A 57,671-nucleotide genomic window follows, 5' to 3' on the forward strand; every position below is an offset into this window, starting at 1 on the left:
GCCGATTTGTCGTGATTGTTGTCCTGCGGTGTGATCTACCTACCGGGCGCCCCGGGGGGCCGCATCCGTTCGCGAACGGATGCGGCCCTCCTGCGTCTCACTCGGGGAGCGAGACGACCATCTTTCCGGTGTTCTCGCCGCGGAGCATGCCGATGAACGCGTCGAAGCCGTGCTCGATGCCCTCGACCACGGTCTCGTCGTAGACGATGTCGCCGGAGGCGATCCAGCCGGCGACGTCCCGGACGAACTGGGGCCGCAGGTCCTCGTGGTCCGCGACCATCATGCCTTCGAGGCGCAGCCGCTTGCCGATGGCCGTGATCAGGTTCCGCAGGACGACGCTGGGCTCGGTGTCGTTGTACTGGGCGATGGCGCCGCACAGGGTGACGCGGCCATGCAGCTTGAGGGAGTCGATCGCCGCCTCCAGGTGGTCACCGCCGACGTTGTCGAAGTAGACGTCGATGCCGTCGGGGGCGGCCTTCGCCAACTGCTCGGCGACGGGTCCGTCCTTGTAGTTGAACGCGGCGCTGAAGCCGTAGCGCTCGGTCAGGTGCTGGACCTTGGCGGCGGAGCCGGCGGAGCCGATCACCCGGGAAGCGCCCTTGACCCGCGCCATCTGCCCGACGAGGCTGCCGACGGCGCCGGCGGCACCGGAGACGAAGATGGCGTCGCCCTCCTTGAAGCCCGCGGTGCGGAACAGTCCCGCGTACGCGGTGAGGCCGGGCATGCCGAGGACGCCGAGGTAGGCGGAGGCGGGGGCCAGCGAGGTGTCGATCTTGTGCGCATGGGCGGCGGGCACCTCCGCGTACTCCCGCCAGCCGAGGAAGTGGGCCACGGTGTCGCCGACGGCGAAGCCCTCCGCGGCGGAGGCGACGACCACGCCGACCGCGTGGCCGTCCAGGGGCTGGTCGATCTGAAACGGGGGGAGGTACGACGGAACGTCGTTCATCCGGCCGCGCATGTACGGGTCGACGGAGAAGTGGAGGTTGCGCACGAGGATCCGGCCTTCACCCGGCTCGGAGACCGGGACCTCACGCAGGGCCAGGTCCCCCGCCTCAGGCCAGCCGTGCGGGCGCGCGACGAGCTGCCATTCACGACCGGTCGTGGGGAGTGCGGACATGCTTGGCTACCTCCTGGATAGCTTTCACGACGGAAACATTTCAGGTACTGAAACAACCATGCCCCTCGATATTTCATGTTGTCAAGTATCGGAGTACTCTGGTGGACATGGCCACTTCGCGCACCGAAGGCGCCGACGTCACCGAGTCCGTCGACGCCGTTTCCTCGGAGGTGCTGGACCTCCTCACCGCACTCGTCGCGCGCTACATCACTGCGTACGACCGTGCCGCCGCCGAGCACTCCCTCACCGCTGCCCAGGCCAAGGTGTTGGCCCTGCTGACGAAGGAGCCGCTGCCGATGCGGCAGCTGGCGGACCGACTCGTCTGCGAGCCGTCGAACATCACGGGCATAGTCGACCGACTGGAGCTGCGCGGGCTCGTGGAGCGGCACCCCGACCCGCACGACCGCCGGGTGAAGTTCGCCGTGGCGACGGACGAGGGCGCCGAGACGACGCAGCGCCTGAAGGGCTCCCTGCGGGAGCTGGAGGCGCTGGCGCCGCTCGCCGACATGACGGCGGTGGAGCAGCGACTGCTGCGGGACCTGTTGAAGCGGCTGCTGGGCTGAGGACCGAGACCGCCCCATAGCCCTCGGCGGGTGGCGGCTCCCGTCAGCCGCGCCCGCTCACCAGCACCACCACAGCACCGGCTTGCAGGTCTCCGTGGGCGAGGGCGTGGGCTCGGACGGGGTGGGCCTGGTCGTGGGCGGCACCGACGGGGTGGAGCCGGGATCCCCGGGCCCCGGCGTGGCACTGGGCCCCGGCGCCGAGGGCGGGGCCTGGGACGCATCCGGCGGCTTGGCCGCTGACCCACTGGGCGCAGGCGGGCGGCCCTTCGGTCCGCTCGGGGACGATCCACCCGGCGCGGCGGAGCGGGTGCCGGTGGGCCGTACGGAGCCGCGCGAACCCGGCCCGTCAGTGGGCCGCTCACTCACCCGGGCGGGGGCGTCCGGCGTGGCGCCGTCGCTCGTGGCGTCGGGCGCCGGCTCGACGTACTGGTCCTCGCGCTCCTTGACGGAGGTGGCGGAGCCGTCGTCACCGCCCTCCGTGGCCAGCTCGGCGAGGCTCAGGGCACCGGCCGCGAGCGCCAGGCCGAGGGTGCCGACGAGGACGTTGCGACCGCGCTTCTTACGGGCCCGGCGCCCTGCGCCGCGGGGGCGTACGGCCCCCTTGCGGGCGCCCCTACGGAGTTCCGCCCGCCGCGCCGCCCGACCCTCGCCACCACTGACGTCGCCATCGCTGACGTCGTCGTCAGGCCTGCCGTCGAGTCCGTCACCGGTCGGACCGACGCCCTCCGAGGCCGGCCGGCCGTGCCCAACAGGGTCGCCGCCGTCCCGGGCCCGCGCAGAGGCGGCGAGGGCGACGTCGTCCAACTCGATGACGTGCCCCTCCCCCGATGGCCCGGGGCTCTGCTGACGCAACTCCTGGGCCGGGGTCCCGCAACCCGCGCAGGCCAGGGCTCCGTTGAGGTGTCGTCGGCACTGGTGGCAGTAATCCATGGCGCCCGCAGGTTATGGGGCGGAAGAGGCCAGTGGTGACGGACCCTGTGAGGATCGTGTGTGGACTCTCCACCTTCGAGTGATTTCGGGTTTAGCAGATTGACGGGTGCGACCAGCGCAAACGACGGCACCTTGGGCATCCGGTGGGACACGGCACATCCGGCAGGATGTCGGGCATGAGCACGCCCGCGCCCTTCGGCCCCCGTGAGTTCCAACTCGTCCTGCTGCGCCGGATGGCGGACCACCAGCCGGACCTGGTGGACGACGCCCGCCGCGAGTTGGGCGCCTCCACGGCTCAGATGCGCGAGGCGAACCGCCGCTGGCAGGCGATGGCCCGGGCCCGCGGCGCCCGCGGCCCGCTCTCCCGCTACCGCTCCGTGCTCGGCCCGCCGGAGACGTCCGTGCACCGCCGCATCGGCGACCTGGAGTGCGAGGCCCACCTGTGGCCCGTACCGCTCTGGCCCGATCTGCGCTTCGAGGTCCTGGCGGCGGCCAAGGGCGGGGCGGTCTGGAACGAGTGGCTGGTCCGCGCCCCGGGCGCCGTGCCTCCCGTGCTCCGTACGGTCGACGACCTCGTCCCCTGGTCCTGCACCGTGGACGAAGCCGGCCGCGCCTTCGCCCCCGCGACTCCGATGGAGGGATCCGCGCCGACACGCTGGCAGCTGTCCTTGACGGTCCCGGGCGGACAGCGGTGCGTGGCCGAATTCTGCTGGGGCCTGCTGCAACGCCTGCTGTGAGCACCCCGCGGCCGGGGCCGGGTGACGGTACGTCAGCCGTCGGGCTCACCCGACCGGCGCACCCAGCGAGCGCCCCGACCGCCACGGACGGACGATGCGAAGGCGAACCCAATCCGCCGCGCCCGGGAGGATCCGTCGTGAGTGTCAGTCTGGAGCAGTTGCGCCGTTGCCATGTGGCGGTGGACCTCGGTGCCGCGCGCACCAGGGTGTTCGTCAAGGGGGCCGGGCTCGTCGTCGACGAGCCGAGCGTCGCGGCGGTGAACACCAGAACCGGATCCCTCATCGCGGTCGGCGCGCTGGCCGAGCAGATGACGGGACGCACCCCGCACTACATCCGGGTCGTCCGCCCGGTGTCCGGCGGCACGGTCGTCGACATCGAGATGGCCCAGCGCATGCTGCGGCACCTGCTCGGCGAGAAGCTGCGTCGGCAGTTGCGGCGCAACCTGCGGCTGCGGGCCGCCGCCTGCACGCCCCACGACGCCGACCCGCTGGCGCAGCGCGCCGCGGTCGAGACGCTGGTGGGGCTGGGGGCGCGCCGGGTCGAACTGGTCGACACCCTGATCGCGGCGGCCGTCGGCTGCGGACTGCCCGTGGAGCAGCCGACCGCGACGATGATCATGGTGTGCGGTGCGGCGACGACCCAGGTCGCGGTGCTCTCGCTGGGCTCGATCGTGACGGCGGAACGGCTGCCGGTCGGGGGCAACGCGATCGACGCCGCCGTCATCCAGCACCTGCGCACCCAGCACGAGCTGATGCTGCCCAGCCAGTCCGTGCGCCCGCTGCAACTGGCGCTCAGCGGCAACGGCCTGACCTCGCAGGGCCCCGCGGTCACCGAGATCCACGGCAGGGACGTGGCGACCGGGCTCGCCCGCACGGTGCACATCGAGACGGCGGCCGTGCTGAACGCCCTCCACACCCCCCTCACCTCGGTCCTCGACGGCATCGGGAAGGTGCTGCGGGACTGCCCGCCCGACCTGGTCGCGGACCTCGCCGACCGGGGCATCACCATGGTCGGGGGCAGTGCGCTGCTCCCCGGTCTGGACCAGATGCTGCGCGAGGCCACCGGAATGCCGGTGGAGATCGCCGAGCGGCCCGACGTCTGCGCGATCCTGGGGCTCGGTGCGATGCTGGAGGGCCGGATCCAGCCACTGGTCCTCAATCCATTGGCCGAGGTCGCCGGGTAGGACACGGCCCGTCGGTCCGGTCGGTCCGGTCGGTCCGGTCGGTCCGGTCGGTCCTTAGGTTCGGTCAGTCCGTCGGTCCCTTGCTTAAGGCGGGGGTTTCGATCAAGTTCATTCAGGTTCGATCAGGTAGGGCTGTGGTGTCGATCAGGCGGGGTGGGGAGAGCGACGGGGCGGGTCACGGCCCGTACGACGAGGCACCCGCTCCCCCGGCTGCGTCTCCGGCTCCGTCGGCGTCGGCGCTGTCGGCGCTGCTGGAAGCCGTCCTCAGTCTGGGCACCGACCTGGAGCTCGCCACCACCCTCCAGCACATCGTCGACGCCGCCGCGGGGCTCACCGACGCCCGTTACGGCGCGCTCGGCGTCATCGACCCCGAGCGCGGCACCCTCTCGGACCTGTTCACGCACGGCATGACCGAAGAGGAACGGGCCCGGATCGGCGACCTGCCGAGCGGTGACGCCGGCATCGTCGGCCTCCTCGTCCGCGATCCGCAGCCGCTGCTGATCGACGACCTCGCCGCGGACCCGCGGTCCTCCGGCGTGCCCGCGGACCACCCCGTCATGCGCTCCTTCGTCGGCGTCCCGATCCGGGTGCACACCGAGGTCTTCGGCAATCTGTACCTCACCGAGAAGCGCGGCGGGACCTTCACCGAGGACGACCTCGCGCTGCTGCGGGTGCTCGCCTCCCAGGCGGGCATCGCGATCGGCAACGCCCGGCTGTACGAGTCGGTCCGCCAGCGCGAGCGCTGGATCGAGGGCGCCGCCGCCGTGACGACCGCGCTCCTCACCGGCAGCAGCGCCGAGGACGCCCTGACGACCGTCGCCGAACGGGCCAGGCTCCTCGCCGACGCGTCCGCGGGCGTGGTGCTCCAGCCCACCGCGGAGGGCGGCATGGAGATCGTCGCCGCGTCCACCGTGGACGACCCGGACGACATCGTCGGCACGACGATCGCGCCCGGCTCCGCCGTGCTCGTGCAGCTCCTCGGCGGCGAACCGGTCTTCATCGAGGACTCCGCGACCGACCCGCGGATGACGACGCACGTACGGGCCCGCTTCGGGCCGTCGATGATGCTGCCGCTCCAGTCCGGCGGCCGGCTCATCGGCACCCTCGCGCTGCCCAGGCGCCGCCACGGCCGCCCGTACACCTCCGCCGACCGCCTGTTGGCCTCGCAGTTCGCCTCCCAGGCGGCGCTGGCTCTGGTGCTGGCGGACGCCCAGCACAACCGCGAACAGCTCGCGGTGTACGAGGACCGCGACCGCATCGCCCGCGACCTGCACGACCTGGTCGTCCAACGGCTGTTCGCCACCGAGATGATGCTGGAGTCCACCCGTCGGCGGGCGGCGGGCGGCGAGTCGGATGAGCTCTTGGGGCGGGCCGTGGACGAGTTGGACTCCACGATCCAGGAGGTCCGCACCACGATCTTCACCCTCCAGCAGCCGCCCGCCGAGGCATCGGGCAGCTTCCGCGGTCGGGTGCTGCGGGAGACGGCGGGCGCCGCCGCGCTGCTCGGCTTCCAGCCGTCCGTGCACTTCCGCGGGCCGGTCGACACGCTCGTGCGGGAGCCGACCGACCGGCAGCTGATCGCGGCGCTGCGCGGGGCGCTCGCGGCGGCGCACCGGCGCGCGGGCGCCACCGCGGTCGAAGTCGTCGTCGACGCCGCGGCCCGGCTGGACGACGGCCGCACCGGAGTACGGCTCACCGTCACCGACGACGGGACCCGCGAAGACGGCGGCGCCCCCGGCGAGCGCACGGAGTTCTCCTGGCAGTCCCCGCGCTAGCGCCTCCAGCCGGGTCGGGTACGTGTGCTCTCTCCTTTTGTGGCCCTACTGGCAGTGCCGCTGCCCTGGTTGGCGCGGTAGCGCCGTGGTGCGTGTGCGGTGACGGCGTCTGCGGCCCGGGCCGTAGGTCTTTAGGGGGGCGGGTAACTGCGCGACAAACCCACCACCGGCCGGTGGAGACCAACGCTCCCGCAGAGCTACGGCGGCTCCGTCCGCAGCCGCAGGGAAGCGCGACCTACGACAGCGCGCCGCGGCGGCGCTTCACAGACAAGGCCCCGGGGTCCGCGGCCGACCGCTCCGGCGTGGTCCGTACGGCGCAGTCCAACGCGCCCCGCCCGACGGACCGTCCTTGACTGGCGGTGTGGACACCGCCCCCGCCCGGACCCCCTTCTCGGCCTACCGCAACCTGGTCATGGCCACGATCGGGTTCACGCTCACCTTCTGGGCGTGGAACCTGATCTCCCCGCTGGGCAGCTTCTACAAGGAACGGCTGGACCTCACCTCCTTCCAGCAGTCGCTGCTGGTCGCCGTGCCCGTGATCGTCGGGTCGCTGGGCCGGGTGCCGGTGGGCGCGCTCACCGACCGGTACGGCGCCCGGCTGATGTTCCCGCTGGTGACGGCCGGCACGATCGTGCCCGTACTGCTGCTGATCTGGGTGAAGGACTCGTACCCCCTGATGCTGGTCGTGGGCTTCCTGCTGGGGCTCGGGGGCACCACGTTCGCGATCGGCGTGCCGCTGGTGAACTCCTGGTTCCCGCCCGCCAAGCGCGGCTTCGCCATCGGGGTCTTCGGGATGGGCATGGGCGGGGTGGCGCTGTCGGGCTACTTCACCCCGCGGATCGCCGAGCACGGCGAGAACCTGCCCTTCATCGTGGTCGCGATCGCCCTCGCCGCCTTCGCCGTGCTCGGCGCGGTGCTGATCACCGACCGACCCGACCGGCCCGTCCCGACCGAGCCGTTGGGGACCCGGCTCGCGCGCGCGGGACGGCTGCGGGTGACGTGGGAGCTGTCCGCGCTGTACGCGATCGGCTTCGGCGGGATCGTGGCCTTCGGCGTGTACCTGCCGACATACCTGAGGACCTGGTACGACCTGAGCCTGACCGACGCGGGCACCAAGGCGGCCGGATTCGCGCTGGTCACGGTGGTCTTCCGACCGCTCGGCGGGTGGCTGTCGGACCGGATCCACCCGGCGTACGTCACCGCGGTCGCCCTCGGCCTGGTGGCGCTGATGGCGATCGTGCAGGCATTCGAACCGCAGCTCCAGCCCGGTGGGACGATCGCCCTGCTGCTGATGGCAGCTGGCCTCGGGACCGCGTCCGGCAGCGTCTTCGCGCTGGTCGCCCAGGTGACGCCGCAGGCCCAGGTCGGCAGCGTGACCGGCATCGTCGGTGCGATGGGCGGCCTCGGCGGCTTCGTGCCGCCGCTGGTGATGGGCGCGATCTACAGCGCCAAGGGGTCGTACGCGATCGGGTTCATGCTGCTCTCGGACCTGGCGCTGGCGGGTTGCGTGTACGCGTACGGGCGGATGCGGAACGCGCGCCCGGTGGCTGCGGAGGGCGCCTCCCCCGAAGGAGCTAGCTCGAAGGCGCGATGACCGGAGGCGGTGCGGTGGGGAGAATGGAGATCCCAGGCCGCCGCCTTCCGATGGAGGACGATCGTCGTGAGTGACCTCTTTCCCGCGCTGCGCTCCACCCCTGACCGACCCGCCCTGCACTTCCCCGCGCGCTCTTTGACCTACGGGCAGTTGGCGACGGTGGCGGGCGTCCTGGCGCGGCGCATAGGGGCGGCGTCCCGGGTCGCCCTGTGGGCCACACCCACTCCGCAGACCGCGGTGGGCGCGGTGGCGGCGCTGCTCGCCGGTGTGCCGGTGGTGCCGCTGAATCCGAAGACGGGCGAGCGGGAGTTGGCCCACATCGTCGGGGACAGCGCGCCCACGGCAGTGCTCGCGGGGCCGGACGACCGGCTGCCGGCGGCGCTCGACGCCCTGGAGCGCATCACGGTCGACCTCGGTGAGGACACGGGCGAGCCGGTGAAGGTCGCCGCACCGCTGCCCGAGGACGGCGCGCGCATCGACCCGACCGCCCCGGCCATGGTCGTCTACACCTCGGGGACGACCGGCCCGCCCAAGGGCGCGGTGCTCTCCCGACGGGCGATCACCGCCAGTCTGGACGCGCTGGAGGACGCCTGGGCATGGTCCGCCGATGACGTCCTGGTGCATGGACTGCCGCTGTTCCACGTCCATGGGCTGATCCTCGGGATCCTGGGCCCGCTGCGCCGCGGCGCCCAGGTGCGACACCTGGGCCGGTTCTCCGTCGAAGGCGTCGCACGCGAGTTGAGCGACGGCGGCACGATGCTGTTCGGCGTCCCGACGATGTATCACCGGCTGGCGGAGGCGCTGGCGGACGACCCCGCGCTGGTGAAGGCGCTGGCGGGCGCCCGGCTGCTGGTGTCCGGCTCCGCCGCCCTCCCCCTGCACGACCACACTCGGATCACCGCAGCCACCGGCCGCACCGTCGTCGAGCGGTACGGCATGACCGAGACCCTGATGAACACCAGCGTCCGCGTCGACGCACCGCAGCCGCGCCCAGGTTCGGTCGGGGTGCCGCTGCCGGGCGTGGAGCTGCGACTCGTCGACGAGGCCGGCGCCCCCGTCGCGGCGTACGACGGGGAGACCATCGGCGAGATCCAGGTGCGCGGCGACAATCTCTTCTCCGGATATCTGAATCGGCCGGACGCGACGGCGGAGGCGTTCGACGGCGACTGGTTCCGCACCGGCGACATGGCCGTGCGGGACCCCGACGGCTCGGTCCGCCTCGTCGGCCGCAGGGCCACGGACCTGATCAAGAGCGGTGGCTACAAGATCGGCGCGGGCGAGATCGAGAACGCGCTGTTGGACCACCCCGGTGTCCGTGAGGCCGCGGTGACGGGTGAGCCGGACCCCGACCTCGGGGAGCGCGTGGTCGCGTGGATCGTGCCGACGGAGTCGGCGGACCCGGCGGCGCGACCGTCGGCGGACGCCCTCGCGGCACACGTCGCAGGGCTGCTCTCGCCGCACAAGCGCCCGCGGGAGGTGCGCTTCCTGACTGCGCTCCCCCGCAATGACATGGGCAAGGTCATGAAGCGAGCGCTACGTGAGTAGGCCACTGTTAGGGAGTGCCGCGGCGGCCGGTCGGTCAGTGCGTACGGCTCGCCGGCGCCAGGGCTCGCGCGATCGTTCCGTCAGCGCTGGGAAGGCGGTCTCCGGGCCCACCGCCCTTGGCCGCCGCGCCCGTGGCGTCCTCCGCGCGCCAACGCTGCTCCTGGGTCCCGTTGCGGACCTTGACCACGGTCACGGCTCCCACGTCCGGAGCGCTGGGGACGAGGGCGAGCCCATTGCTCCAGGCGGGCAGGAGGTGGCCCCGGACGGTGAGTGCGTGGCGCAGGTCGCCGCCCGACGTCGCGCCATCGGGGCCACCGGTGCAGGGGCTCAGTTCGGGTACGCCGTCGAGTTGTCGGGAGTCGAGGCAGAACGCGGGCGCCGCCGCGCTGTGCAGCAGGTCGTCGTCCCCGTACGTCCAACTCTGAGTGGCGGCCGACTTCGTGCAGACCGCCATCACGAGTTCGGCGCCCGCGGTCGGGACCCGGTCGCGTACGTCGAGGCAGAGCCCGGATGCAAGGTGACGCAGCCGGAAGTTCAAGGGCTGCGCCGGGTCGGTGACGGGGGTGGAGTCCGGGGCGGACCCGGAGGAGCCACCGGTGCCCGGGCCCGTCGTGGCACGGGTGCCGTCGTCGGCCCAGGGCCGGGACACCGCGGCCACCAGGAGCAGGCCGACGCCCAGACCGATCCCCGTGACGAGGGCCGTCCGCCCGCGCGGCGCCCGGCGTCGGCGGGCCGAGCGGTCAGGGCCGAGGAGACTGACCGGGCCGCCCTGTCCGGCCGGACCGTCGACGCTGCCCGAGCCGGCCGGTTCGTACGCATCGTGGGGCACTGGTGTGCCCGCGCCGTCGGCGCGCTTGTGGCGTCCGGCCCTGCGCAAGGCGCCGCGGACCGTACGCGACGGCGTCGCCGGGCCGGCGTGGGCGGCCCGGCGGGCGGGCCGGGAGTCGACGTAGGGCCGCGCCGCCTTGCCGAGCAGCCCTTCCGCGAGCAGCAGCCCCCTTCGGTCGCCGCGGTGGTCGAGTTGCTCGACGGCGGACCGGCAGTGCCGGCAGGTGCGGAGGTGGGCCCGGACGTCGGGGAGGAAGGTTCGGCGGCGGCGCAGGGCGACGTCGATGAGGCGGTGGTAGGAACGGCACTCACCGCCGGGGGCGAGTTCCAGGTGGCTGCGCAGTACGCCGGCCCGCAGGAGTTCTCGTGCCTGCTCCAGTTGGACCGCCGCGGTGGCCGGGTCCATCGACAGCAGCCCGGCGGGGACGGACATCCCTTCGCCCTCCACCTCGGCGTGCCAGAGCAGGCATTGATCGGTCTCCCTGAGAGAGAGGAAGGCACGGGCGACGAGCGTGCGGTCCGCGGCGGGGCTGAAGAGTTCGGCGGGGACGGCCCGCCCGCTCTCGGGGTTCTGCAAGTCGGGCAGTGCGGTCACCCGGTCGTCGAGGGCCCAGGTCCGGGCGATGCGTCGGGCGGTGACGAGGAGCAGCGGGCGCGGCGCGCTCGGCGTCCCGTTCGGTGTGAGCGCACCGGGCCGGCGCACGTGCTCAAGGCCCTTGCTGAAGGCGGCCGTTGCCAGCAGCGATGCGGCTTTGGCCGAGGGGGTCGCGATCGACGCGTAGTCGTGGACCGACTGCCAGTGGCGCGCCATCAAGACGGCTGTGGGGTGGGCCTCTTGGCGGGCTACCGACGGCGGCTGTCGGGTTGCGTTCCGCAGTTCTTCCACCAATTCGGCGTCGGAGGTGCCGGCGCCGGCGACGGCCGCGCCGAGGGCGGGGTCGGACATGGGCAGGGGCGGGGTGCGGGGTGGCTGCTGCATGGGACGTCTTCCATCCGGGGCAGTGCGGTGGGGGGTTGGCCGGTGCCTTCCTGGCCCTGGTCAGGGGCGGATACCGAGGTCACAGGTCACGTGGTCGGCTGCCGAATGGGACGGGCGTTTCTGGGCGCATGCGGGTCTCGCCACCGTCCCATGCGAACGGTCGATCACCAACGCCCTTGGTCGGGGCGCGCGGACGCTCACCTTTGCACAGCCCTCACATGTGCAACAAGACTTCTCCGGGCGATAGCCCGGTGGCTCTTCGTCGGCGCGTGGGGAACGTTCCGCCGCAGCGGGCGCGCTCACAGCGCGACGACGGTGACTTCCGTGGCTTTGACGCTGGTCCACACCTCGCTGCCCTCGGCGAGGGCCAGTTCGGCGGCGGCCTGCGGGGTGATCTCGGCGACGAGGTCGGGTGCGTCGGGCGAGGTGACGAGCACGCGCAGCCTGCTGCCGGTGGCCGTGATCTCCCGTACGGTCCCGGGCCAGACGTTGCGCGGGCTTCCGCCCGGCCGCTCCCGGTGGACGGAGACCGCCTCCGGGGCGATGATCGCCAGCGCCGCGGTGCCCTCGGGCAGCGGATCGGCGACGACGAGCCGGCCGCCGCCGGCGAGGTCGAGGCCGGCCGGGTCGGGGCCGTTCGCCACCGCCGTGCCGGGCCAGGCGTTGCGGCCCAGCATCCGGGCCACCCACGGGGAGCGCGGATGGCGGGTGACCTCGGCGGGCGGGGCGTCCTGGAGGGCCCGGCCGTCGTCGAGTACGAGGACCCGGTCGGCCAGGGACACCGCCTCCACCGGGTCGTGGGTGACGATCAGACACACCCCGCCGAAGCCGTCGAGGTGGCCGCGGAGGGTGTGCCGCACCCGGGCGCGGGTGGTCTGGTCGAGTGCGGCCAGCGGCTCGTCCAGCAGCAGCAGCCGGGGGCGGGTGGCCAAAGCCCGGGCGAGCGCCACGCGTTGTGCCTGCCCGCCGGAGAGCTGCGCCGGCCTGCGGTGGGCGAGCCCGCCCACGCCGAGCCGGTCGAGCCACTCCTGTGCGGTGCGTCGGGCCTCGGCGCGCGGCACGCCCTGGGCCCGCAGCCCGTACGCGGTGTTGCCGAGCGCGCTCAGATGGGGGAAGAGCGCACCGTTCTGCGGCACCCAGGCGACCTTACGGCGGTGCGGCGGCAACTGTGTCACCTCGTCGTCGCCGAGGCGGAGTTCGGCGTGGGCGCGGTCGGTCAGGCCGAGGAGGGCGCGCAGGAGGGTGGTCTTGCCGGCGCCGTTGGGGCCGACGACGGCGATGGCGGTGCCGGGCCCGGCGTCGAGGGTCAGCCGGGTGAAGCCGGTGACGCCGGCGTGGAGGGACCAGCGTCCGGCCGGTTCGCTGCCCGGTGCGGGCTCCTGTGCTCGTACGGGGGCGGGCGCCGGCTCCGGCGGTGCCTCGGGGCCGGGTTCGGCCGCGCCGCCCGGCGCGTTCGCTTCCGTACGGTCCGCGCTCGCCCCGCCCGTCCAGCGCCCCCGCAGCGCGATCAGCACCGCCATGGCGATGGCGAGCAGCAGCAGGGACACGGACGTCGCCGCTGCCGGGTCGTCCTGGAGCAGCAGGTACACCTGGAGCGGCAGGGTCTGGGTCACCCCGGGCAGGTTGCCGGCGAAGGTGATCGTCGCGCCGAACTCCCCGAGCGCCCGCGCCCAGGTGAGCGCCGCTCCCGCGATCAGCCCGGGGGCGACCATCGGCAGGGTGACCGTGCAGAAGACCCGTACGGGAGAGGCGCCGAGTGAGGCCGCCGTCTCCTCGTACTCGGGGCGCAAGCCGTTCAGCGCCCCTTCCAGGCTGATGACGAGGAAGGGCATCGCCACGAAGGTCGCGGCGACGACCGCGCCGGAGGTGTGGAAGGGGAGGGTGATGCCGAAGGCGTCCTCCAGCCACGGCCCGATCAGCCCGCGCCGCCCGAAGCCGAGGAGCAGGGCGACCCCGCCCACCGTGGGCGGCAGCACCATCGGCAGCATCACCAGGGAGCGTACGAGCGCCTTGCCGGGGAAGTCGGCGCGGGCCAGCAGCCACGCCAGGGGCACGCCCAGCACCAGCGAGAGGCCCAGCGCCCAGAAGGAGACGAGCAGCGAGAGCCCCAGGGCCTCGGTGACGCCGGGACTGGTCAGATGGGTGCCGAGGTCGGCCCACTCGGTGCGGACGAGGATGCCGAGCAGGGGAATCAGCAGGAACGCGACGGCCAGCAGCGCGGGCACGGCGAGCGCAAGGGGCACACCCCCGCGCGGCCGGCCGCGGACGGGCCGCGGCCGGGTGCGGGGGCGGGGGCTCTTCATCGCGTTCCTACGGGTTCGGTGCGGACGGCTTCTAGGGCTTCTGGAAGCCAGCGTCCTGGAGGATCTTCTGGGCCTCGGGGCCGGCCAGCCAGGTGACGAAGGCGGTGGCGGCCTCGCCGTGCTCGGAGGTCTTGAGGGTCGCGGCCGGGTAGTCGGCGATCGCGTTCTGCACGTCCGGGATCTCGATCGCGTCGACCTTGTCCGGCACGGTGGCGGCGTCGGTCTTGTAGACGAGCCCGGCATCCGCCTCGCCCAGTTCGACCTTGCTGAGCACGGCACGGACGTTGGGTTCCTGGGAGACCGGCTTCACCTCGATCTTCTGGGCGTCCAGGATCTTCTGCCCGTAGCGGCCGACGGGCACCTCGGGCGCCGCGAGCACCACCTTCAGGTCCGGGTCCGCGAGGTCCTTCAGGTCGTCGACCTTCTTCGGGTTGCCCTCCTCGGTGGCGATGACGAGCCGGTTCTTGGCGATGACCTTCGGGCTTCCGGTGTCGGACGCCAGCCCGTCCATCGTCTTGGTGTCGGCGGTCACCAGTACGTCGGCTGGCGCGCCCTGTCGGACCTGGGCGGCCAGTTCCTGGGAGCCGGCGAAGGAGAAGGTGACCTTTGTGCCGGGGTGTGCCTTCTCGTACGCGGCGCCGGCCGTCTTGAAGACGTCCGTGAGCGAGGCGGCTGCGAGGACCGTCAGTTCGGCCTTCGGGGGGTGGCTCCCCGCGCCGGTGGCGGCGTCGCCGGTGTCCTTCTTGGAGTCGTCGTTGCCGCAGGCCGCGGCGAACGGCAGCAGCAGTGCGGTGGCCAGCGCGGCGACGACGGCGCGGCGAGGGGTGGGGAACGGCACGGACATACTGAGTCACTCCTTGGGCCCGAGGGGGACGTGAGCGGGGCGGGCGGCGGCAGCCCGCGTCGGTCAGGAGCCGTCAGGGGCGGTCGATGTGGACGCTGGTCGACTTCACCCGGGCCGTGGCCGTCATGCCGACCTCAAGCCCCAACTCTTCGACGGCCTCGCGGGTCAGCAGGGAGACCAGTCGGTGCGGGCCGGCCTGGATCTCCACCTGTGCGGCGACGTCCCCGAGCTTGACCGCGGTGACGATCCCGGGGAAGGCGTTGCGCGCGGAGGTGTAGGGCGGGTCCTCGTCGCCGTCGCCACTGCTGCCGCTGCTCTGGGCGACCTCGACGGAGAAGGCGGCCAGGTCCCGGCCCTCGATGAGCCGACGGCCGCCCTCGTCGCGATGGGTGGCCACCCGGCCGGCGTCCGCCCAGCGGCGCACGGTGTCGGGGCTCACTCCCAGCAGCCGCGCCGCCTGGCCGATCGTATAAGACTGCATATGCCGCACGATAGGCGGACCAGGCTTGCAGCTACAAGGTGATTGCCCCTATGCCTTGGCATCTGCGAGGTGGACACCTCCCCCCTCGGACTGGTCTCGCTCCCCCTGGTCACAGCCGTCGGTTCCGGCGCTTGACCGGCCGCAGATGCCGGCGGAGACTCGAAGTGCGCCCGCCTCGGGCCGGGCGACTCGACGGACCACCCTCCATGAAGGCCCCGACGATTCCCCTCCGGTCGGGGCCTTCGCCCCTAGAAGACTTCGCCCCTCAGACCACCTCCAGGCCGCCTCTAGACTGCCTCGGTCTCGTCCTCCGATTCGGCGGCGTTCCGCACCTGGGCCTTGAGGGCCTTCTCCACCTCGTACCGCCCCTGCCCACTGGCCGCGGCGTGCGCCGTGATCGCCGCCTGGACCGCCTGCGCGGTCTCGATCGTGAGCCTGCCGGCCCGGATCTCTTCCCACGCCCGGGTCTCCAGGGCCACCAACTCATCCGTTAGCGCAATTTCAGCCATGGCTGAAATCTTATTCTCATTCCGCTCCGTCACGAAGGAAGCGCCCGCCCTCCCACGACGCCGCGAAGCGCGCGGGCGTGGTCCGCAGGTGGCGGGTGAAGTGGCGGTTGAGATGCGACTGGTCGTAGAAGCCGACGCTGGCCGCGACCTCGGCGGGTCGCCGGCCCGCGAGCAGCAGCCGGCGCGCTCGGTCGATGCGTCGGCCCGTGAGGTAGGCGTGCGGCGCGATTCCGTACCGGCGGGTGAACGCGCGGATCAGGTGCGTGGGGTGGGCGTGCAGCAGTCCGGCCGCCTCGTCCATGGAGATGCCGGTGGCGATCCGGGAGTCGAGCAGTTCGCGCAGCGCTTCGGCGAGCGGTCCGGGCGGCGGGCCGGGGTCGCGGGCGGGCAGCGCCCGCAGGTGCCGCAGCAGCCGTTCCCGTACGAGGGCCAACCGCGACTCCGCCTCGAACGCGAGCCCGGCCCCGGCCCCAGCCCCGGCCCCTCCCCCGGCCTCGACTTCGGGCCGGACGTCGCCGAGGGCGCCGTGCAACTGCCCGATGCGGTGGTGCAGCAGGGCGTCCCGGTGGACGGGGATGTCGACCGCGGCCCCCGTCAGCCGTTCCGGCAGCACGTCCGCCTCCAGGTAGAGGACGCGTTTGCGAAACCCCCGCGCACCGACGGTCCGCCCGTCGTGCGGCACCCCGGGCGGCAGCAGTACGACCGTGCCCAGGCCGGCCGCTCCGTGCCGGTGCCGGTCGAGCCCGAAGTCGACGCAGCCGTCGTCGAGGATCATCAGCGCCCAGGTGTCGTGCGTGTGCACGGGATACGCGTGCTCGGCGAAGTGGGCGTGGAAGGACTCGGCGATCCCGGCCACCGCCGGCCGCCACGCACTGACCCGCGCCCCGGTCCGTCCGCCGCTCATGCAAGGAACGTACAAGACCCACATCCGCGGCGGACGACACGCTCACCCCATGAGCAACTCGCACACCACGACGGACGCCGTCGCCACCGGCACCGCTCACACCGCCGCCAACGCCGCCGTCGACATCGCGCACAAGCTCTCGCTCTTCAGCGACCTGTGGGCACAGAAGAAGATCGCCGACGTGAACGACTACGAGGTCAAGCTCGCCAAACTCCACGGGGAGTTCGTCTGGCACTCCCACCCTGACACCGACGAACTCTTCCTCGTGATCAGCGGCCGGCTCACCATCCGGCTGCGGGACGGGGACGTCGCCCTGGGACCGGGCCAACTGTTCGTGGTGCCCCGGGGCGCCGAGCACTGCCCGGTGGCCGAAGAGGAGACGGCCATCCTCCTCCTGGAGCCGAAGGGCACGCCCAACACCGGTGACGCGGGCGGCCCGATGACCCGGGCCCCGGAACCGCTGGCGTAACGGGGGCTGCGCTCCCGCGGCCCGCCGCCCCCACCCCGTGTGCGGTTTTCCGCACCTGCATCGTGCGGAGCACACCACCACGTCCGATGGCCATCCGCATACCACCGCTGAGCTGCGGTTTCTAGCGTGGGACGGAGTCGGGGCAGAGCGGCCCCGACCAGGAGAGACCTGCGTTTGGAGGCCCCGTCATGGAGTTCGTGAGACTGGCTCTGCCCGATGAGCCGGCGGGTGGGATCGCGGGCTGGGCCGCGGACCTGGTGGACGCGATGGGCGGGCCGGGAGCCGGGCTGGCCATCGCGTTGGAGAACCTGTTCCCGCCGCTGCCGAGCGAGGTGATCCTGCCGCTGACCGGGTTCGCGGCCGGGCAGGGCGTCATCAGCCTGGCCTCGGCCCTGTTCTGGACGACGCTCGGGTCCGTGGTGGGCGCGATGGTCCTGTACTGGATCGGGATGTGGTTCGGGCGCGAGCGGATGCACGCCCTGTGGGGGAAGCTGCCGCTGGTGAAGGCGTCGGACCTGGTGCGCACCGAGGAGTGGTTCGCGCGGCACGGCACCAAGGCGGTCTTCCTGGGACGGATGGTGCCGATCTTCCGGAGTCTGATCTCCGTGCCCGCCGGGGTGGAGCGGATGCGGCTGCCGGTGTTCGTGGCGCTGACCACCGCGGGAAGCCTGATCTGGAACTCGGTGCTGGTGCTCGCCGGCTACTGGCTGGGCGACCGGTGGGACGCCGTCGAGACGTACGTGGGCGTGCTGTCCAAGGTCGTGCTCGTCGCCGTCGTACTGACCCTCGCCGGCTATCTGGCGGTGCGCTTCCGCAGCCGCAACCAGGCCCGGCAGCAAGACGGTTCGTGATTCGCGTACGACCTCGCGCCGCGTGGCCGTGCGCCAGGGCCCGCGCGCTGGCCACCGTCGCCGTCGGGCCCCGCCATGGCGATCACCCGGGGCACCGTCGGCCGGCGGGAGTTGTTCCGGCGAATGAACGACTACGCCTGATCATCGCCAGGCAAATTCGGGAACCGGAATGCGAAAATATCCGCCCCCGGCACCAGGCGAACGAGGTGAATGGGTCTCTGAGGGTCCTGCGCGCCTGGATGCCGCAGGAGTTGGACGGGATCGACGGCGTCGAGAGCGGCGTCGGCGGCGAGGCGGCCAGGGGAGACCGCGGACCTGGACGCCGTAGACGGGGACGTCGGCGGGGAGTTGCCGCACCAGCCCGGCGTAGCACCGCAGCCGAGGACGTCCGCATGGCCCACTCAAACGGCCCAGGGCAGCGGCGCATGAAAAAATCCACCGCCCGCCGGTCTCGCGCACAAGCGGCGAGACCACCGAGCGGTGGAACGTTTCCGCAGGTCAGAGGGGGTTCTTACCCTCGACCCGCAGTGGGGCGGGTGGGACTCGAACCCACGGCCGACGGATTATGAGTCCGCTGCTCTAACCGGCTGAGCTACCGCCCCTAACGGCGCGTCGCGCACAAATGTGCGCGCCGTCTGCCGCAGCATAGCCGGTCATACGATCTCCTGCCTCGGATGGCCGGCAACGCTCGCAGGTGAAGACCGCATCGAGGTCCGACCGGTTCCCGACCTCGGGAAAAGTCACCTGGATCACACACGAACCGGTGATACGAAAAAGGACCCTCGAAGGGGTCCCGTTCCGTTAGGTGCTCCCCCGGCTGGACTCGAACCAGCAACCCTCCGGTTAACAGCCGAATGCTCTGCCAATTGAGCTACAGGGGATCGCGCTCCCCCGACTGGACTCGAACCAGTAACCTGCCGGTTAACAGCCGGCTGCTCTGCCAATTGAGCTACAGGGGACTGCTGCGTGCACCGAACGTACCTACCCGGGGTGCTCCCGGAGGGCGTGCGCTCGCTGCGACACATACATTAGCGCAAGCAGGGGGGTGCTCCGCCAATCGGTAGGGTCCCGGGTGATCACGGTCCGGCCCGGGTAGGCGGGCGGGCACCGAGGTACATCAGGGAAGGGTGGCAGACCCATGCGGTACAAGCTCACGTTCGTCGTCGGGCTGGCCATCGGCTACGTGATCGGCACGCGTGCGGGCCGCGAACGCTACGAGCAGATGAAGAAGTCGGTCCGCGAGTTCTCCCAGAACCCGGCGGTGCGCAACGCCGCCGAGGCCGCGGCGCACAACGGCCGGCAGGTGGCCGGGCGGGCGTTCCACGTGGTGAGCGACAAGGTCGGGGAGCACGTGCCCGAGTCCGTCGCCGCGCGCGTCCGCACGCTGCGGGAGCGCACGGGCAACGGAGAGGACGACTGGGGCACGAGCAATACGTAGCCCCAGGGGACCGAGGGGCCGACGGGCCACGGGGTCGGGAGACCACGGGGCCGAGGGCGGAACCGGCGGCTTGTGACACCCGCGGTCCGGGCGTGCGGCACAATCCATGCCCATGGGGATAGTCGCCGGCTTGGACAGCTCGTCCGCCTTCACTCGGATCATCGTCTGTGACGCGGACACCGGTGCCGTACTGCGGCAGGGGTACGCCCAGCACCCCGTGGACCCGAAGTCCACCGAGGTCGACCCGCAGTCCTGGCTGCTCTCGCTCGGCGAGGCCGCCGGGTCCGGGCTGCTGGACGGCGTGCAGGCGATCGGGGTCTCCGCGCAGCAGCACGGACTCGTACCGCTCGACGAACACGGCGCGCCGGTGCGGGCCGCGCTGGTCGGCAACGACCGGCGGGCGCAGGTCGCCGCGGCCGACCTGGTCGACGCGCTCGGCGGGCGGCACGCCTGGGCCGAGGCCGTCGGCTCCGTGCCGCAGTCCTCGCTGCCCGTGGCGAAGCTGCGGTGGCTGGCCCGTTCCGAGCCGGAGGCCGCGCAGCAGGTCGCGGCCGTGCTCCAGCCGCACGACTGGCTGGTGTGGCAGCTGCTGGGACGGCCGGCGCGGCGCACCACCGACCGCGGCGGCGCCTCGTCCACCGGGTACTGGTCGGCCGCCTCCGGCGCCTACCGGCCCGACCTCGTCGAGCTGGCGCTCGGTCGGCCGTGCGCGCTGCCGGACGTGCTGGGTCCCGCCGAGTCCGCCGGGACCACGCCCGAGGGGCTGCTGATCTCCGCGGGCACCGGCGAGACCATGGCCGCGGCCCTCGGGCTGGGCGTCGGCCCCGGCGACGCGGTGGTGTCGCTGGGCGCCTCCGGGTCCGTGATGGCCGTGCACCACGAGGCGCTGACCGACCCGAGCGGGATGATCACCTCGTACGCCGACGCCACCGGCATGCACCTGCCGGTCGTCCACACGCTCAACGCGGTGCGGGTGCTGCGCGGCGCGGCGGAGATGCTGGGGGTCGCCGACCTGGAAGCGCTGTCGGAGCTGGCGATGACGTCCACGCCGGGGGCGTCGGGGCTGGTGTTCCTGCCGTACCTGGAGGGCGAGCGCACCCCGCACCTGCCGCACACCGCGGGCACGCTCAGCGGGCTACGCCGGGAGTCGATGCGGCCGGAGCACCTGGCGCGCGCCGCGTTCGAGGGGATGCTGTGCTCCCTCGCGGACGCGCTGGACGTGCTGCGGGGGCGGGGGGTCGCGGTGCGCCGGGTCTTCTTGCTGGGTGCGAGCGCGGACCTGCCCGCCGTGCGGTCGGCCGCGCCGGCGATCTTCGGGGCGCAGGTCGTCGTGCCGCAGCCCGCGGACTACACCGCGATCGGCGCGGCACGGCAGGCGGCCTGGGCGCTCGGGGTCTCGCAGGGGTCCCTGTCCCCCACGGCTCCGCCGCTGTGGCACCCGCCGGTGATGGAGGTGCTGGAGCCGGGCGAGGACGGGCCGGTCGGGCATGCGGTGCGCCAGCAGTACGGTGCGACGCGCGACCAGCTCCACCCGGGGGCGTTCGGGCCGGTGCCGGGGTCGTACGGGCACGGGCTGCCGGGCGGCGACCCGGGCCTGGTCGGGCTGGTTCCCTGATGGGCACCGGGTCGGGTCGGGCCGGTGCCGTGAGCGGCGCCAGGTCCGACCGGGATTGTTCGGTGATAGTCGCCACCGGCTGAGCTCCTCCTCCCGGGGCACCGCCGGGCGCTGCCCGGCGTCTCCCGTGGTCAAACGGAGTCCGGGTGCACTGCGTCCGGAAGTCGGGGTGCGTTTTCGCTCCCGGTGCCCGTTCAGCACGCCGTCTTGACCCTGCCTTGGCAGAATTCACCTGGGGTTCCGCGCGGCGGTGACGCAAACTGGGTCGGGGCGTCGCCCGTACCGGATCCGTCAGGTCATCGTGTCGGGTCGAGGTCGATGTCGCCCACGACCTTCGGGCACCCGCCCTCGCCGACTCCGAGAGACAAGCACGTGCTGATACGCCTGCTACGGACGTATGTGCGCCCGTACAAAGTCCAGATCGTCCTATTGGTGGTGCTTCAGCTCCTCCAGACCAGCGCCACCCTCTATCTGCCCACCCTGAACGCCGACATCATCGACGACGGCGTGGTCAAGGGCGACACGGGCCTCATCCTCCAGCTCGGTGCCGTGATGATCGGCATCAGCCTGGTTCAGGTGCTGGGAAACATCGGTGCCGTCTACTACGGAGCGCGCACCGCAGCCGCGATCGGGCGCGACATCCGCGCCGGGATCTTCGACCGGGTGCAGAGCTTCTCCGCCCGCGAGGTCGGGCACTTCGGGGCACCCTCGCTGATCACCCGGACGACCAACGACGTCCAGCAGGTGCAGATGCTGGTGCTGATGGCGTTCACCCTGCTGGTGTCCGCACCCATCATGTGCGTCGGCGGCATCGCGATGGCCCTCGGGCAGGACGTCACGCTCTCCGCCGTGCTGCTCGCCGTCGTACCGGTGCTCGGCATCTCGGTCACCTTGATCGTCATCAGGATGCGCCCGCTGTTCCGGACCATGCAGGAGCGCGTGGACACGGTGAACCGGGTGCTGCGCGAGCAGATCACCGGCAACCGCGTCATCCGGGCCTTCGTCCGCGACGGGTACGAGCGGGAGCGCTTCCGCAAGGAGAACACCGAGCTGACGGACGTCTCGATGGCCACCGGCCGACTGATGGCACTGATGTTCCCCACCGTGATGACGGTCGTGAACGTGTCGTCCGTCGCCGTGGTCTGGTTCGGCGCCCAGCGGATCGACAGCGGCGCCATCCAGATCGGCGCGCTGACCGCCTTCCTCGCATATCTGATGCAGATCGTGATGGCCGTGATGATGGCCACCTTCATGTTCATGATGGTGCCGCGCGCCGAGGTGTGCGCCGAGCGGATCGAGGAGGTGCTGGCCACCGAGTCCAGCGTGGCGCCCCCGGTCCGGCCCGTCACCGAACTGGTGCGCCACGGCCACCTGGAAGTACGGAACGTGGAGTTCCGCTACCCCGGCGCGGAGGAGTCCGTACTGCGCGACGTCTCCCTGACCGCGCGGCCGGGCGAGACGACCGCGATCATCGGCTCCACGGGCAGCGGCAAGTCCACCCTGCTCGGACTGGTGCCGAGGCTCTTCGACGCCACCGACGGCCAGGTGCTCGTCGGCGGCGTGGACGTGCGCGCCCTCGACACCGCGCTGACCGCCCGCACCGTGGGACTCGTGCCCCAGAAGCCGTACCTCTTCTCCGGCACCGTCGCCACCAACCTTCGGTACGGCCGGCCGGACGCGAGCGACGAGGAGCTGTGGCACGCGCTGGAAGTGGCGCAGGCGGCCGATTTCGTACGCGACCTGGAGAACGGTCTGAACGCGGCGATCGCCCAGGGCGGCACCAACGTCTCCGGCGGCCAGCGGCAGCGGCTCGCCATCGCGCGCACGCTGGTGCAGCGCCCGGAGATCTACCTCTTCGACGACTCGTTCTCGGCGCTCGACTACGCCACGGACGCGGCGCTGCGCGCGGCGCTGACGAGCGAGACCGCCGAGGCGACGGTGGTGATCGTGGCCCAGCGGGTGGCCACGATCAGGGACGCGGACCGGATCGTGGTCCTGGACGAGGGGCGGGTCGTGGGCGTCGGAAGCCACCATGAGCTGATGCAGGACAACGACACGTACCGGGAGATCGTCCTCTCGCAGCTGACGGAGGCTGAGGCCGCATGAGCGGGCCGCGCATGATGATGGCCAACAACGGCGAGCGGTCGATGGACTTCAAGGGGTCCGGCAAGCGGCTGCTGCGGCAGTTGGCGCCGGACCGGGCGCTGCTGTGGGTGATGACGGCGGCGGCGGTGCTGAGCGTGGGCCTGTCGGTCGTGGGGCCGCTGGTCCTCGGTCACGCCACCGACGTGATCTTCGCCGGGGTCGTCGGACAGGGCATGTCCGAGGACCTCACCAAGGCCGAGGCCGTCGAGGGGCTGCGGCGCGAGGGGGACGGCGGGCTCGCCGACATGCTCTCCGGGGTGGCCTTCACCCCCGGCCAGGGCATCGACTTCACCGCCGTGGGCCAGGCGCTGCTGCTGGCGCTGGTGCTGTTCCTGGCCTCCGGGCTGTTGGCGCTGGTCGCGAGCCGGTGTTCGATCAAGGCGATCAACCGCGCCGTGTACCGGATGCGCGAGGACGTCCAGGCGAAGCTGGAGCGGCTGCCGCTGTCGTACTTCGACCGGGCCAAGCGCGGTGAGGTGCTCAGCCGGGTGACGAACGACATCGACAACATCGCGCAGACCCTGCAACAGACGATGGGGCAGCTGATCAACTCGCTGCTCACCATCGTCGGGGTGCTGGCGATGATGTTCTGGGTCTCGCCGCTGCTGGCGCTGGTCGCGCTGGTGACGGTGCCGCTGTCGATCGTCGTGGCGGCGAAGGTCGGCAAGCGTTCGCAGCCGCACTTCGTCCAGCAGTGGCAGTCGACGGGCCGGCTCAACGGCCACATCGAGGAGATGTACACCGGGCACACGCTGGTGAAGGTCTTCGGGCGGCAGGAGGAGTCGGCCCGGGACTTCGCCGAGCAGAACGACGCGCTGTACGAGGCCGGATTCAAGGCGCAGTTCAACAGCGGTGTGATGCAGCCGCTGATGTTCTTCGTCTCCAATCTGAACTACGTGCTCGTCGCCGTGGTGGGCGGGCTGCGGGTGGCGTCCGGGTCGCTGTCGATCGGTGACGTCCAGGCGTTCATCCAGTACTCGCGGCAGTTCTCGATGCCGCTGACGCAGGTGGCCTCGATGGCGAACCTGGTGCAGTCGGGCGTGGCGTCGGCCGAGCGGGTCTTCGAGCTGCTGGACGCGGAGGAGCAGGAGCCGGACGCCGTGGCCGTGGGTATGGAGAAGGGCGCGGGTCCGAAGGCGGGCGCGGGCGCGGGCTCGAAGACCGGACCGGGCTCGAAGGCGGGCTTGAAGGCGGGTGCGGGCTTGAAGGCGGGTGCGCTTCCCGTGGGCGAGGGCTTCAAGCGTCCGCTCGGGCACGTCTCGTTGGAGGAGGTCGCCTTCCGCTACGAGCCGGACAAGCCGCTGATCGAGAACCTCTCGTTGGACGTGGATCCCGGGCACACCGTGGCCATCGTCGGCCCCACGGGCGCCGGCAAGACCACCCTGGTCAATCTGCTGATGCGGTTCTACGAGGTCACGGGCGGCCGGATCACCCTCGACGGCGTCGACATCGCGAAGATGCCGCGGGACGAGCTGCGTTCGGGGATCGGCATGGTCCTCCAGGACACCTGGCTCTTCGGCGGCACCATCGCGGACAACATCGCGTACGGCGCGTCCCGGGAGGTCACGCGCGAGGAGGTCGAGGAGGCCGCGCGGGCGGCGCACGCCGACCGCTTCATCCGTACGCTGCCGAGCGGCTACGACACCGTGATCGACGACGAGGGCGCGGGGGTGAGCGCGGGTGAGAAGCAGCTGATCACCATCGCGCGCGCCTTCCTGTCCGACCCGGTGATCCTGGTGCTCGACGAGGCGACCAGCTCGGTCGACACCCGTACGGAGGTGCTGATCCAGAAGGCCATGGCGCGGCTCGCCCACGGGCGCACGAGCTTCGTCATCGCGCACCGGCTCTCCACCATCAGGGACGCGGACGTGATCCTGGTGATGGAGAACGGCTCGATCGTGGAGCAGGGCACGCACGACGAACTGCTGACGGCGAACGGGGCGTACGCCCGGCTGTACTCGGCGCAGTTCGCGCACGCGGTCGCGGAGGTGGAGTAGCCGGGACGCCGGGGCCCGGCCCTCGGGGCCGGTCAGTCCAGGTAGCCGCGGAGCTGGTCGGCGAAGGCGTGGTCGCGGAGCTTGTTGAGGGTCTTGGACTCGATCTGGCGTATCCGCTCCCGGGTGACGCCGAAGATCCGGCCTATCTCCTCAAGGGTCCGCGGCCGGCCGTCGACCAGCCCGTACCGCAGCTGGACCACCTTCCGTTCGCGCTCGCCGAGGGTGGAGAGGACCGCCTCCAGGTGCTCGCGCAGCAGCAGGAAGGCGGCCGACTCCACCGGCGAGGCCGCGTCGCCGTCCTCGATCAGGTCGCCGAGGGCGACGTCGTCCTCCTCTCCCACCGGCGCGTGCAGCGACACCGGCTCCTGGGCGAGCCGCAGCACCTCGCTGACGCGCTCGGGCGAGAGGTCGAGCTGGACGGCGACCTCGTCGGGCGTCGGTTCTTGGCCGCGCTCCTGGAGCATGCGGCGCTGGACGCGCACCACGCGGTTGATCAGTTCCACCACGTGGACCGGGACGCGGATGGTGCGCGCCTGGTCGGCGAGGGCCCGGGACATGGCCTGCCGGATCCACCAGGTCGCGTACGTGGAGAACTTGTAGCCGCGGGCGTAGTCGAACTTCTCCACCGCTCTGATCAGGCCGAGGTTGCCCTCTTGGACGAGGTCGAGCATGGTCAGGCCGCGGCCGACGTAGCGTTTGGCGACCGAGACGACCAGCCGGAGGTTGGCTTCGATCAGTCGGCGCTTGGCCATCCGCCCCATGACGACCAGCCGGTCGAGGTCGACGGCGAGTTGGGAGTTGTTGATGTCGGGGGTGTTGCTCAGCTTCTCCTCGGCGAAGAGGCCCGCCTCCACGCGGCGGGCCAACTCGACCTCCTCGGCCGCCGTGAGCAGCGGGATCCGACCGATCTCACGCAGGTACTGACGGAACAGGTCCGAGGACGGGCCGCTGGTCTCGGCGCGGCGGGCGGCGGGCGCGGGCTCCGGTTCCGGCGCCTCCGGCTCCGGTTCTGCCTCCGGTTCCGCCTGGGGACCGGCTTCGGCGCCGGGTGCGTGGGCGGGCGCGTCGGTGCGCGCATCTGCGGGGAGCACGTCGACGAGTGCCTGCGGCATCGTCTCGGGGTGTTGCGGGGGCGGGCTCTGGGCGGGGACGGCCGCGATGGCGTCGGCCACCGGCGCGGACGCCGGCACCGGCGCCGAAGCGGCCTCCGTCTCGGTCAGGGTCTGGGTCTGCACGGGGGCGACCTCCAGGGTGATCGCTGCCGGTTCGAGGGCATGCGGCAGCGGGACGGTTGCGGCCTGGCCGCTGTCCGTCCCGTACACGATGAGCGGATCCGCGGGGATGGTTGGCCCACCGGGGGTGGGCCGGCCGCGCTCCGAGGACTCAGGCACCGCCCCCAGTGTGGGGTACGGCACATCCCCACCACGAGGGGCGTGCGGTGGTTTTTTGAGTCCGATCCGTGACCGAGTGGTTACGCTCCATGGCGCACCGGGACGGCCGCGGGCGGGTGCCTCGGCCGGGCGGCCGGGCGGTCAGAGGGCCGCCGCGCCGTGGTTCCGCAGGGACCGGCCGTACTGCTGGAGCACCCACAGCTCGTTCTGCACGGCGGCGTACTGCTCGGCGTCCGCGTGCTGGCCGAGGCGGGCGAGGGTGCCCTGGACCTCGGCGATGCGGCGGTCGACCGCACGGAGCCGGACCTGGACGAGCTGGACACCGGCGTACGTCTCGTCGACGGTGCGGCAGTGCACCGCCTCCACGGCCAGCTCCGTCACCAGGGCGCGCACGGTGTCGTCGGACGCGGCGTCGCGGACGCGGGCCAGATAGCCGGCGGAGTCCGTCACGCCCTGCTCGGCGCCGCCGGCTTCGGCGATCGTCTGGCGCACCACCGCGTACGGCGGGGCGGTGAACTCGTCCACCCCGTAGGCGTCGAAGGTCGGGGAGACCAGCTCGGGGTGTTGCAGGGCGAGCTTCAGCAGTTCGCGCTCGGTGCGGTGGGCGGGGCTGCGCAGATTCAGGGCGGGGCCGCCCGGCGCGGGCGGCGCCACGACGGCCTGCGCCTGCGCCTGTCCGGCGCGCGCGGCGGCCCGGGATCCGTCGGGGCGGGCGGGGGATGCCGGGCCGCGGCCACCGCGGTCCCGGGCCCAACGGGCGAGCTGGGCGACCCGCTTGACCACGAACTGGGTGTCGAGGATGCCGACCATGCCCGCGAGTTGTACGGCCGACTCGTGCTGGATCGCGATGTTCTTGATGCCGGCGACGATGGGGGCGGCCTCGTCGAGGGCGGCGGCCCGGCCCGCGGGAGTCTCCAGATTGTGGCGGCGGACGACGTGCTGGAGGGCGAACTCGAACAGGGGCGTACGGCTGTCGACCAGGCCCCGCACGGCGTCGTCCCCGTCGGCGAGCCGCAGCTCGCAGGGGTCCATGCCGCCGGGGGTGATCGCGATGGAGGTCTCCGCGGCGAACTTCTGGTCGTCCTCGAAGGCGCGCAGGGCGGCCTTCTGGCCGGCCGCGTCACCGTCGAAGGTGAAGATCACCTCGGCGGTGGCGTTGTCCATCAGGAGGCGGCGGAGGATCTTGATGTGGTCGCCGCCGAAGGCGGTGCCGCAGGTGGCGATGGCGGTCGTCACGCCGGCGAGGTGGCACGCCATCACGTCGGTGTACCCCTCGACGACCACGGCGCGGCTGGACTTGGCGATCTCCTTCTTGGCCAGGTCGATGCCGTAGAGGACCTGGGACTTCTTGTAGATGGCCGTCTCGGGGGTGTTCAGGTACTTGGGGCCGTTGTCGCTGTCGTAGAGCTTGCGGGCGCCGAAGCCGACGACGTCGCCGGAGATGTCCCGGATGGGCCACATCAGTCGGCCGCGGAAGCGGTCGATCGGGCCGCGGCGGCCGTCCTGGGAGAGCCCGGAGAGCACCAGTTCCTTGTCGCTGAAGCCCTTGCCGCGCAGGAAGCGGGTGAGGTGGTCCCAGCCCTGGGGGCTGTAGCCGACGCCGAAGTGCTGGGCCGCGGAGTGGTCGAAGCCGCGCTCGGCGAGGAAGGCGCGGCCCGTCTCGGCTTCGGCGCCGTTCTCCAACTGGTCGACGTAGAACTGCGCCGCGATCTTGTGGGCCTCCACCAGGCGGATGCGTTCGCCGCGCTGATGGCTCGGGTTGTATCCACCCTCCTCGTAGCGCAGGGTGATGCCCGCGCGGGCCGCCAGTCGCTCGACCGTCTCGGAGAAGGTGAGGTGGTCGATCTTCATGACGAAGGCGATCGTGTCGCCGCCTTCCTGGCAGCCGAAGCAGTGGAAGAGTCCCTTGCTGGGGCTGACCTGGAAGGACGGCGACTTCTCGTCGTGGAAGGGGCAGAGCCCCTTCAGATTGCCGCCGCCAGCGTTACGCAGCTGGAGGTACTCGGACACGACGGCATCGATCGGGACCGCGTCCCTTACCGCCTTGACGTCGTCATCGTTGATCCTGCCTGCCACGCGTGAAGTCTACGGTTTCCCGGCGGCCCTCCCGCGGGCCTGTGGATAACCTCGCTCCCGACCCCGTTCGCTGCCGGATCGGCCCGTTCGCGGGTGGCGTCAGGGGGTGGGCTGTTCGACGAGCGCGGTCAGGGGTACGGACGGGTCGCTCAGGGCCTCGGGGTCCACCGGTGCCCCGGACCGGATCAGCGCCTGGACCTGCTCCGTCACGTCCCACACGTTCACGTTCATGCCGGCCAGTACGCGCCGGTCCTTCAGCCAGAACGCGATGAACTCGCGCCGGCCGGCGTCCCCGCGCAGCACGACCTGGTCGTACGAGCCGGCCGGCGCCCAGCCCGAGTACTCCATGCCGAGGTCGTACTGGTCGGAGAAGAAGTACGGGACGCGGTCGTACGACACTTCCTGGCCGAGCATGGCGCGGGCGGCGGCCGGACCGCCGTTGAGGGCGTTCGCCCAGTGCTCGACGCGCAGCGCGGTGTCGAGGAGGGGGTGGTGGGCCGAGGCGACGTCGCCCGCTGCGTAGACGTCGGGGTCGGAGGTGCGCAGGGAGGCGTCGACGGCGATGCCGCCGCCCTTCGCCCGGTCGGCGAGCGCGAGGCCGGCGGCTTCGGCGAGCCCGGTGCGCGGGGCGGCGCCGATGGCGGCGAGGACGGCGTGCGCGGGGTGCTCCTCGCCGTCGTCGGTGCGGACGGCGAGCACCATGCCGTCCTGGCCGGTGATCTCGGTGAGGCGGGCGCCGAAGTGGAAGCGGACCCCGTGGTCGCGGTGGAGTTCGGTGAAGATCGCGCCCAGTTCCGGGCCGATGACCTGGTGCAGGGCGGTGGGCTCGGGCTCGACGACGGTGACCTCGGCGCCGTATCCGCGGGCCGCGGCGGCGACCTCCAGGCCGATCCAGCCCGCGCCGGCGATGACGAGTTGGCCGTTCTCCCGGCCGAGTGCGGTGAGCACCTGCCGCAGCCGCTCGGCGTGGGCGAGCCGGCGCAGGTGGTGGACGCCGGCGAGGCCGGTGCCGGGGATGTCCAGGCGCCGGGGCTCCGCGCCGGTGGCCAGCAGCAGCTTGTCGTAGTGCAGGACGGTGCCGTCGCCGAGGCGTACGGACTTGCCCGCGCGATCGACGGCGACGACGCTCTGCCCCAGGTGGAGCTCCACGTCGGCCTGGGCGTACCAGCCGGGCTCGTGGACGAAGACGCTGTCGCGGCTCTCCTTGCCCTGGAGGTATCCCTTGGACAGCGGAGGCCGTTCGTAGGGGTGCTCGCCTTCGTCGCCGATGAGGATCACGCGTCCGGTGAATCCCTCGGCACGCAGGGTCTCGGCGGCCTTGGCCCCGGCGAGACCACCGCCGACGATGACGAATGTGCGATGCCCGTCGACCACTTGATGCCTCCTTCGTGCTTCTGCGGCGCCTGTCCCGTTCCATGCTGCGCAGCCTCCAGCGAGCGTCCCGCACGCAGCGTGATGGCGGAAGAGGGAGTGCGTCTGGCGTGTCTCGTCCCAGCCGCCGCTCACGAGCCCCGTAGGGGCTCAGCGGCGCGCCGTGAGCTGGGCGTGGAGGGTGCGGGCGGAGGCGTCGGTGAGCGACGCGATCTGATCCACAATCACCCGACCGCGCGCCCGGTCGTCCGCGGCGGCGAGGAACAGTGCGCGGAACTGGGGGTCGAGGCTGTCCGGTGCGCGGCTGGTGATCGCCTCGGCGAGTTCGGCGAGCAGGATCCGCTGATCGGCCCGGAGCGTCTTTTGTTCGGCGCGCTGCATCACGTAGCGATGGGCGACGGCCTTGAGCACCGCGCACTCGTACCGGGTGGCGCGGGGGACGACCAGCTCGGCGGCGTAGCGGGTGAGTCGTCCGGTGCCGTAGGCGCTGCGGGTGGCGCTCTCGGCGGCCAGGCAGAAGCGGCCGATGAGCTGGCTGGTGGCGTCCTTGAGGCGGGCCTGTGCCACGGCGGAGCCGTCGTACTGGTGGGGCCACCACTCCTGTGCGATGAGGCGGTCCAGGGCGGCGGCCAGCTCCTCGGGGTCGGCGTCGTCGGGTACGTAGCGGCCGACGGCGACCCGCCAGATCTCGGCGCGCTCGGGTTCGGCGAGCAGCAGCGCGGGGTCGATGTGGCCGGCGTGCAGGCCGTCCTCGAAGTCGTGAACGGAGTAAGCGACGTCGTCGGACCAGTCCATGACCTGGGCCTCGAAGCACCTGCGGTGCTCGGGCGCGCCCTCGCGCACCCAGGCGAAGACGGGCAGGTCGTCCTCGTACACCCCGAACTTCACGGACGTCGGGTCGGTGGGGTGGCCGCCGCGGGGCCAGGGGTACTTGGTGGCGGCGTCGAGGGCGGCGCGGGTGAGGTTGAGGCCGACGCTGACCGGGTCGCCGGCGGCCGTGTGGGTGAAGCGCTTGGGCTCGATCCGGGTCAGCAGGCGCAGCGACTGGGCGTTGCCCTCGAAGCCTCCGCAGCCTTCGGCGACCTCGTTGAGCGCGACTTCGCCGTTGTGTCCGAAGGGCGGGTGGCCGAGGTCGTGGGCGAGGCAGGCGGCCTCGACGAGATCGGGGTCGCAGCCGAGCGCGGCGCCGAGTTCCCGGCCGACCTGGGCGCATTCGAGGGAGTGGGTGAGCCGGGTGCGGGGGCTGGCGTCCCAGGCTTCGTTGCGGGTGCCGGGGGTGACCACCTGGGTCTTGCCGGCGAGCCGGCGCAGCGCGGCGGAGTGCAGCACGCGGGCGCGGTCGCGCTGGAAGGCGGTGCGGCCGGGGCGCTTGTCGGGTTCGGGCGCGAAGCGGGCGGTGGCCGCGTCGTCGTAGGCGTCGTGGTGGTAGGCCCCTTCACCATAGGTGTTCTTGTCATACGAATGCGGGCCTCGGGCGGCGGGGCCGGTGGGTGTGCTGGTCGTACCTTCCATGCACCGAAGGTAACCGGCTCGAAAGGCTGTCCGCCCGTCCGGTCGGCGCTGCCGGGGGCGAGGTTATCCACAGGCTCGGGCGAGTGTCACTGGGTGCTCCTAGTGTGATCGTCATCGAAACCGAAAGCGTCGGGGAGGCGGTCTCGCCATGGGCTGGATCGAGACACAGAGCGGTGGGTACACCGTGTCGCTGGACGGCAGCGAAGTGCTGTGCAGGAATGGGGCGGGTCGGCAGCTGAAGCAGGTGCCGCCGAAGCTGAAGGACGACGCCGTCGTCGTGCAGCTGCGTCAGTTGTCGGAGTGGTTGCAGCGCCATGAGCGCGAGTGTCGCGAGCAGGTGGACGCCTGGCTGGTGCGCTCGTTGCCGGTGCCGGTGGAGCTGCTCGCCAGGGTCTGGCCGGACGCCGTGTGGCAGTCCGCGCTGCGGGACCTGGTGGTCGCCCCGGTGGCGGAGGACGGGGCGGCGGACATGGCGCGGGCGGGGTTCCTGCGCGATGCGGACGCGTCCCGGGGCCTGGGGATCGTGGACCTCGACGGTGATTCGGTGCGGCTGGATTGCGCCACCGTGCTCGTGCCGCATCCGGTCCTCCTCGACGACCTGGAGGACCTGCGGGAGTTCGCGGTCGAGCTGGGCGTGGAGCAGCGGGTGGAGCAGTTGTTCCGGGAGGTGTGGCGGCGGCCGGAGCCGGTCTCGGGCGACGTCTGCGAGACGTATCAGAACGGCCGGTTCCACCAGCTGCGGCACGCCACCGCCCGCGCGACCACCTTGGGCTACCGGGTGCGGGACGGCCGGGCCGTGTGCCCGCTGGTGGAAGACGGCCGCCCGCTGGAGGCGTCGTATTGGCTCGGCGCGGACTATCCGGACGCGGAGGCGATGACGGGCGGGCTGGCCTGGCTCGGTGAGGGCGGGAGCCGGCTGCCGCTCGCCGAGGTGGGGCCGGTCGCCTGGTCCGAGGGCGTCCGGATGGCGGCGCTGATCTACGCGAGCCGCGTGGTCGAGGACGAGGAAGAGGCGCTGCGGTGAGCGGGGCGACGGGCACGGAAGGCGGGAAGCAGGTGTCGACGGTGGGGAAGGCCATGGACGGGACGGGGAACGGGACGGTGGATCGGGCCGAGCAGGTGGCGAGCGCGCTGCTGGCGGCGGGTGCGGTGCTGCCGCTGGACGCCTCGGGCGCCGTGGGCTCACCCGACGTCAAGGGGCCGCGGGGCGCGGCGAGATCCGGTGGCCGACCCTCCGGAGGGGCAGCGGATCCTGGGGCCGCCGAGGGCGACCAGAGCGATGTGCTGACGGCGCGGTCGTTCGTCCATCCGGCGCTGGACGGGCGCACGGTGGTGCGGCTGGTGCCGGAGTCGATCGGCCCTGCCGAGGACCTCGCGCTGGAGTACCTGGGCTTCGAGGGCACCGGCGCGCAGCCGGTGGGCCTGGTGCGCCGGCAGTCGCTCGGGTTCCCCGCCTGGGCCCTGGTCCACGACCCGAAGAACGGCCACCACGCCCTGGCCGTGGTCAAGGAGATGGAGCGGCTGGCCCGTCTCGTGGCCACCAAGCCGGGGCAGGCGAAGGACGGCTTCGACGAGATCGGAAGCCGCCTGGACCGTTCCGTGCCGCAGTTCCTGCCGACGTACTACGAGCAGGTGGCGCGGCTGTTCCTGGCGACGGAGGCGCAGCAGACGGCGTCCACCTTCTTCGGCAAGGCGCGCGCCGCCGAGCAGCGGCACGCCCTGCCGGTGGACGAGGAGCGGCTGCGGGAGGTCTTCCTGGAGTTCGCCGGGGCGGGCGCGCTGAGCGCCAAGGTGCTGCGGGAGTACGCGAAGGGGCTGGCGGAGCGCCTTCCCGCGGAGCGGGCGTTCGCGGAGTTCCGCACGGTCTGTTCGCAGCGCTGCGCATCGGGGCTCACCCCGTACGCCGGAATGCTGGAGGACCTGCGGCGGCTGGCGAAGGGCGCGGGGCTCGACGCGCTGGAGGTGGAGCGCTCCCTGCTGACGGAGATCATCGAAACGGACGCGGTGAACCGCGCGGCGGGCGGGTTCTGGAAGTCGGCGCTGCCGGCGCTGAAGGTGCTGGCGGCAAAGGACGAGGCCGTGCGCCGGCGGCTGTTGGCCCTGCTGCCGAAGACGGGCGGCGACAGCCCGGAGACGTTCGACGCCTCGTGGCTGGCGCTGCTGGAGGCGTGCGGCGCGGTGGACCTGCTGTTGGACGGCACGGTCCCGGCGGCCCCGTGGCTGTCCGCGTGGGCGGAGCACCGGCAGCGGGGCTGGCGTGCGACGGCCCGCATCGAGGACGAGCTCGTGCTGGTGGAGCGGCTGGCTGACCGGCTGGTGGCGGACGGCGTCCCGGTGCGGCTGGTGCGCTCCGGCTGGCGCGCCAGCGTCGACCTCGACGTCCTCGACCTGTGCCTGGCCCGGGGCGTGCCGGTCGCGCCGCCGGGGGACGACGTGGACTCCCTGGACCTGGACAGCTGGCTCACCGGGCCCGAGGCCGGGCGCCGGGACCTGGCGGCGCTGGCCGCGGATCCGCGGTTCGCCCCCAAGCTCCGTGCCGGGCTGGAGAACCTGACGCGGGGCCGTGGCTCCGCCGCCCTGCTCCAGCAGGTCGCGGACCATCCCGTACTGCGCACGGTGCTGGTGGGATGGTTCGACGACCGGGCGGCCCAACTCGCCGAGCCGATCGGCCTGCCGGGCGTCGAGGAGCTGCTGAAGCGGCTCGCCCCCTTCGCCAGTGCGCCCGTGTTGGCGACCGCCCCGCAGGCCCTGGCCCGGATCGGTTCGTTCTCCCCCGCCGCGGCACTCGGGCACACCCTGCGCACCGGCGTCTGGGACGAGTTGGGCTGGCCTGCGCTGGAGGAGGGCCTCGCGGAGCTCGGCGTGCCCGCGTCCGAGGGCGAGCGCTCCGGCCACGGACACCACGACGACTGGTACCGGATGTCGGACGCCTGGCCCGGGCTGATCGTCCGGCTGGGGATGCAGGCCGTCGTCGTCGGCCCCGAGAAGGTGCTTGACCGGCTGACGATTTCACTGCCGTCGGCCAAGAAGTACGGCTGGGACACCCCCGTCGTGCGGTACGTCGGCGGGCAGTGGCTGACCGTGAGCGGCGCCGGCGAGGACCGCAGGGCCCGCTGGTCGGGACGGCCGGCAGAGGTGTTCCCTCCCGTCGGCACGGTGCCGGACCGCTATGTCGCCTACCAGTACCCGTCGTTGGAGCTGGCCGACGGCAGCCGTACGTTCGGCGCCCGCCCCGTCCGGCCCGGCGACACCTCCTTCGCGGAGGAGTGGCGTGCCGTCGCATCGGACGGGGTGTCGCTGTGGGTGCTCCACGAGGGCAAGTGGTGGGACTACGACCCGGTGACGGCCCGCCGCGGCAGGGTGTCGATGCCGTCGTTCTTCGACTCGGCGCTCGGCGCCGGCGGATCCTTGGTGGAGCAGCACTGCCGGTTGCTGCCGGTGCAGCCGGGCCTCGAAGGATCCCCGTTCGGCACTCGGGACGGGCTCCTCGGCTGGTGGGTGCGGTCGGAGCCGGGCTCCACCACCGTGACCGCCTGCTCGGTGGACGGCAGCCGGGCTTCCGCGGCCGTCAAGAAGGAGGCGTCCCGGTTCTCGTACCGCACGGAAGCGGTGTCGACGCCGCCGATGCGGCTGCCCGCGGGTGCCGTCCTGCACCCGCGCGAGGTCCGGGGCCACGGCGCGCGGATCGAGTTCCACGACGACCGCGGGCTGCTGCTGTCCACCGTCGCCGAGGGCGCCCAGGGCGACACCTACGCCGCAGGCACCGCGGTCGTGCCGCCCATCGCGTACTGGCACGCGCTGCGTGCCCGGGACGAGGCCGGGTCGGCGGCGCTGCGGGAGGTGACCGACGCGGCGGCCGGGAAGCTGATCGCGGCTGTGGTGGGCGGCGCGCCCGCACAGGACGCCGTGCGCGAGCTGCTTCCGCAGGTCACGCACCCGAGCTTGGTGACCGGTGTGGCTTCCTTCGTGGAGCAGGCGGCGAAGTTCGCCCGCCGGGTCGCCGAACTCGCCGAGCGGGCCGAGCAGGGACGCCGGGCGCAGGACGCCGCCCCCTCCGCGGCCTCGAAGACCGAGTACGCCTTCGACGGGCGGTTGCGGACGGCGCTGGCCGGGCTCGTCGACACCGGCAGCGTGTACACCTACCACTCGGGTGACGAGCGGACGGTGACCGCGATGGGCCAGGTCGACCTGGTGCGGCGGGCGTTGGGCGCCGAGGAAGCCGACGGGGCCGAGGGCGAGGACGGCTCCGCCACCAACGTGGCCTGGCTGACGCTCGTGGGCCCGGGTGTCGCCGCTGCTGCCGTGCGCGCGGGCTCCTCGCAACTGCCCGACGTCGAACGGGCCGCTCTGTTGGAGCTGCTGGACGCCGTGCTGCAGGTGCGGGCGGACGGGGACGCCGTCCTCGCGGATCCGCGCGGGCGGCTGCGGACGGTGCACCTCAAGTCGCTCAAGCCCGGCACGTTCACCAAGATGCTCGGGCAGGTGCAGCAGCAGGGCGCGCGCCGGCTGGTCTTCCTGGACCGTCGCTACGCCGGGGACGACCTGTCGCGCTACAAGTGCCTCGAATACGACCCGGCCGGAGAGTTCGGGGCGTGGGACGGCTTCGCCGTCGCCGAGTCGCAGGTCCTGGGAGCCCCGGACGACCCGCTGCGGGCGGACGCGGTGCGGCACATGGTGGCCGCGGTCCGCGCGCAGGGGCCGCTGCCCTATCTGACCGGGCCGATCGTGCAGTTCGCCGCGGAGACGGGGACGAACCCGGCGGTGGGCGCACTGCTGACGCTGGGGCTGCCCGGGGTCGCCGACTCGGGCCGGGAAGGGCTGCTGCCGGCCGAGTGCCTGGCGCCGCTGGGGCTGAAGTCGGCCGACGCCAAGGCGGCACGGGGCGTCGTGAGCCAGCTCGACCCGGGCGAGCGGCAGCACTACACGAGCCTGCTCCTGCCGCTGGAGCCGGAGCGGATCGACGGACTGTGGGACGCCGGCCCGGATGTGGCGGCGCTGGCCTCGGCGTGGGTCGCGGCGCGCGGCAAGCAGCGGGCGGTGCCCCCGTGGCTGACGGGCCGCGCGGTGGCGGAGCTCGGCCCCGCCTCCCTGCTGGACCGCGCGTTGAACCCGGAGGTGCAGCCGGAGTTGACCGGCCGTACCGAGCAGAAGCTCGACAAGGACGAGTCCCTGGTCCCGGTGGAGCGCGAGAAGCTGCTCACGGGCGCTGACCTGGGCGCGTACGTCACCACCCTGCGCTGGCTGGCGTACCGGCTGCCGTTCGGCGATCCGCTGCGGGAGGTGCTGCCCGTCACCCTGCGGATGCTGCGGGAGCGGCTGCGCGATCCCGGGCTGCTCCTCCACCTCTCCGTGGACTGGGACTCCGAGGGCAACGCCACATCGAAGCGGCTGCGCAAGGCGTACGGCTTCGGGGAGCGGCCCGAGGGCACGAAGGGGTTCGCCGAGCTGGCCGAGGGGCTGGTCCTGCTGCCCAAGCAGTACTACTCGGGGTGGGAGGACGTGTGGGTGCGCCCCGCCGCCCTGATGGCGGCGGCGGACGCGGCCCCCGGCGCCGGAGCCGACCACCCCGCGGTGAAGCTGCTCCTGGGAACCGCGGGTGAGCGGCCGTATCTGATGGCGCTGCGGGCGCTGCTCAGCCCGGAGTTCGAGGCCCTGGTGACGGCCGACGGCACGCCGGGGGCGGCCCAGTGCCCGACGAACGGGGCGCCGGAGCTGGTGGGGGCGGCGGCGCGGGAGCTGGGCGTCGGGGAGGACGCGGCGGCCCTGTATCTGATGCTGCTGGCGCTGCCCGACCCCACGGACCGCAACCAGGCGGAGTGGACCGGTTGGAAGCCGGCACGGTTGAAGAAGGCCCGCGCCGAGTTGGCGGCCACGGACCTGGTGGTGGAGGCGAAGCGTGCGCGCGCCGGCCGGTCGCTCTTCCTGCCCGGGGGCTGGCTGGAGGCGAAGGCGCCGAAGCTCCCCGTCGAGACGTGGAAGACGGAGCTGGTGCCCTGGTGGCGGCACGAGGGCTTCGTGGTGCCGGACATGCCGGTGGCCGAGTTGTACGCGGCGGCGTGGCAGCGGGTGGTGGCCGGGGATCCGCCCGGGTTCGAGGAGTTCAAGGGACGCAGGTCCAGGGGAGGTTCGCGATGAGCGGGAACGGAACGGGGCTGCCGCGGCAGTCGCAGGAGCCGCAGCCGGGGGCACGGCAGATGGAGCTGCCGGAGGACCGGTACGCGCGGGAGTTGGCGTTCCTCGCTGCGTACGACGAGGGGCCGAGGCCGCCCGGCTGGCGGATGACGCCCCGCGCGGTGGTGCTCTTCGTCTGCGGCTCGGGGGACGAGCCGCTGCGGGCCCCGGACGGGCAGCAGTTGGTGGTGGAGCGGAAGTTCGTGGGCGACCGCGCGCTGGTGGAGCGGTGCGTGGTGACGCTCGCCGGCGAGCGGGGCCTGTTGCTCGTCGGCGAGCCGGGCACGGCCAAGTCGATGCTGTCGGAGCTGCTGTCCGCAGCCGTGTGCGGCACGAGCACGCTCACGGTGCAGGGCACCGCGGGCACCACCGAGGACCAGCTCCGCTACGGCTGGAACTATGCGATGTTGCTGGCGCAGGGGCCCAGCCGGGCCGCCCTGGTGCCCTCCCCGGTGCTCACCGCGATGACCACCGGTGCGGTCGCCCGCGTCGAGGAGGTCACCCGCTGTCTGCCGGAGGTCCAGGACGCCCTGGTGTCGCTGCTGTCGGAGCGGCGGATGGCCGTGCCGGAGCTGTCGGGTGAAGGCGCGGCGGAGGGGACGGTGCACGCGGCACCCGGGTTCACCCTCATCGCCACGGCGAACCTGCGCGACAAGGGCGTCTCCGAGATGTCCGCGGCCCTGAAGCGGCGGTTCAACTTCGAAGAGGTCGGCCCGATCGACGACGTGGACGCCGAGACCGCGCTCGTGAAGGCGCAGGCCACGGCCGCGCTGGCGCGGTCGGGGGCGACGTTCGGGGTGGACGAAGCGGTGCTGGAAGCCCTGGTCACGGCGTTTCGGGACCTGCGCTCCGGGCGCAGCACGGAGGGCTGGGAGGTGGAACGGCCGTCGACGGTGATGTCGACCGCGGAGGCGGTGCACGTGGCCACGGCGATGGGGCTGGGCGCGGCGTACCTCGGTGACGGCCGGGACGTGGTGCGCTCCCTGCCCGGCCATCTGCTGGGCACGGTCCGCAAGGACGACCCCGCCGACCACGCCCGGCTCCTGGGCTACTGGGACGGGCCGGTGCGGCGTCGGGCGGAGGGCGGTGCACCGCTGTGGCGGACGCTGTGGGAGCTGCGCGATGACCTCGGGTGACCCCGCGGCGGAGCCCTCCGGCGCCGGGCCCGGCGGCTGGTCGCCCACCGAAGCGGCGGGCGTGCTCGCGGGGTGTCGGGAGCCGTACCTCATCGGGGTGCGGCACCACTCCCCCGCGCTGGCGGCGGCCGTGCCGGCGCTGTTGGAGCAGGCGGCGCCCGAGGTGGTGTTCGTCGAGCTGCCGGAGGAGTTCGCGCCCTGGCTGGAGCATCTGGCCGACCCGCGGACGGTGCCGCCGGTCGCGCTCGCGGGCAGCGGTGCTGACCTGGTGTTCCTGCCGTTTGCGGCGTTCTCGCCGGAGTTGGCGGCGATCCGGTGGGCGTGGGAGGCCGGGGTGGAGGTCGTCCCCTTCGACCTGCCGCTCGCGGCCCGGCACGGCGCGGAGGGCCGCCGGGGTACGGCCGTGCCCGGCGAAGGCTCCAACGGTTCCGGTGCGGACGGGCCCGGCCCCGGGTTCGCGGCGGCGCTGCGCGCCCGCGCCGGTGGCCGCCCCGGGGACGACCTGTGGGACCGGCTGGTCGAGGCCGCCGCCCCCGGTTGTGCGCCCGAGGCGCTGCGGCGGGCCGCGCTGCTCGTCGGCTGGGCGCTGCGCGAGGACGAGCGGACGCCGCCCGGTGCGGTCGACCCGTACGACCTGCGGCGCGAGGCGCACATGCGGCGGCGGTTGGCCGAGCGCGGGGACCGGCGTGCCGCGGCGGTGATCGGCGCGTTCCACGCACCCGCCCTGGTCGGCGCCTCCGCCGCGCCTTCGGCCCCGGCCCTGGAATCGGAGGCGCGGCCGAGGGCGGAGCGCGGTGCACCGGTGGAGGAGGTGGTCACGTCCCTGGTGCCGTACGCGTATCCGCTGCTCGACGAGCGGTCGGGCTATCCGGCGGGCATCCGGGATCCGGAGTGGCAGGACGGGGTGTTCCGCACCGGGGGCGACCCGGCGCTGCTGGACGAGTTGCTGACCGCGACGGCGGTGCGGATCTGCGCTGCCGTACGGGCCGCGGGGCACCCCAGCGGTCCGGCCGACGCCCGTGAAGTGGTGCGGGTGGCCCGGGACCTGGCGACGCTGCGCGGGCTTCCGGCGGCCGGCCGCGGCGAGTTGGCCGAGGCCGTGCAGACCGTGCTCACCCAGGGCAAGTTGCTGGGGCGCGGCCGTGTCGTGGCAGCGGCGATGGAGGACGTCCTGGTCGGGAGCCGTACGGGGCGGCTCGCGCCGGACACCCCGCGCTCGGGCCTCGGGCCGTCGGTCGAGGCGCTGCTGAGCGAGTTGAAGCTCCCGGGGCCGGACGCGTCGGACCGCCGCGAGCTGCGGCTCGACGTGTTGCGCAGCGACCTCGACCGGCGCCGGGAGGTCTGTCTGCGGCGGCTCGCGGTCTGCGGGGTGCCGTACGGGGAGGAGTCCGCCGTCGCCACGGTGGGCGACGCGACCGCGCTGACCACGCGGTGGGCCGTGTCCTGGTCGCCGTCGACCGCGGCGATGCTCGATGTGGCCGGGGTGCACGGAGTGACCCTGGAGCAGGCGGCGGAGGGCGTCCTGCGCCGCCGCGGCGCCGCGGAGCACCGCGGCGGCGGGCCTACGGCGGGGGACGCCGTCGGCGGTCTGGCGGAGGCGACGCGGTGCGTGCTGCCGGCCCTGGCGGCGCAGCGCCTCGCCGAGCTGGCCGAGCTGCTGCCCGCCACGGGCACCCTGCCGGAGCTCTTGGACGGCATGTCCCTGTTGGAGCGGATCAGGTCCGGCCATGTGCCGGGGATCGAGGCGGACTGGGAGCGCCCGGCGGTGGACGGGGCGCACGAGGAGCTGACGACGGCGGGGGTGCGCGCGCTCGACGGGCTCGCCGGATCGACCGATCCGTCGGACGCCCGTGCTCTGCTCGCGCTGGTGGACCGGGGGGCCGGGGTCGGCGGCGGACTGCGGCTGGTGGACGCGCTGGCCCGGCTGGAGTCGGACGGCACGGCGCTGATGAAGGGGGCCGCGGGGGCGGCGCGGGTGCTGCTGGGGCAGCAGGACGCCGCTTCGTTCGGCGCCCGCCTGGCGTCGCGGGCGGACGGCGCGACCTCCCGCGAGTTGCGGGCGCAGCTCACGGACGTCCTGCGGGGCGCGCTCGTGGGGGCGGGGCCGCTCCTGGAGACCGGTAGCGCGCTCGATCCGCTGTTGGAGCGGGTGGAGTCCTTCTCGGACCGGGCCTTCTTGGATCGTCTCCCGGCGCTGCGGGCCGGGTTCGACGTGCTGTCGCCCGCTGCCCGTTCGCGGCTGCTCGCGGTGGTGGAGGACCGTACGGGCACGGCAGCAGGCGCCTTGTCCGGCCCGGTGACGGACCCGGCGGCGCTGGCCTTGCTGGCGTTGGCGGACCAAGCGGGTCGGGAGGCCCTGGCGGCGCGGGGGTTGGCCGTACGCGCCCCTGAGGCAGAGGCGCCGACCGTCGGTGCGCCGACCGTCGCACCCGCCCCGCGGGTTGAGAGCCCGACCGATACGGATGACCGTGCCTTGTCGCCCGGCGAGCGGTGGCGGCTGCTCCTCGGCCGCAGCCGGGGACTGAGCGGCCAGGCGCGGCGCGCCGCCACGGCACTGGACGAGTTGTACGGGCGCGGCAGCGGCGAGGGCTCCCTCGGCGACGAGGAGTTCGAGGGGGCAGGCGCGGGCGACGGGCCGTCGTTCCCGGGGGTGCGGGAGTGGTCCGACGAGTTGGTCGCGCTCTTCGGCCCCGGCGTCCGCGAGGAGGTGTTGGCCGCCGCCGCGGACACGGGCCGCCTCGACGCCGCCATGGAGCTGGACCCGGCCTCCGTGCAGCCCTCCGTGGACCTGCTGCGTACGGTGCTGTCGTACGCGGGCGGCATGCCGGAGCACCAGTTGGCCCGGCTGCGCCCGCTGGTCGCGGCGCTGGTGCGGGAGTTGACGGCGGCCCTGGCCAATCGGCTGCGGCCGGCTCTCACCGGGCTGACGCACCCGAGGCCGACGAGCCGGCCGGGCGGACCGCTCGACCTGGCGCGTACGGTCCGGGCGAATCTGGCGACGGCGCGCAGGGACGGGCGGACGGGCGCGGTGACGGTCCTCCCGGAGCGGCCGGTGTTCCGCACCCGGGCGCGCCGGTCGACGGACTGGCGGCTGGTGCTCGTCGTGGACGTGTCGGGGTCGATGGAGGCGTCCACGATCTGGTCCGCGCTCACCGCCTCGGTCCTCGCCGGGGTGCCCGCCCTCAGTACGCACTTCCTGGCGTTCTCCACGGAGGTGCTGGACCTCACCGACCGCGTGGACGACCCGTTGAGCCTGTTGTTGGAGGTCCGGGTCGGCGGCGGCACCAACATCGCGCGGGGCCTGCGGCACGCCCGCACGATGGTGACGGTCCCGTCCCGGACCCTGGTGGTCGTGGTCAGCGACTTCGAGGAGGGCGGCCCGGTCGGTCCGCTGCTCGGCGAGGTGCGGGCGCTGGTCGACGCCGGGTGTCACGTCCTCGGCTGTGCCTCGCTGGACGACGAGGGCCGGCCCCGTTACTCGACGGGTGTGGCGGGCCGGCTGGTGGCGGCGGGCATGCCGATCGCCGCACTCAGCCCTCTGGAGCTGGCCCGTTGGGTCGGCGAACGCGTGGGAGGTAGCTCTCGATGACGACCCCTCAGCCCTCGGTGCCCATCGCTGGCGCGCTGCCTCCGGTGGCCGCGGACGTGGCGGCCGGCGCGCTCGACCTGTTGCCGGCCCGGCTGCGCAAGCGGGTGGACGGGGCGACGGCGAAGGTGACCGGCTGGCCGGTGGAGGCCGTGCCCGACGGCGTACGGATCCGGGTGGACGAAGAGACGACGGTGACGCTCACGCTCACCGACGGGGTCGTGGCCCGCGCCGAGGACGCGGTGTGCGGCTGTCTGCTGGCGCCGGCCTGTCTGCATCGGGCGGCGGTGCTGTCGAGCGCACCGCTCGCCGAAGCGGTCGCCGACCCCGCGGCACTCGACGACCCACCTGGGAACGACCTGCCGGGGAACGCCGTCCCCGGGGGCGGCGGACTCGCCCCCGGCGGGGCCGCGGCGGCGGACGCGGGCCCGTCCGGACCCACCGGTGCGACGCCCCACGCCGCTGTTGCCGACACCGCCACCGCCGTGACCGCTGAGTTCACGTCCGCCCAGTCGACCGCGGTGGCCGCGCTGCGCGGCGCCGCCACCGACGTGCTGGTCGCCGGGGTCACGGGCTCCGGGGCCGTGCACCGGGCCGGGCTGCTGCACGCCGCGCACTCGGCGAAGGTCGCCGGGCTGCACCTGCCCGCAGCCGCGGCCGTACGGATCGCCCGCCGGCTCGACGAGGCCCGTTCGCAGGACCCCGCGTTCCGGCTGCCGGAGCTCTCGGCCGAGTTGGCCGGGCTGTTGGAGCTGCTGCGCTCCCCGGCCGCTGCGGTGACGCCCGCGCGCCGGGCGTACCAGCCGGCCAAGCCCCTGCGCTTGTACGGGCTGTTCACCGAGCCCGTCGTCACCGCGTCGGGCTATGCGGGCGCGGTGGCCTACGGCGTGACCGTCGACGGCACGGTGCACACCGTGGCGGACGTCGCGCCCGGCGCCCCCGAGCGTGCGCTTCAGGCCGCGGGCACCCCCGTGCCGGGCGGCTGCGCGCTGCCCCTGCGCGACTGGGGCGACGGGGGCGCGGTGATCCTGACCGGGCCCACGGTCTCCCCGGACGGCCGGGTCGGCGGAGGTTCCCGGATCCGGTCCGTGACGGCCGCGGGCGCCCGCTGGCACGAGCCGCCGCTCGACGGGCTGTGGCAGCGCCCGCCCGCGGAGCAGTTGGCCCGGGCGCTGGACTGGCTGGCCAGCCCGCCCGAGACCCGCCCCGCGGGCGGGGACCTGCTCCATCTGACGGGGACGGTGGCCCCCGACGGCTTCCGGGTCGCCGGCGGCCCGCTGCTGCGTCTGCTGGCGCCGGACGAGCGCGCCGAACTCCCGTACGCGGCCAACGTCCGACTGCTCTCCTCCCGCCCCGGGCTGGAGCTGCGGTTGATCGCCCGGGTGAGCGCCGACCGGCCGGGCAGCGTCGCGGCGCTGGCCGCGGCCTGGCAGGGGCACGACGGGGAGCCGGTGCGGGTGGACCTCGGGCTGCGCCGGTTGAACCGCTCCCATCTGCCCGTGGACGTCGGGCGACGGCCGGTGGACTCGCACCTGGAGCAGCCGGGGCACCCGACGCAGCCCGCGCTCCCCGTGGAACTGGACCTCCTGCGGCGTGCGGTGGACCGGACGGTCGCCGGCGGCCGGGCGGTCATGGCCGCGTCCGCGGACGACGAGTTGCCGGGCCGGCTGCGCGCGGTGGGCCTGTCCTCGGGTGCGGAGTGCATACGGGCCCTGTCGGGCGCGGCGGCCGAGCGCCGTCGCGACGGCCTCGGCAGGTTGCTGCCCGCCGACCCGGACCGCTTCGCCGCTGCGTGGCTCGTAGCTGCGGTGTACGCGACGGCGGCGGCCCGCTCCCTGCTGCCGGCGCTCTGGTCCCCGGTGGAACGGTCGGAGCAGGGGGAAGGCGCGTAGGGCCGGGCGGCAGAATGCGGGCGAAAGAGAACCAAAATGCCGCATCAGGCGTCTGACCAGGTATGAAGAGACCGATAGCACCGCGTGGACGCCTCGGTCCCGAGCTTCGCCCCCTCCGTCGGCTGGTGGCGGCGCGGGCTGCCGCGGCAGTCGTCCGGGTGCGGACGCGCAGGGCCGACCGGTCGCGTCCGCGCCTCGGTCTGCCGCGCACCCGACGGGGTCAGCGCAGGCTGGTGCAGTCGGCGATGCTCGGGGCCGTGCTCGCGCTCGCCCCGGCGACGTGGATGCACCTGTCCTCCCACGACCGGATCCGTACGGTCGCGGAGGTCCCGGCGCAGGACGTGGCCGTGGTCTTCGGCGCCGGCCTGTGGGAGGGCCGCCCCACCCCGTATCTGGCGCACCGGCTGGACGCGGCGGTCGAGCTGTACGAGCGGGGCAAGGTCAAGGTGGTCCTGGTCACCGGGGACAACAGCCGCGAGGAGTACGACGAGCCCAGCGCGATGCGGACGTACCTCACCGAGCGCGGCGTGCCGGACGGCCGCATCGTCAGCGACTACGCCGGATTCGACACCTGGGACTCCTGCGTGCGCGCCAAGGAGATCTTCGGCGTCGACCGCGCCGTCCTGGTCACCCAGGGCTTCCACATCCGACGGGCCCTCGCGCTCTGCGACTCGGCGGGCATCGAGGCGTACGGGGTCGGGGTCGCCGAGCGCCGCGACGCGACCTGGTACTACGGCGGCGCGCGGGAGTTGGCGGCGGCGGGCAAGGCGGCGTTGGACGCGGCGCTCAAGCCGGACCCGCGGTTCCTGGGCGCGCAGGAGACGGGCGTGCACCGGGCGCTGGCGTCGGCCGGGGACTGACGCGGGCCGGACGGGGCCGACCTGACGCCGCCCCTGCCTCGGGAGCGGACACGCTGACGAACGGACGCAGGCTCGCGTCGCCACCCCGGGCGCGCGACAGTGGCCCCATGGCACACCTGGAACAGGACGTGACGACCCTGCTCAACCGTCACGCCGAGGCGCTTGCGCTCTTCACCGACCGCGTCCACGCCGTGCGGCCCGACCAGTGGGGCGAGCCGACGCCCTGCACCGAGTGGTCCGTGCGCGACCTCGTGAACCACCTCACCGCCGAGCAGCTCTGGGTGCCCGACCTGGTGACCGACGGCGCCACCCCCGCGGACGTCGGCGACGCGTACGAGGGCGACGTGCTCGGCAAGGACCCGCGGGCCGTCTGGGACGCGGCGGCCCGCGCCGCGCGGAAGGCGTTCGCCGCGCCGGGCGCGCTGGAGCGGACCGTGTGGCTGTCGTACGGGGAGACCCCGGCCGTCGCGTACTGCGCCCAGATGACGACGGACGCGGTGGTGCACGCGTGGGATCTGTCGCGGGGGATCGGCGCGTCCGAACGGCTGCCGGACGATCTGGTGAACTTCGCGCTCGACGAAGTGACGCCGTACGCGTCGGGCCTGTCCAAGACGGGTCTGTTCGCCCCGCCGGTCGAGCCGCCGCCGGGCGACAGCCACCAGGCGAGGCTCCTCGCGCTCCTGGGCCGCGCCTGAATTTCCGCGCCCGAGCTTTCCCCTGCGGGAGCGCCGACCACTGCGCCCCGGCGACGGGTTACCCGCGCAGTCCCTCGCGCCGCTGAACCCGCCGTTCTGCCGCGGGATCGTTGGTCGCTGCGGCCCCGTGGTGGCTTGTCGCGCAGTTCCCCGCGCCCCTGACTCACCCGCCGTTCCCCTACAGGATCGTTGGTCACTGCAGCCCGGTGGGGCATGTTCGCGCAGTTCCCCGCGCCCCCAAAATCCCACGCCCTTCGGGCGTAGGGGGCGGAATGAGCCGCTGTGGACGACTCGCAGGTGACCGCCCGGGGCAGCGAATCAGGCGCGCGGGGAACTGCGCGACAAGCCCCCCACCGGGGCGCGGAGAGACCAACGATTCCGTAGGGGAACGGCGGGTGAGTCAGGGGCGCGGGCGCCGCGAAAAGGCATCACCGGGGCGCGAGGGTCAGGCGCGGGGGGACGTTTCGGAGGTGAGCCAGGTCAGGTACGTCGAGGTCGCGGCGATCACCGGGAGCGCGATGACCTCCGGCGGGTCGTAGTCGTGCGCAGCGACGAGATGCGCCTCCAGCTCCGCGTACCGCCGCGGCACCGTCTTGAACAGCACCTGCCACTCCTGCGTCGTCTCGACGGCGTCACGCCAGTGGAAGACGGAAGTGACGGGCGCGGAGATCTGCGCGCAGGCCGCGAGTCCCGCCTCCACCGCGCCGCGCGCCAGCTCCGCCGCCTTCTCGGCGCTGTCGGTGGTGGTCAGCACGGCCAGGGCGACGGCGTCGGCGGGGTCGGGGTCGGGGTCGGTCATGCGCACACCGTACGCACGCGCGGTGCGTCACACGGCGTACGGCCGCTCGCTCCGCGCGTTCCGCAGTGCGTGCGCCCACCAGGCGAGCCGGTCGAGCAGCGCCTTGGCGGCGGCGTCGCAGGCCGTCGGGTCCTTGTGGCGCCCTTCGCCGTCGAAGTCCCCGTGGGCGTTGTGGAAGGAGACCGTGTCCCGCACGGTCGTGGCGTGCAGTTCGGCGAAGACCTGCCGCAGGTGCTCGACGGCCCGCAGGCCGCCGGACACCCCGCCGTAGGAGACGAAGGCGACGGGCTTGGCGTGCCACTGCGCGTAGTGCCAGTCGATCAGGCTCTTGAGGGCCGCGGGGTACGAGTGGTTGTACTCGGGCGTCACGACGACGAACGCGTCGGCCTGCGCCAAGGTCGCCGAGACCCCCGCCAGGCCCTCGGGCGCCGCCACGCCGAGCGCCGACGGAAGGTCCAGCTCGGCCAGGTCGACGACGGAGACGTCCAGGTCATCGCGGTTCTGCGCATGGCGTAGGAACCACCGGACGATCACGGGTGCGAAGCGGCCGGGGCGATTGCTGGCGACGATGACGGCCAGACTCAACGGGTGCGGGTGCGGGTGCGGGTTCGAGCCCGACTGCGAGCGGGCAGGGGCGAGTTGCGGGTTCTCCCGCTTGGTCGTGTCCATGGGAGAGAGGCTCTGACCTCAAGTCCGCTTGAGGTCAAGCCGGCCCCGCGGCCCCGCCCGGCGGGCCGCGTCACCCGATCGGCGCGCGCCGCGGGTAAATCCAGGACACCCCACCTGACCTGCGGTGACGCTCCACGTCCAGGACGCCACGCCGGGCAATGGGGCGTGATCTGATGACTTATCAGCATGCGGTGGGGGCGGCCGGCGCCTTATCTCGGAGGAGACGGACCACATCGCCGCGCTCCGGAGGAGACCATGCGCACCACCGCCCGCCTGCTGTCCAGCGCCGCGCTCGCCACCGCGACCATAGGGCTCGGTCTCGGCGCCTCGGCAGCGCACGCCGAGGACGGCGGTGGCGGCCGGCTGGAGGTCTTCCCGTCCACCGCCGAGCCCGGCACGACGATCACCGTCAACACGACCGCCTGCGGCAAGGACGGCCACGGCACCGGGGACGCCCGTTCGCTCGGGGTGGACGAGTTCCACCTCTCCCCCGGCTCCCACCGGGAGTCCGTGGTCGGCGAGTTCCAGGCGCCCCACAGCATCGAGTCGGGCAGCTACCGCGTCGAAGTGCGTTGCAAGAACGGCAAGCGCAGCTCGGGCGACGTGGTGATAAGGCACAAGTCGGGTGACCGGGACAACCAGGGGTCGGGCGAGCAGCGCCACGACGAGCCCAGTGGCCACGTGCGGACCGGTCTCGGCGGCAGCGTGGGCCCGGACACCACCCAGATCGCGGTGGGTGTGGCCGTACTGGCCGCTGCCGCCGCCGGCGGGACCCTGCTTCTGCGGCGTCGGGCGAGAGGCGCGCAGGGCAGCTGACGGGCCGCCTCGCGCGCCCCACGTTCCCGCCCCGTCCCCGCTCCCGTCGGCCCCGGCCCAGCTCGGCCCGACGGGAGCGGGGCACAACCGCACCTCCACACAACTAGCACCTCAGACACCTCACATACCGCAAGCACCACATGCACCTCATGCACCTCATGCACCTCACGCACGCCCTCACCACGGAGGACCGTTGGGCTCCCAGGCCAAGGGGTGGTGCATCGCCGCCGCCGTCTGCACCGGGCTGTGGCTCGTCCACGACGGCGCGCAGAACGTCACGCCGCCTTCCCCCTCCGCCGCGCAGGCGTTCGCCGCCGGCCCCCGCACGCACACGGACGCCGCGGCCGACCCGCTGCCGCCGTCCGCACCCCTGCGGCTGCGCGTCCCCGACATCGACGTGGACGCCCCGATGACGGGCCTCGGCCTGGATTCGAAGGGCGGCCTGGAGGTGCCGCCGGCCGAGCAGGGCAATCTGGTCGGCTGGTTCCGCAACGGCACGCCGCCGGGCTCCCGCGGCACGTCCGTCGTCGCCGGGCACGTCGACAACGCCAAGGGCCCCGCCGTCTTCTACGCACTCGGCGCCCTGGAGAAGGGCCACCGCATCGAGGTGGTGCGGGCGGACGGACGGGTGGCGGTGTTCACCATCGACGCCATCGAGGTGTACGAGGCCGACGAGTTCCCCGACGCGAAGGTGTACGGCGCCAAGGACCGTGCGGAGCTGAGGGTGATCACCTGCGGCGGCGGGTTCAACAAGAAGAGCGGCTACCAGGGAAATGTGGTCGCCTTCGCCCACCTCATCGGCGTCAAGCCGGTCCAGGACCCGACGGACGCGGTGGGCGGGACGGACCCGGCCGGTACGGCTGGTGTTCCCGCCCGCTCCCCGGCCGGCCCCCGATGACCACCGTCGCCGCCCATTCGTCCGACGTCTCGACCCGCGCGGTCAAGCCGCCCCGCACCACCGCCTCCACCGCCGCGGCCGTCTGCCGCTGACCGGTCTCGAACAGCAGCGAGCCGCCCGGCGCCAGCCAGCTCCGCGCCCCGGCCGCAACGCGGCGCAGCACGTCGAGGCCGTCCCTGCCGCCGTCGAGGGCGACCCTCGCCTCGTACACCCGCGCCTCGGCCGGCAGGAAGTCGATCTCGTCCGTCGGCACGTACGGCACGTTCGCCAGCAGTACGTCCACGGTGCCGCGCAGGCGGTCGGGCAGCGCCGCGTACAGGTCGCCTCCGTAAGCCCGGCCGTCGAAGCCCGCCACGTTGCGGCGCGCACAGCGCACCGACGCCGGGTCGATGTCCGCGGCGTGCAGTTCGACCCCGCCCCCGGCCCCCGCTCCGGCTCCAACCCCCGCTCCAACCCCGCCCCCGGCCCCGGCCCTTCGGGCGACGCCGGCGGCCACGGCCGCGCCCAGGGCTCCGGAGCCGCAGCACAGGTCGACGACGACCGCCCCCGGCCGGGCCGCGACGAGGGCGTGCCGCACCAGGAACTCCGTACGGCGCCGCGGTACGAAGACCCCCGGGTCGACCTCGACGCGCAGTCCGCAGAACTCGGCCCAGCCGAGCACGTGTTCCAGCGGCAGCCCGGCGACGCGCCGCTCGACCAGGGCGGCCAGGGCGGCGGGTCGGTCCGACCGACGGTCCGCGGCGGCGAGCAGCAGTCGCGCCTCCTCCTCCGCGAAGACGCACCCGGCCGCGCGCAGCCGCGCGACGACCACCTCAAATGAAGAAGCAGAAGGAGCAGAAGAAGCGGAAGGAACAGAAGCGTCCGACGGATCAAGGGGCAGCGGAACGTACGACATGGGAGCGGCCTTTCGGAACCACGAAGGGCGCTCCTCGGGTCACCGGCTCCGGTGTCCCGAAAGGGCCGCAGGCCCGTGCGAGGGGAACGCCCGATCTGTCACGGCAGTGATGGGTCCCACCTCCTCGATCGGTCCCGCCCGGCTCGGGCGAGGGGACGGCCACACTATCCGACGCTCCCCCGCAGCGCACCCGCGCCGACCGCTCACCTCAGGTCGGACGCCTCGAAGACCGCCCGAGCCGCATCGGCCTCCAACTGCTCCATCCGCCGGGCGAGCGAGTCGAAGGTGTGGCCGCCGGTGCGCAACAACCCGGCCGCGCGCGAACGTCGGACGCCGGCGTCCACCGCGTGCCAGATGAGCGGGTTGTCGGCGAAGGTGCTCGGGTCGATCTCGACCCGGCCGCCGCGCGCGTCCCGCAGCACCACCCGCTGCGCGACGCCGCCGCGCCGCTCGACCTGGACCAGCCGGTGCGTGTCGATCCGGCGCTCCCGCAGCAGACCGCGCACCGACAGCCAGTCGGGCCCCGCGGTCACCCGGGGCGGGTACAGCACGACGAACAAGGCGGCGCCCAGGGTGCACCACAGGGCGCCCCGCGGTGCGGTGAGGGTGCCGGCACCGAGGTCCACGAGGTGGAGCAGGAGGAGGAGTGCGAGTGCGCAGAAGCCGGCCGCCCACAGGTCGGGGACCCATCTCCGGTCCTCGGCGAGCACGTCCCCGTCACCCGAGGAACCACCGCCCGAGGAACCGCCGCCGGACGAACCGGCACCAGAGGAACCGGCACCGGAGGAACCGCCGTCAGAGGCCGCGCCTTCAGAAGCGCCGTCGCCTCCCCGGCGCCCGCCGAAACCGTCTCGGTCTCCGCCGTCCTCCAGACCGCCGCCGCGGGCTCGACTCTCCATGGCCCGGACGGTAGGCCGTCGCCCGCACGCCGGCCGCGACCCGACGATTTCCTGACGTGTTCCCTACGCCCCGCGTCAACATCCCGTGAAGACCGGCCCTTTGGGCGCAAGAGTCATGACAAAACGATGCGCACGGCGAAAAACGCTCCCTCACGCTGGGGTGCCGCCCTCATGGCGAGGGCCACCAGGGAGGGATTGACCACGATGACCAGCATGTCCACGTCGTCGGGAGCCTCCGGAGACGCGGCCACGCCGACTCCGCACGCCCCCGCCAGACCCGACGAACCCGACGGCTCCGACGGCTCCGACGGCTCCACTGAGCCAGACCGGCCAGACCAGCCGGACCGGCCAGAGCAGGTCGACCGGCGCGAGAAGCACCGGCTGACCTCGCTCCAGGGCCTGGCCGCCCTGTCGCTGGACGCGATGGCATCGGTGGCGTACGGCCCGGAGGCCATCGTGCTCGTCCTCGCCGCCGCCGGCGCGGCCGGGCTGGGCTTCACCCTCCCCGTGACCCTGGCGATCGCCGCGCTGCTCGCGGTGCTCGTGGCCTCGTACCGCCAGGTCATCGCCGCATTCCCGGACGGCGGCGGCTCGTACGCGGTCGCCCGCCGGCACCTGGGCCGGCGCACCTCGCTGACGGCCGCCGCCTCCCTCGTACTCGACTACGTCCTGAACGTCGCCGTGTCGGTGACCGCCGGCGTCGCCGCGCTGACCTCCGCCTTCCCCTCCCTCTACGACGACCGGCTGTGGCTGTGCGCCGGCGTCCTGATCCTGGTGACGGGGATCAACCTGCGGGGCATCGTCGATTCCGCGAAGGCGTTCGTCGTCCCGACGGCGGTGTTCGTGGGATCGATCCTGGCCCTCATCGTGATCGGGCTGTTCCGCAGCGCGCCGGTGTCCACCCAGACCGCGGCCGGCCACGCCTCCGCCCTGGGCGACGACGCCACCACCGTCGGCGCGCTGCTCCTGCTGAAGGCCTTCGCGTCCGGCTGTTCGGCCCTGACGGGCGTGGAGGCGGTCGCCAACGCCGTGCCGTCCTTCCGCGCGCCCGCCGCCCGCCGCGCCCAGCGCACCGAAGTCGCGCTCGGCGCGCTCCTGGGCGTCATGCTGATCGGGCTGTCCATCCTCATCGGCCGCTTCCACCTCCAGCCGGTGGAGGGCGTGACCGTGCTGGCGCAGCTCGCGGACGCCTCGCTCGGCCACAACTGGGGCTTCTACGTGGTGCAGTTCGCCACGGTCGTCCTGCTGGCGCTGGCCGCGAACACCTCCTTCGGCGGGCTGCCGGTGCTGATGTCCCTGCTGGCGCGGGACAACTACCTGCCGCACGTCTTCCGTCTGAAGGCCGACCGCGAGGTGCACCGGCACGGCGTGCTGACGCTGGCCGCGGTCGCGGCGCTGCTGCTGTTCTTCTCCGGCGGCGACACCAACACCCTGGTGCCGCTGTTCGCGATCGGCGTCTTCGTCGGCTTCACCATCTGCCAGGCCGGCATGGTCGTCCACTGGCGCGCCGAACGCTCCGCGCGCTGGCGGCTCAAGGCCGCCCTGAACGGTCTGGGCGCCGTGCTGACCGGAGTGAGCACGGTCGTGGTCACCGCGACCAAGTTCACCGAGGGCGCCTGGCTGGTCGTCATCGCGCTGCCGCTGCTGGTGCTGCTCTTCGAGCGGGTCCACCGGGCGTACGGGAGCATCGACGACCGGATCGGCCTGGGGCGGGTGCCCGAGGCCCCGCACCGGGACCGCTCCCTGGTCATCGTGCCGGTGTCGCACCTGTCCCGGCTCACCTGCGAGGCGGTGAACGCGGCAGTGTCCCTGGGCGACGAGGTGCGGGCGGTGACGGTCACCCACGACGACGCGGAGGACCGGGAGGCGGCGCGGGAGCTGCGCCGCGACTGGGAGCGGTGGAACCCGGGCGTGGAGCTGGTGGAGCTGCGCTCGGAGCACCGGACCATAGGGCGTCCGGTGTCCCAGTACGTGAGGAGGGTGTACCAGTACCACCCCGGCACCCGGGTGACGGTGTTGATACCGGAGGTGGAGCCGGACCGCTGGTGGCAACGGCTGCTCCAGAACCAGCGGGGCGCGGTGCTGGCGCACGCGGTGCGCCGGGACACGCAGGCGGTGATCTGCCGACTGCGGTTCCGACTGCCGGGCCCGGGCCCCACCCCGTACGACCGCAAGACCCTGAACGTGCCCACCGACCGAGCTGCCCAAGACCCGCCCATCGACCGGACCACCCACAACGCGCCCACCGACCCGACCGACTGAGTCGGCATCGGGACCGACCGCTTCCGCGACTGACGGTCCGTTCACAACGGTCCGTTCATAAGTACGACACGAAAGACCCGACCTCTTGTCGTGCACTTGCCAACCACTGATGCTACGTTCCCTCCGCACGGCCCCGTCCGCCGGCTGGCGCGACGGGTGACCCCCCACCCTCCTGGAGCGATACGTGGAACGTCGCAACTTCCTACGCGGAGCGGTCATCGGAGCATCGGCCACCGCCTTCGGCGGCTCGCTGTGGCGGGGCGCTGCCCTCGCCGACCCCGCCCAGCCCGGCCCCGGCCCCTACGGCGCGCTGCGGCCGGCCGACACCAACGGCATCCAGCTGCCGAACGGGTTCACCAGCCGGGTGGTCGCCCGCTCGGGGCAGCGGGTCGGCCCCAGCTCGTACACCTGGCACGGCGCGCCCGACGGCGGCGCGTGCTTCGCCGACGGCACCGGCTGGATCTACGTGTCGAACGCGGAGCTGTCCACCGGAGGCGGCGCGGGCGCGGTGCGCTTCTCCTCCTCCGGCGCGATCACCGACGCCTACGGCATCCTGTCGAACACCCGGCGCAACTGCGCCGGCGGCGCGACCCCGTGGAACACCTGGCTGTCCTGCGAGGAGGTGGGTCGCGGCTACGTCTTCGAGACGGACCCCTGGGGCGTCAAGGCGGCGGTGCGCCGGGACGCGATGGGCCGGTTCGTGCACGAGGCGGCGGCGGCCGACCCGGTCCGCAAGACGATCTATCTCACCGAGGACGAGTCGAACGGCTGCCTCTACCGCTTCACCCCCACCACCTGGGGCGACCTCTCCGCCGGCAAGCTCCAGGTGCTGGTGGCGGGCTCCGCGACGTCCGGGAGCTACCGGTGGGCGGACGTCCCGGACCCGGACGGCTCCCCGACCGCGACCCGCAGCCAGGTGTCGGGGGCGAAGAAGTTCAGCAGCGGCGAGGGCTGTCACTACGCCGACGACAAGGTGTGGTTCACCACCAAGGGCGACAACCGGGTCTGGCAGCTCAACCTGACCAGCAGCACGTACGAGTTGGCGTACGACGACTCCCTCGTCACCGGCGGCAGCGCGCCGCTCACGGGGGTGGACAACGTGACCGCCGCCGCGTCCGGGGACCTCTTCGTCGCCGAGGACGGCGGGAACATGGAGATCTGCGTCATCACCCCGACCGGGGTCATCGCACCGTTCCTGAGGATCAACGGCCAGTCGTCGTCGGAGATCTGCGGACCGGCCTTCACGCCGAACGGGTCGCGGCTGTACTTCTCCAGCCAGCGCGGCACCACCGGCTCGTCGTCCGACGGGATCACCTATGAGGTGACGGGCCCCTTCCGCACCTGAAGCCCGCCCGCACCCGCTTCGGCGGGGTTCAACCCGCCGGCGCCTCCGCCGGAGCGCCGCCCCGCAACAGGGCGGCGCCCAGCGGGGTGAGGGTGTGCAGCACGGCATTGCCGTGGCGCAGGGTCAACACCAGCCCGGCCTCGCGCAGCACGGCGGCGTGTTGACTGGCCGACGCGAGCGAGACGCCCGCCCTGCGGGCCAGTTCGCTGGTGGTGCAGCCGTACCGGATGGCCTGGAGCACGACGGAACGGGTGTGACCGACGAGCCGGCCGAGCGAGGGCCCGAGCGCCGAAGACCCCTCGCCGAAGGCGGGGTCGGGCGCGTGGGCCACCGGATAGACCAGGACGGGCGGCAGCGTCGCGTCCCGCAGCACCACGGGGGTGCCGCGGCAGAAGAACGACGGCTGGAGCAGCAGCCCGCGCCCGTCGAGGTGCAGTTCCCGGTCGACCGGGTAGTCCGCCTCCAGGACGGGCGCGCACCAGCGCAGCACCGGCGGCAGCGAGCCCAGCAGCTCGCCCGCCCCGCCGTCGAGCAGCGCCCGGCCCCGCACCGCCCGGTCCGCCTCGACCCTGGCCTGAATGTGCGGCCAGTACGGCTCGATCGCCGCCCGGTGGTATCCGCGCAGGGCCGAAAGCAGTCGGCACAGCGCTTGCGGCGCACCCTCGGCGAGACCGCTGAGAACGGCCGTTCCCGAAGGGGCCGCGGAGCCGAAAGGAGGGCCCGACGCAGGGCCGGACGCACGGGCCGATGCACGTGCTACTGACACCAGGGTCAGTTCGGAATGTAACCGCGCGGGCGCGGTGGCCCGTATCGCCTCCAGGCCGGATTCCAGCCCGCCGCCGGCCTCGGGCGGGGTCAGAAAGTCCGGAAAATATCCCTTGGGCGGTACCAGTGCGGCTAGCAGGTTTGTTTCACCGTTCAACCGGGCACGGGTTTCCGTACGCCATTCCCCGAACATCAGGGCACGGCGACGCTCCCGCAATCGATGAAAACTGAGAATCGTTTCCCACAGGACATCCGGTTTTGCCGCCATTCTCACTCTGGCCAGATCGTCGCCGGTGAAATGGATACGGAGCACTGAACCCCCACTGTTGCACTAGCAATCGCCCCCTACCCCTGAGTATGCACGTCATCACAACCGGTTACCAGGGAGTTTCAGCCAGAGTTGAAATGTCTCGCCCAGCCCGGGTGCGAACCGAAATCCTGTACCGCGTCGGGCAGGTTCCTTCTGTCTCCGATGGACGAGGCGAAGACCGTGGGGGGCTTTGCACGTCCGGCGGCGGGTGACAGAAGGTGCGGCTCCCTGTCCGGCCGGGGTAATGGGGCGCGGCCTGAGGATGGGGATCCACGGGCCGCGCCCCGCCCATGTTGGACGGAATGTCAGCCTCCGCCGTTTGCGGCGTCTGAAGAGCTGAATTCAGAAGACACTTTGTGGAAGTCCACTAAACATCACACGAGTCACGCTGCGCCTTCGTGCGCCTTCGCACGAAGAAGGAGCGGGCGCCCCGCACATGGCGCCCGCTCCTCGTCTTTCGTGCCGCGGCCCGGCCGCGGCCTCCCCGTCAGCGGGAGTCGCTGCCCCGTGAAACCACGGTCGCGCGCCCCGCCTCCAGCCGTGCCACCGGCACCCGGAACGGCGAGCAGGACACGTAATCCAGCCCCACCTCGTGGAAGAAGTGCACCGACTCGGGGTCGCCGCCGTGCTCGCCGCAGACGCCGAGCTTCAGCCCCGGACGGGTGGCCCGCCCCGCCTCCACCGCGCTGCGCACCAGCGATCCAACGCCGTCCTTGTCGATGGTCTCGAAGGGCGAGACCCCGAAGATGCCCTTCTCCAGGTACGCGGTGAAGAAGCTGGCCTCCACGTCGTCGCGGGAGAAGCCCCACACGGTCTGGGTGAGGTCGTTGGTGCCGAAGCTGAAGAACTCCGCGGCCTCCGCGATCTGAGCGGCGGTCAGCGCCGCGCGCGGCAGCTCGATCATCGTTCCGAGCGCCAGCTTCAGCGAGGTGCCGGTGGCCGCCTCGACCTCGGCGATGACCCGCTCCGCCTCGTCCCGGACGATCTCCAGCTCCTGGACCGTGCCCACCAGCGGGATCATGATCTCGGCGCGCGGGTCGGCCTTGGCGTCCTTGCGGGCGGCGGCGGCCTCGGCGATCGCGCGCACCTGCATGGCGAACAGCCCGGGGATGACCAGCCCGAGCCGGACGCCGCGCAGCCCCAGCATCGGGTTCTGCTCGTGCAGCCGGTGCACGGCCTGGAGCAGGCGCAGGTCGTTCTCGTTGTGGTCCTTGCGGGACTCGGCGAGCGCGACGCGCACGGACAGTTCGGTGATGTCCGGCAGGAACTCGTGCAGCGGCGGGTCGAGCAGCCGTACCGTCACCGGCAGCCCGTCCATCGCCTCGAACAGCTCGATGAAGTCCTTGCGCTGGAGGGGCAGCAGCTTCTCCAGCGCCTCGGCGCGCTCCTCGTCGTGGTCGGCGAGGATGAGGCGCTCCACCATCTCCCGGCGCTCACCGAGGAACATGTGCTCGGTGCGGCACAGCCCGATGCCCTGGGCGCCGAACCGCCGGGCGCGCAGCGCGTCCTCGGCGTTGTCCGCGTTCGCCCGCACCCGCAGCCGGCGCACCCGGTCCGCGTACGCCATGATCCGGTGCACCGCGCCGACCAGTTCGTCGGCGTCGTCCGCGCCCGCGTGCATCCGGCCCTCGAAGTACTCGACGACCGGGGACGGCACGACGGGCACCTCCCCGAGGTACACCTTGCCGGTGGAACCGTCGATGGAGACCACGTCGCCCTCCTCGACCACGGTGCCGTTCACCGTCATCCGACGCCGCTTGGTGTCGACCTCCAGCTCCTCGGCGCCGCACACGCACGTCTTGCCCATGCCGCGGGCGACGACGGCGGCGTGCGAGGTCTTGCCGCCGCGCGAGGTCAGGATCCCCTCGGCGGCGATCATCCCGTCCAGGTCGTCCGGGTTGGTCTCGCGCCGGATGAGGATGACCTTCTCCCCCGAGCGCGACCACTTGATCGCGGTGTACGAGTCGAAGACCGCCTTGCCGACCGCGGCGCCCGGGGAAGCGGCGATGCCCCGCCCCAGCAGGGTCACCGGAGCGTCCTCGTCGAAGCGGGGGAACATCAGCTGGGCGAGCTGGGCCCCGTTGACCCGCTGCAGCGCCTCGGCCTCGTCGATCAGGCCCTGGTCGACGAGTTGGGTGGCGATCCGGAAGGCGGCGCCCGCGGTCCGCTTGCCCACCCGGGTCTGGAGCATCCACAGCCGGCCGCGCTCGATCGTGAACTCGATGTCGCACAGGTCCAGGTAGTGGTTCTCCAGCGTCTCCATGATCCGCATGAGCTGGTCGTACGACGCCTTGTCGATGGACTCCAGGTCGGCGAGCGGCACGGTGTTGCGGATGCCGGCCACGACGTCCTCGCCCTGGGCGTTCTGCAGGTAGTCGCCGTAGACGCCCTGCTGTCCGCTGGCCGGGTCGCGGGTGAAGGCGACGCCGGTGCCGGAGTCCGGGCCGAGGTTGCCGAAGACCATCGAGCAGACGTTGACGGCGGTGCCCAGGTCGTTGGGGATGCGCTCCTGGCG

The 57,671-nt window shown here is 73.0% G+C and carries 41 protein-coding genes and 3 tRNA genes (1 of these 44 running past the window's edge); 23 read left to right on the top strand and 21 right to left on the bottom strand.

All coding sequences use genetic code 11. The features are described 5' to 3' along the window. Positions 1-97: 97 nt before the first annotated feature. Positions 98-1,117 carry an NADP-dependent oxidoreductase gene (locus ABZ842_RS05135; RefSeq protein ID WP_361531863.1) on the bottom strand — a complete coding sequence of 340 codons (1,020 nt, stop codon included), beginning with the start codon at positions 1,115-1,117 and terminating at the stop codon, positions 98-100. 107 nt (positions 1,118-1,224) lie between these two features. Between ABZ842_RS05135 and ABZ842_RS05140 the strand changes: the two genes are divergently transcribed. Continuing rightward, positions 1,225-1,680 carry a MarR family transcriptional regulator gene (locus ABZ842_RS05140; RefSeq protein WP_361531866.1) on the top strand — a complete coding sequence of 152 codons (456 nt, stop codon included), beginning with the start codon at positions 1,225-1,227 and terminating at the stop codon, positions 1,678-1,680. A gap of 57 nt (positions 1,681-1,737) precedes the next feature. Here ABZ842_RS05140 and ABZ842_RS05145 read toward each other — a convergent pair whose 3' ends face one another. Continuing rightward, positions 1,738-2,610 (bottom strand): hypothetical protein, encoded by an 873-nt coding sequence (locus ABZ842_RS05145; RefSeq protein WP_361531869.1) that lies wholly within the window; start codon positions 2,608-2,610, stop codon positions 1,738-1,740. 167 nt (positions 2,611-2,777) lie between these two features. On the opposite strand from ABZ842_RS05145, the gene ABZ842_RS05150 reads away from it, so the two are divergent. The 5 genes from ABZ842_RS05150 to ABZ842_RS05170 all read left to right on the top strand — a co-directional run bounded on the left by ABZ842_RS05150 (position 2,778) and on the right by ABZ842_RS05170 (position 9,445). Continuing rightward, the gene (locus ABZ842_RS05150) at positions 2,778-3,347 is read left to right on the top strand and encodes a hypothetical protein (protein WP_361531872.1); all 570 of its coding nucleotides are present in this window, start codon (positions 2,778-2,780) and stop codon (positions 3,345-3,347) included. Positions 3,348-3,484: 137 nt separating this feature from the next. Beyond that, entirely contained in the window at positions 3,485-4,531 is a 1,047-nt protein-coding gene (locus ABZ842_RS05155; protein WP_361531875.1) for a rod shape-determining protein, read from the top strand. 239 nt (positions 4,532-4,770) lie between these two features. Further along, a complete protein-coding gene (locus ABZ842_RS05160) occupies positions 4,771-6,306 on the top strand; it encodes a GAF domain-containing protein (protein ID WP_361532667.1) in 1,536 nt (511 codons plus the stop codon). Between the two features lie 412 nt (positions 6,307-6,718). Next, the gene (locus ABZ842_RS05165; RefSeq protein WP_361532670.1) at positions 6,719-7,900 is read left to right on the top strand and encodes an MFS transporter; all 1,182 of its coding nucleotides are present in this window, start codon (positions 6,719-6,721) and stop codon (positions 7,898-7,900) included. A 66-nt stretch (positions 7,901-7,966) separates the two neighbouring features. Then, a complete protein-coding gene (locus ABZ842_RS05170; protein WP_361531878.1) occupies positions 7,967-9,445 on the top strand; it encodes an acyl-CoA synthetase in 1,479 nt (492 codons plus the stop codon). A 34-nt stretch (positions 9,446-9,479) separates the two neighbouring features. On the opposite strand, the gene ABZ842_RS05175 is transcribed toward ABZ842_RS05170, so the two are convergent. From ABZ842_RS05175 to ABZ842_RS05200, 6 genes are all read right to left on the bottom strand, one after another. Continuing rightward, positions 9,480-11,252, bottom strand: coding sequence for an RICIN domain-containing protein (locus tag ABZ842_RS05175; RefSeq protein ID WP_361531881.1), 1,773 nt, complete (start codon positions 11,250-11,252; stop codon positions 9,480-9,482). A gap of 299 nt (positions 11,253-11,551) precedes the next feature. Beyond that, positions 11,552-13,555: an ABC transporter permease gene (locus ABZ842_RS05180; protein ID WP_361531884.1), complete on the bottom strand. Its 2,004-nt coding sequence runs from the start codon at positions 13,553-13,555 to the stop codon at positions 11,552-11,554. 31 nt (positions 13,556-13,586) lie between these two features. Next, positions 13,587-14,399, bottom strand: a complete 813-nt coding sequence (modA, locus tag ABZ842_RS05185) for a molybdate ABC transporter substrate-binding protein (RefSeq protein ID WP_361531887.1) — start codon at positions 14,397-14,399, stop codon at positions 13,587-13,589. 73 nt (positions 14,400-14,472) lie between these two features. Next, entirely contained in the window at positions 14,473-14,880 is a 408-nt protein-coding gene (locus ABZ842_RS05190; RefSeq protein ID WP_361531890.1) for a helix-turn-helix transcriptional regulator, read from the bottom strand. A gap of 287 nt (positions 14,881-15,167) precedes the next feature. Further along, positions 15,168-15,389 (bottom strand): hypothetical protein, encoded by a 222-nt coding sequence (locus ABZ842_RS05195; RefSeq protein ID WP_361531893.1) that lies wholly within the window; start codon positions 15,387-15,389, stop codon positions 15,168-15,170. Positions 15,390-15,405: 16 nt separating this feature from the next. After that, the gene (locus tag ABZ842_RS05200; protein ID WP_361531896.1) at positions 15,406-16,293 is read right to left on the bottom strand and encodes an AraC family transcriptional regulator; all 888 of its coding nucleotides are present in this window, start codon (positions 16,291-16,293) and stop codon (positions 15,406-15,408) included. A gap of 49 nt (positions 16,294-16,342) precedes the next feature. On the opposite strand from ABZ842_RS05200, the gene ABZ842_RS05205 reads away from it, so the two are divergent. Further along, positions 16,343-16,762 (top strand): cupin domain-containing protein, encoded by a 420-nt coding sequence (locus ABZ842_RS05205; protein ID WP_361531899.1) that lies wholly within the window; start codon positions 16,343-16,345, stop codon positions 16,760-16,762. 188 nt (positions 16,763-16,950) lie between these two features. Continuing rightward, on the top strand, positions 16,951-17,613 hold the full coding sequence (locus ABZ842_RS05210; protein WP_361531902.1) for a DedA family protein: 663 nt from the start codon (positions 16,951-16,953) through the stop codon (positions 17,611-17,613). A gap of 528 nt (positions 17,614-18,141) precedes the next feature. On the opposite strand, the gene ABZ842_RS05215 is transcribed toward ABZ842_RS05210, so the two are convergent. The 3 genes from ABZ842_RS05215 to ABZ842_RS05225 form a co-directional block, all read right to left on the bottom strand. Next, positions 18,142-18,215 (bottom strand) — tRNA-Ile (locus ABZ842_RS05215). A gap of 206 nt (positions 18,216-18,421) precedes the next feature. After that, positions 18,422-18,494, bottom strand: a tRNA-Asn gene (locus ABZ842_RS05220). Between the two features lie 5 nt (positions 18,495-18,499). Next, positions 18,500-18,572: transfer RNA gene (locus ABZ842_RS05225), tRNA-Asn, on the bottom strand. A 179-nt stretch (positions 18,573-18,751) separates the two neighbouring features. Here ABZ842_RS05225 and ABZ842_RS05230 point away from each other — a divergent pair. The 4 genes from ABZ842_RS05230 (at position 18,752) to ABZ842_RS05245 (ending at position 24,808) form a co-directional block, all read left to right on the top strand. Continuing rightward, the gene (locus ABZ842_RS05230; protein WP_361531905.1) at positions 18,752-19,051 is read left to right on the top strand and encodes a YtxH domain-containing protein; all 300 of its coding nucleotides are present in this window, start codon (positions 18,752-18,754) and stop codon (positions 19,049-19,051) included. A 112-nt stretch (positions 19,052-19,163) separates the two neighbouring features. After that, positions 19,164-20,666: an FGGY family carbohydrate kinase gene (locus ABZ842_RS05235; RefSeq protein WP_361531908.1), complete on the top strand. Its 1,503-nt coding sequence runs from the start codon at positions 19,164-19,166 to the stop codon at positions 20,664-20,666. 372 nt (positions 20,667-21,038) lie between these two features. Next, on the top strand, positions 21,039-22,772 hold the full coding sequence (locus tag ABZ842_RS05240) for an ABC transporter ATP-binding protein (RefSeq protein ID WP_361531911.1): 1,734 nt from the start codon (positions 21,039-21,041) through the stop codon (positions 22,770-22,772). Next, a complete protein-coding gene (locus ABZ842_RS05245) occupies positions 22,769-24,808 on the top strand; it encodes an ABC transporter ATP-binding protein (protein ID WP_361531914.1) in 2,040 nt (679 codons plus the stop codon). The genes ABZ842_RS05240 and ABZ842_RS05245 overlap by 4 nt, the downstream gene beginning before the upstream one ends. A 32-nt stretch (positions 24,809-24,840) precedes the next feature. Here ABZ842_RS05245 and ABZ842_RS05250 read toward each other — a convergent pair whose 3' ends face one another. From ABZ842_RS05250 to ABZ842_RS05265, 4 genes are all read right to left on the bottom strand, one after another. Next, positions 24,841-26,199, bottom strand: coding sequence for an RNA polymerase sigma factor (locus ABZ842_RS05250; RefSeq protein ID WP_361531917.1), 1,359 nt, complete (start codon positions 26,197-26,199; stop codon positions 24,841-24,843). Positions 26,200-26,340: 141 nt separating this feature from the next. After that, the gene (gene dnaG, locus ABZ842_RS05255) at positions 26,341-28,275 is read right to left on the bottom strand and encodes a DNA primase (RefSeq protein WP_361531920.1); all 1,935 of its coding nucleotides are present in this window, start codon (positions 28,273-28,275) and stop codon (positions 26,341-26,343) included. 99 nt (positions 28,276-28,374) lie between these two features. Further along, on the bottom strand, positions 28,375-29,649 hold the full coding sequence (locus tag ABZ842_RS05260; protein ID WP_361531923.1) for an FAD-dependent oxidoreductase: 1,275 nt from the start codon (positions 29,647-29,649) through the stop codon (positions 28,375-28,377). A 147-nt stretch (positions 29,650-29,796) separates the two neighbouring features. Next, on the bottom strand, positions 29,797-31,158 hold the full coding sequence (locus ABZ842_RS05265; protein WP_361531926.1) for a deoxyguanosinetriphosphate triphosphohydrolase: 1,362 nt from the start codon (positions 31,156-31,158) through the stop codon (positions 29,797-29,799). 148 nt (positions 31,159-31,306) lie between these two features. Here ABZ842_RS05265 and ABZ842_RS05270 point away from each other — a divergent pair, with 148 nt between their 5' ends. The 7 genes from ABZ842_RS05270 to ABZ842_RS05300 all read left to right on the top strand — a co-directional run bounded on the left by ABZ842_RS05270 (position 31,307) and on the right by ABZ842_RS05300 (position 45,498). Then, on the top strand, positions 31,307-32,182 hold the full coding sequence (locus tag ABZ842_RS05270; protein WP_361531929.1) for a DUF4132 domain-containing protein: 876 nt from the start codon (positions 31,307-31,309) through the stop codon (positions 32,180-32,182). Then, entirely contained in the window at positions 32,179-37,293 is a 5,115-nt protein-coding gene (locus tag ABZ842_RS05275) for a hypothetical protein (protein WP_361531932.1), read from the top strand. The genes ABZ842_RS05270 and ABZ842_RS05275 overlap by 4 nt, the downstream gene beginning before the upstream one ends. Continuing rightward, on the top strand, positions 37,290-38,465 hold the full coding sequence (locus ABZ842_RS05280; protein ID WP_361531935.1) for an AAA family ATPase: 1,176 nt from the start codon (positions 37,290-37,292) through the stop codon (positions 38,463-38,465). Before ABZ842_RS05275 ends, ABZ842_RS05280 begins: the two co-directional genes overlap by 4 nt. Beyond that, positions 38,452-42,054: a DUF5682 family protein gene (locus tag ABZ842_RS05285; RefSeq protein WP_361531938.1), complete on the top strand. Its 3,603-nt coding sequence runs from the start codon at positions 38,452-38,454 to the stop codon at positions 42,052-42,054. The genes ABZ842_RS05280 and ABZ842_RS05285 overlap by 14 nt, the downstream gene beginning before the upstream one ends. Further along, the gene (locus ABZ842_RS05290; RefSeq protein WP_361531941.1) at positions 42,051-43,943 is read left to right on the top strand and encodes a hypothetical protein; all 1,893 of its coding nucleotides are present in this window, start codon (positions 42,051-42,053) and stop codon (positions 43,941-43,943) included. The genes ABZ842_RS05285 and ABZ842_RS05290 overlap by 4 nt, the downstream gene beginning before the upstream one ends. A 125-nt stretch (positions 43,944-44,068) precedes the next feature. Next, the gene (locus tag ABZ842_RS05295) at positions 44,069-44,803 is read left to right on the top strand and encodes an ElyC/SanA/YdcF family protein (protein ID WP_361531944.1); all 735 of its coding nucleotides are present in this window, start codon (positions 44,069-44,071) and stop codon (positions 44,801-44,803) included. A gap of 107 nt (positions 44,804-44,910) precedes the next feature. Then, a complete protein-coding gene (locus ABZ842_RS05300; protein ID WP_361531946.1) occupies positions 44,911-45,498 on the top strand; it encodes a TIGR03086 family metal-binding protein in 588 nt (195 codons plus the stop codon). Between the two features lie 445 nt (positions 45,499-45,943). On the opposite strand, the gene cutA is transcribed toward ABZ842_RS05300, so the two are convergent. After that, positions 45,944-46,297, bottom strand: coding sequence for a divalent-cation tolerance protein CutA (gene cutA, locus ABZ842_RS05305; RefSeq protein WP_361531949.1), 354 nt, complete (start codon positions 46,295-46,297; stop codon positions 45,944-45,946). Between the two features lie 27 nt (positions 46,298-46,324). Then, on the bottom strand, positions 46,325-46,966 hold the full coding sequence (locus tag ABZ842_RS05310) for an NAD(P)H-dependent oxidoreductase (protein WP_361531952.1): 642 nt from the start codon (positions 46,964-46,966) through the stop codon (positions 46,325-46,327). Between the two features lie 255 nt (positions 46,967-47,221). Between ABZ842_RS05310 and ABZ842_RS05315 the strand changes: the two genes are divergently transcribed. After that, positions 47,222-47,782: a hypothetical protein gene (locus ABZ842_RS05315; RefSeq protein WP_361531955.1), complete on the top strand. Its 561-nt coding sequence runs from the start codon at positions 47,222-47,224 to the stop codon at positions 47,780-47,782. A gap of 193 nt (positions 47,783-47,975) precedes the next feature. Beyond that, complete coding sequence (locus ABZ842_RS05320; protein WP_361531958.1) at positions 47,976-48,680, top strand: class F sortase; 705 nt, start codon at positions 47,976-47,978, stop codon at positions 48,678-48,680. On the opposite strand, the gene ABZ842_RS05325 is transcribed toward ABZ842_RS05320, so the two are convergent. Beyond that, on the bottom strand, positions 48,586-49,575 hold the full coding sequence (locus tag ABZ842_RS05325) for a putative protein N(5)-glutamine methyltransferase (RefSeq protein ID WP_361531961.1): 990 nt from the start codon (positions 49,573-49,575) through the stop codon (positions 48,586-48,588). The genes ABZ842_RS05320 and ABZ842_RS05325 overlap by 95 nt on opposite strands. A 203-nt stretch (positions 49,576-49,778) precedes the next feature. After that, positions 49,779-50,474, bottom strand: coding sequence for a hypothetical protein (locus tag ABZ842_RS05330; RefSeq protein WP_361531964.1), 696 nt, complete (start codon positions 50,472-50,474; stop codon positions 49,779-49,781). A gap of 204 nt (positions 50,475-50,678) precedes the next feature. Between ABZ842_RS05330 and ABZ842_RS05335 the strand changes: the two genes are divergently transcribed. Further along, a complete protein-coding gene (locus ABZ842_RS05335; protein ID WP_361531970.1) occupies positions 50,679-52,736 on the top strand; it encodes an APC family permease in 2,058 nt (685 codons plus the stop codon). 184 nt (positions 52,737-52,920) lie between these two features. Next, entirely contained in the window at positions 52,921-54,081 is a 1,161-nt protein-coding gene (locus ABZ842_RS05340) for an alkaline phosphatase PhoX (protein ID WP_361531973.1), read from the top strand. Positions 54,082-54,109: 28 nt separating this feature from the next. Here the strand turns inward: ABZ842_RS05340 and ABZ842_RS05345 are convergent, their stop codons facing one another. Then, positions 54,110-55,159: a winged helix-turn-helix domain-containing protein gene (locus tag ABZ842_RS05345; protein WP_361531976.1), complete on the bottom strand. Its 1,050-nt coding sequence runs from the start codon at positions 55,157-55,159 to the stop codon at positions 54,110-54,112. Positions 55,160-55,643: 484 nt separating this feature from the next. After that, positions 55,644-57,671, bottom strand: partial view of a pyruvate, phosphate dikinase gene (gene ppdK, locus ABZ842_RS05350; RefSeq protein ID WP_361531979.1) — the 3' portion only. Its footprint extends 690 nt past the window's final position; 2,028 of the gene's 2,718 nt are visible here — the last part of the coding sequence; its start codon lies off the right edge, out of view — the gene reads right to left on this strand; it ends in the stop codon at positions 55,644-55,646.

This window comes from Streptomyces sp. NPDC047315 (genome assembly GCF_040643215.1).
Taxonomy (GTDB): domain Bacteria; phylum Actinomycetota; class Actinomycetes; order Streptomycetales; family Streptomycetaceae; genus Streptomyces.

Bases quoted from the DNA above. Each gene is read 5' to 3' on its own strand.
- ABZ842_RS05140 (WP_361531866.1), top strand. From the start codon at position 1,225: ATGGCCACTTCGCGCACCGAAGGCGCCGACGTCACCGAGTCCGTCGAC.
- ABZ842_RS05310 (WP_361531952.1), bottom strand. From the start codon at position 46,966: ATGGACACGACCAAGCGGGAGAACCCGCAACTCGCCCCTGCCCGCTCG.
- ABZ842_RS05270 (WP_361531929.1), top strand. From the start codon at position 31,307: ATGGGCTGGATCGAGACACAGAGCGGTGGGTACACCGTGTCGCTGGAC.
- ABZ842_RS05190 (WP_361531890.1), bottom strand. From the start codon at position 14,880: ATGCAGTCTTATACGATCGGCCAGGCGGCGCGGCTGCTGGGAGTGAGC.
- ABZ842_RS05205 (WP_361531899.1), top strand. From the start codon at position 16,343: ATGAGCAACTCGCACACCACGACGGACGCCGTCGCCACCGGCACCGCT.
- ABZ842_RS05165 (WP_361532670.1), top strand. From the start codon at position 6,719: ATGGCCACGATCGGGTTCACGCTCACCTTCTGGGCGTGGAACCTGATC.
- ABZ842_RS05265 (WP_361531926.1), bottom strand. From the start codon at position 31,158: ATGGAAGGTACGACCAGCACACCCACCGGCCCCGCCGCCCGAGGCCCG.
- modA (WP_361531887.1), bottom strand. From the start codon at position 14,399: ATGTCCGTGCCGTTCCCCACCCCTCGCCGCGCCGTCGTCGCCGCGCTG.
- ABZ842_RS05300 (WP_361531946.1), top strand. From the start codon at position 44,911: ATGGCACACCTGGAACAGGACGTGACGACCCTGCTCAACCGTCACGCC.
- ABZ842_RS05195 (WP_361531893.1), bottom strand. From the start codon at position 15,389: ATGGCTGAAATTGCGCTAACGGATGAGTTGGTGGCCCTGGAGACCCGG.
- ABZ842_RS05150 (WP_361531872.1), top strand. From the start codon at position 2,778: ATGTCGGGCATGAGCACGCCCGCGCCCTTCGGCCCCCGTGAGTTCCAA.
- ABZ842_RS05180 (WP_361531884.1), bottom strand. From the start codon at position 13,555: ATGAAGAGCCCCCGCCCCCGCACCCGGCCGCGGCCCGTCCGCGGCCGG.
- ABZ842_RS05335 (WP_361531970.1), top strand. From the start codon at position 50,679: ATGACCAGCATGTCCACGTCGTCGGGAGCCTCCGGAGACGCGGCCACG.
- ABZ842_RS05200 (WP_361531896.1), bottom strand. From the start codon at position 16,293: ATGAGCGGCGGACGGACCGGGGCGCGGGTCAGTGCGTGGCGGCCGGCG.
- ABZ842_RS05210 (WP_361531902.1), top strand. From the start codon at position 16,951: ATGGAGTTCGTGAGACTGGCTCTGCCCGATGAGCCGGCGGGTGGGATC.
- ABZ842_RS05285 (WP_361531938.1), top strand. From the start codon at position 38,452: ATGACCTCGGGTGACCCCGCGGCGGAGCCCTCCGGCGCCGGGCCCGGC.
- ABZ842_RS05175 (WP_361531881.1), bottom strand. From the start codon at position 11,252: ATGCAGCAGCCACCCCGCACCCCGCCCCTGCCCATGTCCGACCCCGCC.
- cutA (WP_361531949.1), bottom strand. From the start codon at position 46,297: ATGACCGACCCCGACCCCGACCCCGCCGACGCCGTCGCCCTGGCCGTG.
- ABZ842_RS05325 (WP_361531961.1), bottom strand. From the start codon at position 49,575: ATGTCGTACGTTCCGCTGCCCCTTGATCCGTCGGACGCTTCTGTTCCT.
- ABZ842_RS05290 (WP_361531941.1), top strand. From the start codon at position 42,051: ATGACGACCCCTCAGCCCTCGGTGCCCATCGCTGGCGCGCTGCCTCCG.
- ABZ842_RS05280 (WP_361531935.1), top strand. From the start codon at position 37,290: ATGAGCGGGAACGGAACGGGGCTGCCGCGGCAGTCGCAGGAGCCGCAG.
- ABZ842_RS05315 (WP_361531955.1), top strand. From the start codon at position 47,222: ATGCGCACCACCGCCCGCCTGCTGTCCAGCGCCGCGCTCGCCACCGCG.
- ABZ842_RS05245 (WP_361531914.1), top strand. From the start codon at position 22,769: ATGAGCGGGCCGCGCATGATGATGGCCAACAACGGCGAGCGGTCGATG.
- ABZ842_RS05145 (WP_361531869.1), bottom strand. From the start codon at position 2,610: ATGGATTACTGCCACCAGTGCCGACGACACCTCAACGGAGCCCTGGCC.
- ABZ842_RS05135 (WP_361531863.1), bottom strand. From the start codon at position 1,117: ATGTCCGCACTCCCCACGACCGGTCGTGAATGGCAGCTCGTCGCGCGC.
- ABZ842_RS05235 (WP_361531908.1), top strand. From the start codon at position 19,164: ATGGGGATAGTCGCCGGCTTGGACAGCTCGTCCGCCTTCACTCGGATC.
- ABZ842_RS05330 (WP_361531964.1), bottom strand. From the start codon at position 50,474: ATGGAGAGTCGAGCCCGCGGCGGCGGTCTGGAGGACGGCGGAGACCGA.
- ABZ842_RS05230 (WP_361531905.1), top strand. From the start codon at position 18,752: ATGCGGTACAAGCTCACGTTCGTCGTCGGGCTGGCCATCGGCTACGTG.